Source organism: Streptomyces sp. NPDC005141 (assembly GCF_053599975.1).
Map to the genome: position 1 here is coordinate 1 of NZ_JBSFYW010000045.1, position 57,671 is coordinate 57,671.

45 protein-coding genes and 4 pseudogenes (1 of these 49 running past the window's edge) are annotated in these 57,671 nt (G+C 68.1%); 27 read left to right on the forward strand and 22 right to left on the reverse strand.

Translation table 11 applies throughout. From position 1 onward, the window contains the following. Nucleotides 1-673: 673 nt before the first annotated feature. Genes ACWD68_RS29145 through ACWD68_RS29160 form a run of 4 tightly spaced genes read left to right on the forward strand, consistent with a single transcriptional unit; the run spans nt 674 to nt 7,377 of the window. Complete coding sequence (locus ACWD68_RS29145; protein WP_451809437.1) at nt 674-2,155, forward strand: DUF3375 domain-containing protein; 1,482 nt, start codon at nt 674-676, stop codon at nt 2,153-2,155. After that, nucleotides 2,152-2,778 carry a DUF4194 domain-containing protein gene (locus ACWD68_RS29150; RefSeq protein WP_451809438.1) on the forward strand — a complete coding sequence of 209 codons (627 nt, stop codon included), beginning with the start codon at nt 2,152-2,154 and terminating at the stop codon, nt 2,776-2,778. Before ACWD68_RS29145 ends, ACWD68_RS29150 begins: the two co-directional genes overlap by 4 nt. Next, the gene (locus ACWD68_RS29155) at nt 2,775-6,191 is read left to right on the forward strand and encodes an ATP-binding protein (RefSeq protein ID WP_451809439.1); all 3,417 of its coding nucleotides are present in this window, start codon (nt 2,775-2,777) and stop codon (nt 6,189-6,191) included. The genes ACWD68_RS29150 and ACWD68_RS29155 overlap by 4 nt, the downstream gene beginning before the upstream one ends. A gap of 1 nt (nt 6,192) precedes the next feature. Beyond that, nucleotides 6,193-7,377, forward strand: coding sequence for a Wadjet anti-phage system protein JetD domain-containing protein (locus ACWD68_RS29160; RefSeq protein WP_451809440.1), 1,185 nt, complete (start codon nt 6,193-6,195; stop codon nt 7,375-7,377). Between the two features lie 50 nt (nt 7,378-7,427). On the opposite strand, the gene ACWD68_RS29165 is transcribed toward ACWD68_RS29160, so the two are convergent. Next, complete coding sequence (locus ACWD68_RS29165) at nt 7,428-7,634, reverse strand: HNH endonuclease signature motif containing protein (protein WP_451809441.1); 207 nt, start codon at nt 7,632-7,634, stop codon at nt 7,428-7,430. A gap of 116 nt (nt 7,635-7,750) precedes the next feature. Here ACWD68_RS29165 and ACWD68_RS29170 point away from each other — a divergent pair, with 116 nt between their 5' ends. Both ACWD68_RS29170 and ACWD68_RS29175 read left to right on the forward strand, forming a co-directional pair. Beyond that, nucleotides 7,751-8,581: an IS5 family transposase gene (locus tag ACWD68_RS29170; RefSeq protein ID WP_451809442.1), complete on the forward strand. Its 831-nt coding sequence runs from the start codon at nt 7,751-7,753 to the stop codon at nt 8,579-8,581. Continuing rightward, entirely contained in the window at nt 8,578-9,000 is a 423-nt protein-coding gene (locus ACWD68_RS29175) for a hypothetical protein (RefSeq protein ID WP_451809443.1), read from the forward strand. The genes ACWD68_RS29170 and ACWD68_RS29175 overlap by 4 nt, the downstream gene beginning before the upstream one ends. A gap of 77 nt (nt 9,001-9,077) precedes the next feature. On the opposite strand, the gene ACWD68_RS29180 is transcribed toward ACWD68_RS29175, so the two are convergent. Beyond that, the gene (locus tag ACWD68_RS29180) at nt 9,078-10,112 is read right to left on the reverse strand and encodes a lactonase family protein (protein WP_451809495.1); all 1,035 of its coding nucleotides are present in this window, start codon (nt 10,110-10,112) and stop codon (nt 9,078-9,080) included. Nucleotides 10,113-10,311: 199 nt separating this feature from the next. On the opposite strand from ACWD68_RS29180, the gene ACWD68_RS29185 reads away from it, so the two are divergent. The 5 genes from ACWD68_RS29185 to ACWD68_RS29205 all read left to right on the forward strand — a co-directional run bounded on the left by ACWD68_RS29185 (nt 10,312) and on the right by ACWD68_RS29205 (nt 16,269). Next, on the forward strand, nt 10,312-11,199 hold the full coding sequence (locus ACWD68_RS29185) for a universal stress protein (RefSeq protein ID WP_451809444.1): 888 nt from the start codon (nt 10,312-10,314) through the stop codon (nt 11,197-11,199). A 142-nt stretch (nt 11,200-11,341) separates the two neighbouring features. Then, nucleotides 11,342-12,391 carry an NAD(P)-dependent alcohol dehydrogenase gene (locus ACWD68_RS29190; RefSeq protein ID WP_451809445.1) on the forward strand — a complete coding sequence of 350 codons (1,050 nt, stop codon included), beginning with the start codon at nt 11,342-11,344 and terminating at the stop codon, nt 12,389-12,391. 50 nt (nt 12,392-12,441) lie between these two features. Next, nucleotides 12,442-14,271 (forward strand): glycoside hydrolase family 15 protein, encoded by a 1,830-nt coding sequence (locus tag ACWD68_RS29195; RefSeq protein WP_451809446.1) that lies wholly within the window; start codon nt 12,442-12,444, stop codon nt 14,269-14,271. Next, entirely contained in the window at nt 14,268-15,701 is a 1,434-nt protein-coding gene (locus tag ACWD68_RS29200) for a glucose-6-phosphate dehydrogenase (RefSeq protein WP_451809447.1), read from the forward strand. The genes ACWD68_RS29195 and ACWD68_RS29200 overlap by 4 nt, the downstream gene beginning before the upstream one ends. Before the next feature lie 16 nt (nt 15,702-15,717). After that, nucleotides 15,718-16,269 (forward strand): gluconokinase, encoded by a 552-nt coding sequence (locus tag ACWD68_RS29205; RefSeq protein ID WP_451809448.1) that lies wholly within the window; start codon nt 15,718-15,720, stop codon nt 16,267-16,269. A 150-nt stretch (nt 16,270-16,419) separates the two neighbouring features. On the opposite strand, the pseudogene ACWD68_RS29210 reads toward ACWD68_RS29205, so the two are convergent. The 12 genes and pseudogenes from ACWD68_RS29210 to ACWD68_RS29265 form a co-directional block, all read right to left on the reverse strand. After that, nucleotides 16,420-16,629, reverse strand: a pseudogene (locus tag ACWD68_RS29210) (hypothetical protein); the annotation flags it as partial. A gap of 111 nt (nt 16,630-16,740) precedes the next feature. Beyond that, nucleotides 16,741-17,061, reverse strand: coding sequence for a hypothetical protein (locus ACWD68_RS29215; protein ID WP_451809449.1), 321 nt, complete (start codon nt 17,059-17,061; stop codon nt 16,741-16,743). 98 nt (nt 17,062-17,159) lie between these two features. Further along, a pseudogene (locus ACWD68_RS29220) lies at nt 17,160-18,350 on the reverse strand (ISAzo13 family transposase); the annotation flags it as partial. A 435-nt stretch (nt 18,351-18,785) separates the two neighbouring features. Further along, nucleotides 18,786-20,216: an argonaute/piwi family protein gene (locus ACWD68_RS29225; protein ID WP_451809450.1), complete on the reverse strand. Its 1,431-nt coding sequence runs from the start codon at nt 20,214-20,216 to the stop codon at nt 18,786-18,788. Beyond that, a complete protein-coding gene (locus ACWD68_RS29230; protein ID WP_451809451.1) occupies nt 20,213-21,526 on the reverse strand; it encodes a DUF4365 domain-containing protein in 1,314 nt (437 codons plus the stop codon). Before ACWD68_RS29230 ends, ACWD68_RS29225 begins: the two co-directional genes overlap by 4 nt. A 247-nt stretch (nt 21,527-21,773) precedes the next feature. After that, nucleotides 21,774-22,085, reverse strand: a complete 312-nt coding sequence (locus ACWD68_RS29235) for a hypothetical protein (RefSeq protein ID WP_451809452.1) — start codon at nt 22,083-22,085, stop codon at nt 21,774-21,776. A gap of 123 nt (nt 22,086-22,208) precedes the next feature. Further along, the gene (locus ACWD68_RS29240) at nt 22,209-22,406 is read right to left on the reverse strand and encodes a hypothetical protein (protein ID WP_451809453.1); all 198 of its coding nucleotides are present in this window, start codon (nt 22,404-22,406) and stop codon (nt 22,209-22,211) included. Nucleotides 22,407-23,080: 674 nt separating this feature from the next. Next, nucleotides 23,081-23,794: a ParA family protein gene (locus ACWD68_RS29245; RefSeq protein ID WP_451809454.1), complete on the reverse strand. Its 714-nt coding sequence runs from the start codon at nt 23,792-23,794 to the stop codon at nt 23,081-23,083. A gap of 165 nt (nt 23,795-23,959) precedes the next feature. Next, on the reverse strand, nt 23,960-24,532 hold the full coding sequence (locus ACWD68_RS29250; RefSeq protein WP_451809455.1) for a helix-turn-helix domain-containing protein: 573 nt from the start codon (nt 24,530-24,532) through the stop codon (nt 23,960-23,962). Continuing rightward, entirely contained in the window at nt 24,529-26,034 is a 1,506-nt protein-coding gene (locus tag ACWD68_RS29255) for a helix-turn-helix domain-containing protein (protein WP_451809456.1), read from the reverse strand. The genes ACWD68_RS29250 and ACWD68_RS29255 overlap by 4 nt, the downstream gene beginning before the upstream one ends. A gap of 1,631 nt (nt 26,035-27,665) precedes the next feature. Beyond that, nucleotides 27,666-28,067, reverse strand: a complete 402-nt coding sequence (locus ACWD68_RS29260; protein WP_451809457.1) for a PAS domain S-box protein — start codon at nt 28,065-28,067, stop codon at nt 27,666-27,668. Nucleotides 28,068-28,166: 99 nt separating this feature from the next. Next, nucleotides 28,167-28,751 (reverse strand): TetR/AcrR family transcriptional regulator, encoded by a 585-nt coding sequence (locus ACWD68_RS29265; protein ID WP_451809458.1) that lies wholly within the window; start codon nt 28,749-28,751, stop codon nt 28,167-28,169. Between the two features lie 272 nt (nt 28,752-29,023). Here ACWD68_RS29265 and ACWD68_RS29270 point away from each other — a divergent pair, with 272 nt between their 5' ends. From ACWD68_RS29270 to ACWD68_RS29295, 6 genes and pseudogenes are all read left to right on the forward strand, one after another. Beyond that, nucleotides 29,024-29,557: a (2Fe-2S)-binding protein gene (locus tag ACWD68_RS29270; protein ID WP_451809496.1), complete on the forward strand. Its 534-nt coding sequence runs from the start codon at nt 29,024-29,026 to the stop codon at nt 29,555-29,557. Then, entirely contained in the window at nt 29,554-30,549 is a 996-nt protein-coding gene (locus tag ACWD68_RS29275; RefSeq protein ID WP_451809459.1) for an FAD binding domain-containing protein, read from the forward strand. Before ACWD68_RS29270 ends, ACWD68_RS29275 begins: the two co-directional genes overlap by 4 nt. Next, complete coding sequence (locus ACWD68_RS29280; RefSeq protein ID WP_451809460.1) at nt 30,546-32,789, forward strand: xanthine dehydrogenase family protein molybdopterin-binding subunit; 2,244 nt, start codon at nt 30,546-30,548, stop codon at nt 32,787-32,789. The genes ACWD68_RS29275 and ACWD68_RS29280 overlap by 4 nt, the downstream gene beginning before the upstream one ends. 46 nt (nt 32,790-32,835) lie before the next feature. Continuing rightward, nucleotides 32,836-34,026, forward strand: a pseudogene (locus tag ACWD68_RS29285) (XdhC family protein); the annotation flags it as partial. 319 nt (nt 34,027-34,345) lie between these two features. Then, on the forward strand, nt 34,346-35,644 hold the full coding sequence (locus tag ACWD68_RS29290) for an SNG1 family protein (RefSeq protein WP_451809461.1): 1,299 nt from the start codon (nt 34,346-34,348) through the stop codon (nt 35,642-35,644). Between the two features lie 238 nt (nt 35,645-35,882). Next, on the forward strand, nt 35,883-36,452 hold the full coding sequence (locus ACWD68_RS29295; protein ID WP_451809462.1) for a TetR/AcrR family transcriptional regulator: 570 nt from the start codon (nt 35,883-35,885) through the stop codon (nt 36,450-36,452). A 518-nt stretch (nt 36,453-36,970) separates the two neighbouring features. Here the strand turns inward: ACWD68_RS29295 and ACWD68_RS29300 are convergent. From ACWD68_RS29300 to ACWD68_RS29320, 5 genes are all read right to left on the reverse strand, one after another. Beyond that, nucleotides 36,971-37,744 carry a maleylpyruvate isomerase family mycothiol-dependent enzyme gene (locus ACWD68_RS29300; protein WP_451809463.1) on the reverse strand — a complete coding sequence of 258 codons (774 nt, stop codon included), beginning with the start codon at nt 37,742-37,744 and terminating at the stop codon, nt 36,971-36,973. A 228-nt stretch (nt 37,745-37,972) separates the two neighbouring features. Beyond that, complete coding sequence (locus ACWD68_RS29305) at nt 37,973-39,790, reverse strand: GMC oxidoreductase (protein ID WP_451809464.1); 1,818 nt, start codon at nt 39,788-39,790, stop codon at nt 37,973-37,975. Between the two features lie 241 nt (nt 39,791-40,031). Beyond that, entirely contained in the window at nt 40,032-40,748 is a 717-nt protein-coding gene (locus ACWD68_RS29310) for a flavin reductase family protein (RefSeq protein ID WP_451809465.1), read from the reverse strand. A gap of 38 nt (nt 40,749-40,786) precedes the next feature. Continuing rightward, nucleotides 40,787-41,575 (reverse strand): enoyl-CoA hydratase/isomerase family protein, encoded by a 789-nt coding sequence (locus ACWD68_RS29315; RefSeq protein ID WP_451809466.1) that lies wholly within the window; start codon nt 41,573-41,575, stop codon nt 40,787-40,789. Between the two features lie 44 nt (nt 41,576-41,619). Continuing rightward, nucleotides 41,620-41,799, reverse strand: a complete 180-nt coding sequence (locus ACWD68_RS29320; protein WP_451809467.1) for a hypothetical protein — start codon at nt 41,797-41,799, stop codon at nt 41,620-41,622. A gap of 557 nt (nt 41,800-42,356) precedes the next feature. Between ACWD68_RS29320 and ACWD68_RS29325 the strand changes: the two genes are divergently transcribed. After that, nucleotides 42,357-42,968: a CGNR zinc finger domain-containing protein gene (locus ACWD68_RS29325; protein ID WP_451809468.1), complete on the forward strand. Its 612-nt coding sequence runs from the start codon at nt 42,357-42,359 to the stop codon at nt 42,966-42,968. A gap of 249 nt (nt 42,969-43,217) precedes the next feature. Next, entirely contained in the window at nt 43,218-44,162 is a 945-nt protein-coding gene (locus tag ACWD68_RS29330) for an alpha/beta fold hydrolase (RefSeq protein WP_451809469.1), read from the forward strand. A gap of 194 nt (nt 44,163-44,356) precedes the next feature. Here the strand turns inward: ACWD68_RS29330 and ACWD68_RS29335 are convergent, their stop codons facing one another. Further along, entirely contained in the window at nt 44,357-45,016 is a 660-nt protein-coding gene (locus tag ACWD68_RS29335) for a TetR/AcrR family transcriptional regulator (RefSeq protein WP_451809470.1), read from the reverse strand. Nucleotides 45,017-45,176: 160 nt separating this feature from the next. Between ACWD68_RS29335 and ACWD68_RS29340 the strand changes: the two genes are divergently transcribed. The 7 genes and pseudogenes from ACWD68_RS29340 (at nt 45,177) to ACWD68_RS29370 (ending at nt 55,206) form a co-directional block, all read left to right on the forward strand. After that, nucleotides 45,177-46,598 (forward strand): aldehyde dehydrogenase family protein, encoded by a 1,422-nt coding sequence (locus ACWD68_RS29340; RefSeq protein WP_451809471.1) that lies wholly within the window; start codon nt 45,177-45,179, stop codon nt 46,596-46,598. Nucleotides 46,599-46,793: 195 nt separating this feature from the next. Next, on the forward strand, nt 46,794-47,600 hold the full coding sequence (locus ACWD68_RS29345) for an SDR family NAD(P)-dependent oxidoreductase (protein WP_451809472.1): 807 nt from the start codon (nt 46,794-46,796) through the stop codon (nt 47,598-47,600). A 30-nt stretch (nt 47,601-47,630) separates the two neighbouring features. Continuing rightward, nucleotides 47,631-47,921: a hypothetical protein gene (locus ACWD68_RS29350; protein ID WP_451809473.1), complete on the forward strand. Its 291-nt coding sequence runs from the start codon at nt 47,631-47,633 to the stop codon at nt 47,919-47,921. A 133-nt stretch (nt 47,922-48,054) separates the two neighbouring features. Beyond that, nucleotides 48,055-49,326, forward strand: a complete 1,272-nt coding sequence (locus ACWD68_RS29355) for an aldehyde dehydrogenase family protein (protein ID WP_451809474.1) — start codon at nt 48,055-48,057, stop codon at nt 49,324-49,326. Between the two features lie 612 nt (nt 49,327-49,938). After that, a complete protein-coding gene (locus tag ACWD68_RS29360) occupies nt 49,939-50,400 on the forward strand; it encodes a DUF485 domain-containing protein (protein ID WP_451809475.1) in 462 nt (153 codons plus the stop codon). Between the two features lie 10 nt (nt 50,401-50,410). Next, on the forward strand, nt 50,411-52,024 hold the full coding sequence (locus tag ACWD68_RS29365) for a sodium:solute symporter family transporter (RefSeq protein ID WP_451809476.1): 1,614 nt from the start codon (nt 50,411-50,413) through the stop codon (nt 52,022-52,024). A 718-nt stretch (nt 52,025-52,742) separates the two neighbouring features. Beyond that, nucleotides 52,743-55,206: pseudogene (locus ACWD68_RS29370) on the forward strand (SpoIIE family protein phosphatase). A gap of 202 nt (nt 55,207-55,408) precedes the next feature. Here the strand turns inward: ACWD68_RS29370 and ACWD68_RS29375 are convergent. Both ACWD68_RS29375 and ACWD68_RS29380 read right to left on the reverse strand, forming a co-directional pair. Continuing rightward, nucleotides 55,409-55,846 carry a helix-turn-helix domain-containing protein gene (locus ACWD68_RS29375; RefSeq protein ID WP_451809477.1) on the reverse strand — a complete coding sequence of 146 codons (438 nt, stop codon included), beginning with the start codon at nt 55,844-55,846 and terminating at the stop codon, nt 55,409-55,411. Nucleotides 55,847-55,917: 71 nt separating this feature from the next. Further along, nucleotides 55,918-56,742 (reverse strand): helix-turn-helix domain-containing protein, encoded by an 825-nt coding sequence (locus ACWD68_RS29380; protein ID WP_451809478.1) that lies wholly within the window; start codon nt 56,740-56,742, stop codon nt 55,918-55,920. A gap of 293 nt (nt 56,743-57,035) precedes the next feature. On the opposite strand from ACWD68_RS29380, the gene ACWD68_RS29385 reads away from it, so the two are divergent. Beyond that, nucleotides 57,036-57,671, forward strand: partial view of an MBL fold metallo-hydrolase gene (locus tag ACWD68_RS29385; protein ID WP_451809479.1) — the 5' portion only. The gene runs 147 nt beyond the window's last position; only the first 636 of its 783 coding nucleotides appear in the window; it begins with the start codon at nt 57,036-57,038; its stop codon lies off the right edge, out of view.

Below are 57,671 nucleotides of genomic sequence, written 5' to 3' on the forward strand. Positions count from 1 at the left end.
ACCCGTATCCGCCTGACCGAGCCCACCTCGACATCCGGTCCGCAAGCGGCCCGGATGCTGCCGCCTGCCCTCCCGAACCTCGATTTTCCGATCAGCTTCAGAGTCAAGCTGAGTACAGAGGGCGTTGTGTGAAGGCGCACGACGGCACTGTGTTGCCTGGTTGGGCGCGGCGCATCCGGAGCCGGAGCGCTATCAGGGCTGGGCGATGCCCGGGCCGCAACGGTGACCTTGCCACCCGTGTCACGCCCGACCGCAGAGGTCTGCGGCATTCGCGATGGCGGTGCGGGAACCCTGGTCGACGGCGGTGGGCTGTTTGCTTTAACCCGTCGTGATCAAGGTCCGATGGCATGGCCTCTCGTCCGCGCGGATGACGTCGGGCCGGGACTCGAAATTGTGTTCGCACAGGGCTTGAGGAGGAGGGTCGGGAACGATCCGGAATCCGGATTTACCTGCCCTCTTGCCTGGCATTTTGCTTCCTCGGGCCGCCGTGGCCTATCCAGTTGTCGGCTCTGCCGAGTCCCCTTGTCAGTGGTGGCCTCTACGGTTTCTTGTGGTCGGCGCGGAATGCCTGTGCACGGCTGCGCGGGCACGGGTGCCGGCCGAGTAGGGCGTGTGTTTCCGCCGTTGGCGGGAAATGCGTCGTACCCGCCGGGGTAGTGAGAGGGCAGGATGTATGGAGTTGGACTACGACCGTCTGGTCGCCCTGCGAAAGCAGAGCGCTGCTTGGCGGCTGCTGAAGGCCGACAACGCCGCGCTGATGCTGAGCTTCTTCAACAAGGTGTTCGTCGAGCAGGGAACGCGCTCGATTGCCGGTGCGGAGCTTGTCGAACGGCTGGACGACGAGCTGTTCGCACTCAACGACCGGCTGGGGCAGGGGACGTTTCCCAAGTCCGCGAAAGCGTATCTTGATGACTGGTCGGGGCAGGGGAACGGCTGGCTGCGCAAGTACTACCCGCCGGATTCGGACGAGCCGCACTATGACGCTACGGCTGCGGTCGAGAAGGCAATCGCGTGGGTCCGGTCGCTGGAAGAGCGTTCGTTCGTCGGTACGGAGTCGCGGCTGAACACGATCTTCGATCTGCTGCGGCAGATGACGTTTGGCACAGAAACCGACCCCGGGGCGCGACTGGCGGAGCTCACCCGGCGTCGGCATGAAATCGATCAGGAAATCGAGCGTGTTGCAGCCGGTGAGGTGGAGGTTCTGGACAGCGCGGCGCTGCGGGACCGCTATCAGCAGGTGACGACGACGGCGCATGGGCTGCTGGCCGACTTCCGCGAGGTCGAGGCGAACTTCCGGGGCCTCGACCGAGACCTGCGGAGCAAGATCGCCGCGTGGGACGGGGCTAAGGGCGAACTCCTAGATGAGGTGCTGGGCAGCCGCGAGAGCATCGCAGAGTCGGACCAGGGGCGGACTTTCCAGGCGTTTTACGACTTCCTCCTCGCGCCGAGCCGTCAGGACGAACTCAAGACGCTGCTGGCCGCGGTCGAGGCCATGGAGGCTATCGGCGAGCCCGATCCGAGGATGCGTCGCATGGCCCGGGACTGGCTGGAGGCCGCCGAACGCACCCAGAGCACGGTGCGGCAACTGTCGGATCAGCTGCGCCGGTTCCTGGACGACCAGGTGCGCTCGGAGGATCGCCGTGTCCTGCAGCTGGTGCGCGGGATCGAGGCGCAGGCCCTAGCCCTGCGCGACGTGCCGGGCGTGAGTCTCGTCGCCGAGATCGATGCGGCAGCCCCGACCATCGCCCTGCCGATGGAGCGGCCCTTGTACACGCCGTTGGTCAAGGCGCCGATCGACAGCACCGGCATCGAGGCGGGGGACGAGGAGTTCACCGCCGACGCTTTGTTCGAGGCCGTGTATGTGGATCCCGCCCGGCTCACGGCCGCGGTGCATCACGCCCTGGGCTCGCGCACGCAGGTGTCGTTGGCCGAGACGCTGCGCGAGCACCCCTTGGAGCAGGGGCTTGCCGAACTGGTCGCCTACTTCGCTCTGCCGGACGACGGATTCACCACCGTGTTCGACGACCACCGTCAAGAAGAGATCACATGGGCCGGTGAGGACGACGTCCAGCAGGTCGCCACCGTACCCGTGGTCACCTTTGCCCGCACCAACCCCGGCATCGCCTGGGTATCCAGCCCGAAGGAGGGGCGATGACCACACCTGCCAACCCCACCCCGAAACAGCCGTACACCCTCTCGCTGCCGGTCAACCAACTACTCAAGGGACCAGTCTTCCGCGACCAGCACGAGCGGGCCTGGGACGCCCTGCTGCATCACGGTGCCGGCGTGAAGGACTACGTCGACGTCATGGGGCTGCGCATAGTGATCGACGAGATGGAGGGCTACGCCTTCCTCCAGTCGAAACCCGACGACGAAGACGACGTCCGCGATCCCCGAATGGCGCCGCCACGGCTGATGCCCCGCCGCTCGTTGTCCTACCCCGTCAGTCTGCTGGTCGTGCTGCTGCGCAAGCGGCTTGCCGAGTTCGACACGGGCGCCGACGGCACCCGCCTGATGATCACCCGGGACGAGATCGTCGAGATGATCCGCACGTTCCTCCCGGCCGGCAGCAATGAAGCACGCCTCGTCGACCAGATCGACGGCCACATCAACAAGGCGGTGGACTTGCAGTTCCTGCGTCGGGCCCGCGGGCAGGAGCAGCTGTTCGAGGTGCAGCGGATCATCAAAGCCTTCGTCGACGGGCAGTGGCTCGCTGACTTCGACACGAACCTGGCCCAGTACGCGGCCACCCACACCCCCCAGGAGGAGCAGCAGTGATCCCCGCCCAGCCCGGCCCCGCCGACACGAGCGCCCCCACCGAACTGGCTGCGGCAGGCTTCCGGCTGGAGCGTCTGGAGGTCTACAACTGGGGCACATTTGACAAGCACGTGTGGTCGTTCGGCCTTGGCGGCGCCAACGCCCTGCTGACCGGGGACATTGGTTCCGGCAAGTCCACCCTGGTGGATGCGATCACCACCTTGTTCATGCCCGCCCGCAAGATCGCCTACAACAAGGCGGCCGGCGCGGAGAGCGGCGAGCGGAGCCTGCGCTCCTACGTGCTGGGCCACTACAAGTCCGAACGCAACGAGACCACGGGGACGACCAAGCCGGTGGCGCTGCGCAAGCCGGGCAGCTACTCCGTCATCCTGGGCGTGTTCGCCAACCCGGCGCTGTGTGCGACCGTCACGCTGGGGCAGGTGTTCTGGCTGGCCGACGCGAACGCCACCAGCCCCGAGCGGCTGTTCCTCGTCGCCGATCGGGCGCTGTCCGTTGCCGGGGACTTCGCTGACTTCGGCACCGAGGTGCGATCCCTGAAGAAGCGACTCGAAGCGGGCGATGTCCGCGTCCACAAGACGTTCCCGCCGTACAGCAAGGACTTCCGGCGCCGGATGGGCATCGAGTCCGAGCAGGCGCTGGAACTCTTCCATCAGACGGTGTCGATGAAGTCGGTGGGCAGCCTGGATGAGTTCGTGCGCAGTCACATGCTCGAACCGTTCGATGCGGCGGCGATGACCGACAACATCGTCAGCCACTTCGACGCACTGACTACCACCTACAGCGCCGTTCAGCGGGCCCGCGCCCAGATCGAGGCCCTCACCCCGCTGCTTGAGGACTGCGACGCCTCCGAGGACCTGGCCGCACGCATTGAGGAGGCCGACGCGCAGCAGGCTGCCCTGCGGTACTTCATCGCCGAGCGTACCTCTGCGCTGCACGAAGTCCAGCGCGCCGAGTCGGAACGGACGCTCACCCGTCTGGAGGGCGAGCAGAAGACCGCGAAGGACGAGCTGGAGCGGCTGCGGGGCCAGGAGCGTCGGTGGGAACTGCAGCGTGAGGGCCTGGGCGGCGGGCGCCTAGGCGAACTGGAGCGCCAGATCAAGGAGACGGAGCAGCAGCGCGCGGCTCAGGAGAAGCGCGCCCGCCAGCACGCCGCCCTGCTGGAGCAGGCAGAGCTGGCCCCGGTCACCGATCAGGCGCAGTTCACCGACCGCCTTGAGGAGATCGCCCGGGCCCAGCAAGACGTCGCCGCGACCACACAGCAGACGCGCACGGCCCTGGAGACACTCGCGGTCGAGGCCGCACAGCTGAAGCAGCGGGCCGGGGACCTCAACGCAGACCTGATCAGTCTGCGCTCGCGCCGCAGCAACATCCCCCGCAAGCAGCTGGAAGTACGCGACCGCCTGAGCCGCGAACTCGGCATCGAGGACAGTGCCCTGCCCTTCGCCGGCGAACTCATTCAGGTCCGCGACGAGGAGCAGACATGGGCCGGAGCCGCCGAGCGGCTGCTGCGCGGTTTCGCCGTGTCCCTCCTGGTCCCCCGCGATCAGTACGCTCGCGTCTCCGACTGGATCAATGACCACCACCTGGGGACCAAGCTCGTCTACTTCCGCGTCCCTGACAAGCTCCCGCCGCGGTGCGTGCCCACCGGCGCGTCCACAGCGCTGTACACCAAGCTCGAAGTGCGCGAGGACTCGCCGTTCGCCCCGTGGCTGGCCGGCGAGCTCGAACGCCGCGCCTCCCACGCCTGCGTGCCGACAATGGAGGACTTCCGGCACGCCGATCTCGCCATCACTGCACAGGGGTTGATCAAGGGAGCACGGGGCCGCCACGAGAAGAACGACACCACCCGCATCGACGACCGCAGCACGTATGTGCTCGGCTGGACGAACCAGGCGAAGATCGATGCCCTCCTGGATCAGGCGGGAGGGGTCCATGGTGCCCAGCGCGAGACGGAGAAGAAGAAGCGAGGGCTGGGAGCCGCTTACGAGGACGCCATCAGCCGAGACAAGGTCCTCGACCGGCTGGCGGCAATGCTGGACTACAGCGAGATCGACTGGCCGTCCGCCGTACGGCGCATCACCGAGCTCACGGGCGATAAGCAGCGCCTGCAAGCGGCCTCCAAAGACCTGGACGAACTCACCCGCCGCCTCACCGAGACCGCCGGCGAAATCACCGAACAGGAAGACGCCTACGAGAAGGCCAGCCAGAGCTGGGGACGGGTCTGCGGCGAACGCGACACCGCTGAACGCGCCCGCGACGAGGCCCGCGCGGTACTCGACGAACCGGCCGCCCGCGCTGCACAGGCCCACTTCTCGGCCCTCGAACAGCGCCTGACTACAGCCCGCCTGGCGTGCCAGACCGCGCAGGAGTGCGCGCAGACCGAAACCCGGCTGCGCGAGGAGATGACGGCGCACAAGGACCGCTGGGCCAAGGAGCAGACCCGCCTCGCCCAGACGATCGCCGCCCGGATGAGCTCCTTCCGCACCACCTATCAGGTCGAGACCAGCGAACTCGATGCCTCCGTCGCCTCCGCCCCCGGATATCGCGCCTTGCACCAGCAGCTCGTCGCCGACGACCTGCCACGCTTCCAGGACCAGTTCCGCACCTACCTGAAGACCAACGTGATCCGCGAAATTGCTGGATTCCACTCGCAGTTGAACATCTGGGCTGACGAGATCGGTGACCGCATCAACACCATCAACGAGTCGCTGGCCGGCATCGACTACAACCCGGGCCGCTACATCATGCTCAAGCCCGAGCAGACGCCCAACACCGAGATCCGCGAGTTCACCGCGGAACTGCGCGCCTGCACCGACGACGTCCTGTCCGGCGACGACTCTGACCTGTACTCCGAGGAGAAGTTCCACCAGGTCCAGCGCTTGATCGAACGCTTCAAGGGCCGCGAAGGCCACACGGACAGCGACCGCGGCTGGACCAAGCGCGTCACCGACGTGCGGTACTGGTTCGTCTTCAGCGCCAGCGAACGACGCCGCGAGGACGACTCCGAGTACGAGGTGTACTCCGACTCCGGTGGCAAGTCCGGCGGTCAGAAGGAAAAGCTCGCGTACACCATCCTGGCCGCCTCCCTTGCTTACCAGTTCAAGCTCGACACCACCAGCAGCAGGAGCCGTACCTTCCGCTTCGTGGTCATCGACGAAGCCTTCGGACGCGGCTCGGAGGAATCCGCCCGCTTTGCCCTGGACCTCTTCAAACGCCTGGGCCTGCAACTCCTCATCGTCACCCCGCTACAGAAGATCCACGTCATCGAGCCCTACGTCTCGGCCGTCGGCTTCGTCGATAATCCCAGCGGACACCATTCCCGCCTGCGCACCCTGACCATCGCCCAGTACCGCCAAGAACGCCTTGCCCACACCTTGGCCGGCCTGCAGCCCGCCGCAGGACAGGGAGACTGAGATGACGACTCATCAAGATCTCAACTGGACTACGCCGCAGGCCGTCCTCGAACGCCTCCGCAAACGCTGGAACACGGGGACCTACCTCACCCAACTCGCCGACGGGGCACGCTGGAAACCCGTCGAGATTCCGCTGCGCGGCCCGAAAGCCAGCGACGTCACCCGCCACTATGACCAAGTCCTCGCCTGGACCGAATCATGGGTGCCCAGCGCACACAGGCACTTGCGCATCGAATACCGCCGACTCGGCGGACGCCTCGCTGGCGTGAACAACATCCCCGACCGCGTCTGGATCGACGACCGCGACGGTCTCTGGCGCCTGCTCGGCGTCACCCCCACGGTCGCCCGCTACCAAACCCTGCTGACCTCTACCCAGGAATCACTGCCCGCGCTCATCGACTGGATGATCGCCCACCCCATGCAGGTCCTCCAGCGGGAAGCCGACTGGCCCCGCCTACAGGCCACGATCCGCTGGATCACCGACTATTGTGGCCCAGCCGTCTACCTGCGCCAGCTCGACGTACCCGGCGTGGACACCAAGTTCATCGAACGCCACCGCGCCATCCTGACCACCCTGCTTGAGCAGTGCCTTCCCGACGGCCGTATCGACGCCGAGGCCGCACGCACGGACTTCGCCGCCCGCTTCCGCTTTCTGTGCAAGCCCACCTACCTGCGGTTCCGAATGCTCGGCGGCGAGTCGCTGGCGGGCTTCAACGAACTCACGGTCCGTGCTGATGAGTTCACCGCGCCGCAGCCTGGCATCACGACCGTGTATGTCGTCGAGAACGAAACCACCTACCTCGCCTTCCCCGACCAGCCCCACAGCATCGTGATCCACGGCGGCGGCTACGCCGTCACCCAACTGTCCGCCCTGAACTGGCTGCACGGCATACGCCTTGTGTACTGGGGCGACCTGGACACCCACGGGTTCACCATCCTCGACCGGCTGCGTCGGACCTTCCCGCACACGCAGTCCATCCTGATGAACCGGGGAATTCTCCTGGAGCACCGCAGCCAGTGGGTGAAGGAAGACACCCCCACCCACCAGCCTCTCGGCACGCTCACTCCGGACGAGGGCGATGTCTACGACAGCCTCGTGGACGGCGAGTTCGGCCCCAACGTGCGACTCGAACAAGAGCGCGTGCGGTTCCACCTCCTCGAGGACGCCCTCAACGAGCTCCGCTAGGCACCGCACACACCATCAGCCGGCCTGTCGGTGCCGATGAGGAGGCAGGTTCATCGAGCCGCGGCGAGCAGTTCCTGATGCCTGGCGAGGGCCGTAGCGCGAACGAGAGCACGGAACTCGTCGGTCACCGTCCCACGGGTCTTCAGGGCATGACAGTTCGGGCACAGAGCGATCATGGCCTTGGGGAGATCCGCGCCTCCCTTGGCGTGATCGTCTATGTGATCCACTTCCAACAGGGTTGGGGTGGGACGGTCCACGCGACGTGCTCTCAGAGGGCGGTATGCGAGTTGGCAGGTGATTTGTCGTCACCTGAACGTGTGGGACTGCGGTATCCCAGCCGGTGGGCGGGCTCGGGCGTGCTGGGCTGAACACCGTGAGTGGGCGCAAGCCCTACAAGACCGACCTGTCCGATGAGCAGTGGGCGCTGATCGAGCCGGTGATCGTCGCGTGGAAGGCCGCGCATCGCTCGGTCAGCGGCCATCAGGGCCGGTACGAGATGCGGGAGATCGTCAACGCGCTCCTCTATCAGGGCCGTACCGGCTGCCAGTGGGACCTGCTTCCGCACGACCTGCCGCCGCGCGGCGCGGTGATGTACTACTTCACCAAGTGGCGCGATGACGGCACTGACCGGACCATCCACGACCTGTTGCGCTGGCAGGTGCGGGAGAAAGCGCGGCGGAAGGCGGATCCGAGTCTGGTGGTGCTCGACACCCAGAGCGTGCACGTGGCGGCCGGGGTGCCGGCGGAGTCGACGGGGTGTGATGCGGTAAAAAGAGTACCGGGCCGCAAGCGCGGCCTGGCCGTTGACGTGTTGGGGCTGGTGATTGCGGTGGTGGTGTTCGCCGCGTCCGTGCACGACAACGCCGCCGGTGTCGCGCTGCTGGACAAGGTCGCCGCCGACACCGACACCGTGGAGAAGGCGCTGGTCGACCAGGGCTTCAAGAACGCCGTCGTCGCGCACGGGCAGACGGTGGGCATCGAGGTGGAGGTCGTCGAGCGCAACCCGGCTCAGACCGGGTTCGTGCCGATCCCCAAACGGTGGATCGTGGAGCGCGCCTACGGGATCTTGATGCTGTACCGCAGGCTGGTGCACGACTACGAGCACCTGCCGCGCAGTTCGGAGTCGCGGGTGTACTGGGCGATGACCGCGGCGATACTGCGCCGGCTGACCGGGGCCACCGCTGTGGCCTGGCGCAGCGCATGACCGGCGTGGAGCTGACCCTCGGGGCGGTGCTCGTACGGCTGGAGGATCGGGAACGGGAGATCGCCGCGCAGGTCGAGGCGACGAGGGAGCAGATCGCGCAGCTGACGTCTCGGCTGGACGAGCTCGGCCGGGCCGCCGAGGACGTCCGGATCACCCGCAAGACGCTGCTGGAGCTACCCGATCCGCAGCCGCCCGCGCCGCCGGCCCCGAAGCTGCCGGACCATCCGGCCTACCAGCAGATCATGGCGGTGTTCGCCGCGGCCGACACGCCGCTGCGGGCGCGGCAGGTGTGCGAGGCGCTGGACCTGGAGATCGTGCCCAACAACATCAACAACACCCGCCTGAAACTCAAGCGGCTGACCGAGCGCGGAATCCTCGTCGAGACCGAACAGGGCTTGTTCGCCCAGCCACGGCCGTAGCCGCCCGGCGACACTGCAGCCGGCGCGCTTACCCCTCCCGCACCGCGAAACGGACATCAACTCATGTACCGCCCCTCTCAGGCAAAGATGACATTGGACGCGGCTGGGACGGATAGTGAGCCCGCGCGGTGGGGGATTCCTGATGTGGGGTCGATGTCGAACCATGTGACTTCGCCCGAGCGCTCATTCGCAACATACAGGCGGGTGCCTGACGGGTGCAGTGCCAGGTCGCGTGGCCAGTGGCCCCCGCACGGCACCGACGCGACCACCTCCGTCTTCTCGCCGGTCTCGTCGAGTGCAAGTACGACGATGGTGTCGGTGCCGCGTACCGCCACCCACAAATGCCGGCCGTCGGGTGAGACGACCGGGGCCGACGGGGAGACAGGGCCGTTGACGTCTTCCGGGAACAGCGGAGTTTCCCCCGCCGGCTCGAGCACCCCGGCCGCCGCGTCCCAGCGGTACACGGTCACGGTGGGGTGGAGTTCGCCGAGCACATAGGCATGGCGCCCGGCCGGGTGGAAGGCAAGGTGTCGAGGTCCGGTGCCGGGCGGCAGTGCGGTCTCCCTGTGCAGTGTGAGTTCCCCCGCCTCTGCGTCCAGGGAGTAGGACCGGACCGAGTCGGTGCCGAGGTCGACACTGAGTGCCCAGCGTCCTGACGGGTCGGGAAGCACTTGGTGGGTGTGCGCGGCCAGCTGGCGGTCAGGGTGGGGTCCTCTGCCCTCATGGCGCAGCACGCTGCTCGGGGGTTGCGGGGTGCCGTCGGTGGCGAGCGGCAGCACAGTGACGCTGCCGGAGCCGTAGTTGGCGGTCAGCAGGTGGCCGTGGGTGATCGTGAGATGTGTTGGCTCGTCTCCACGCACCGCCACGGGCGTGCAGATCGGGCGGGGCACTGGACCGGTGATGTCATAGGCGGCGACCGCCCCCGGCGCCGTTTCGGATACGGCGTACAGAACCGGGCCGGCCTGCGTGTGGTTGACGGCGAGATACGACGGGTCGGCGACCGCGCCGATGGCGCCGGTCACGGTCAGCGCTCCGGTGTCTGGATCCACGTCGGCCACGACGATTCCGCGTCCGCCTGCCGAGGTGAACGACCCGATGAAGGCTCGCCCCATGCTCTTGTCATCCACAGTGACCTCCGCCGTGCTCGCACGCGTGGCGACGCTAGCAGCCGGTCTCGTGGCTGCGGTGCCCGGCGACGCGGGTGCCGTCGTGAGTTCAGCAGTGTGGCGGTAGGTGCCCTGTGCTGACTGCCTGGTCCTGTGGCAGTGACGTATCGCCGGGGTCAAGCTGGGAGTAAGGGCCGAGTCGATCATGGGAGGCGTGGTGGGCAACCGGGTTGTGGTAGGAGTGGATGGCTCGTCGTCCAGTCTTGCAGCGGTGGAGGCGGCGGCTCGGGAAGCCCGATGGCGTCGTGCGGAGCTGCGAGTGGTGCACGCCATCTGGCCAGTGATCGTGCCCGGGCCTGTGCCGATGGGCGCCGCGCCCTTCGGTCCAGCCGAGGGTGTGTTGCCGGCCGCGGCCGAGCGTCTGGTGACTGAGGCGCTGCACCGTGCCGGCGACGTGGCGCCTGAGGTGGAGGTCACCCATGAGGTGGTAGCCGGCGAGGCGTTGACGGTGCTGGAGCTTCAGTCGCGTGATGCGGACCTGGTGGTCATCGGATCCCGGGGCAGGGGAGGCTTCGTCGGGATGCTGCTGGGATCGACGGCGGTGTACCTGGCTGCCCACAGTCGGTGTCCTGTGATGGTCGTGCGCGAGCAACGGGAGGCCGCTGGGCCGATCGTGCTGGGCGTCGACGGGTCCCGGGCAGGCGAGAAAGCGGTCGATTTCGCGTTCGCCGAGGCTGCGCTGCGTGGGGCTGACATCGTCGCCCTGCACGTGTGGACCCCGGGCAATGTGTCCGTGTCTCCGCCGCAGGTGCCGGACGTGTTCGGGCCGGGCACGGTCGCCGAGGTCGAGGAGCGTCTGCTGGCCCAGTCGCTCGCGGGTCGTCAGGAGAAGTATCCGGACGTCTCGGTCCGGCCCGAACTGGTGCACGGTGTGAACCACGAGGCATTGATCGAGGCGAGCAGGACCGCCCAGCTCGTGGTCGTCGGGGCCAGGGGGCGGGGCGGATTCACGGGGTTGCTCCTGGGATCCGTCAGTCAGGCTCTGCTGCATCACGCTCACTGCCCGGTCGCCGTCGTCCGGGGCAAGGAGTGACGCGGTTTCACTGAAACGGCGCACCGCCGAAGCGGCCGGATCGCGATCCGGCTCGGCCCCTGGGAGTGTGGAGCACGGCCCGTGTGGTGGGCCATTGCCGCCCTTTCGATGGCGGCGACGCCTGGCAGAAGGGACGGAGCAGTTGAAGACATTTGTGATGAAGGAGATCGGGCGGGTGGGCTTCATGGAGAAGCCCGTTCCGCAGCCGGGTCCGGGTGACGCGGTCGTGCAGACGACCAGGGCTCTGATCTGCACCTCGGACTCCCACACCGTCCAGGGCGGCATTGGTCCTCGGGAGAACCTGACGCTGGGCCACGAGGCGGTGGGCGTCGTGCACGCCGTGGGAAGCGAGGTGAAGGACTTCCGGCCCGGCGACCGTGTGCTGGTCGGCGCCATCACCCCTGACTGGGGCGACATGGCCTCTCAGAACGGGTACCCGTCGCAGTCCGGTGGCCCGCTCGGCGGCTTCAAGTTCGCGAATTCCAAGGATGGTGTCTTCGCGGAGTACTTCCATGTGAATGACGCCGACGCCAATCTCGCGAAGATCCCTGATGGCATCTCCGACGCGGCGGCGGTCTACTGCGCCGACATGCTGTCGACCGGATTCATGGGAGCGGAGAAGGGCAACATTCCCATCGGTGGGACCGTGGCCGTGCTCGCTCAGGGGCCAGTGGGCCTGATGGCGACCGTAGGAGCCCGGCTCCGCGGCGCCGGCCTCGTTATCGGGGTCGAATCGGTTCCCGAACGACAGAAACTCGCGCGCACCTACGGCGCGGACGAGATCGTGGATTTCACCAGCGAGGATGTCGCCGAGCGGATCCATGAACTGACACAGGGCCAGGGCGTCGACACCGCCATCGAGGCACTCGGCGCGGACGTGACGTTCCAGACCGCCGTCAGGATCACCAAGCCCGGAGGCACCGTCTCCAACATCGGCTATTTCGGCGAGGGGGAGTTCGTACGCATTCCCCGCGTCGAATGGGGCGTCGGTATGGCCGACAAGACGATCGCCACGGGCCTCTGCCCCGGAGGCCGGCTGCGCATGCAGCGACTGCTGCGGGTCCTGCAGACCAAGCGCGTCGATCCCGCGCACATGACGACCCATGAGTTCCGCTTCGACGACATGGAGCGCGCCTTCGAGGTGTCGGACAAGAAACTCGAGGACGTCGTAAAGGTAATGATCACCTTTTAGATGCCCCCATTTGGTCGCGCGATTGTTCGGATATGTGGAAGTGAGGCGGCATGCACGATCCCGATCCCCCCTTCCGGCCGATTCGCCAGAGGGAGGGCTACCTGCCGCTGGAGGATCTCGGCCTCATCGGTGACGGTGCGACGGCCGCGCTGGTCGGCCTGGACGGTTCCATTCCCTGGATGTGCCTGCCCCGGTTCGACTCCGAACCGCTGTTCTGCGGCCTGCTGGATCACGCACGCGGAGGGCACTTCACGCTGGCCCCGGAAGACCTGGTCGAGGCGCGACAGCGCTATGAACCCGACACCGGCGTACTGATCACCGAAATGCGCAGCCCCACCGGCGTGGTCCGCGTCACCGACGCCCTCGTTGTGCGCTCCGGCACCGACCTCACCGACGACGCCCCGGCGGACCGGGCCGAACTCGTACGTTCAGCCCTGGTCCTGGACGGCAACGTCCGCCTGCGGATGGACCTGGAGCCCCGCGGCGGCGGCCAGGCGCGGCCGCTGTTCAGCGGGCTGGAAGTACGACCGTCCCGACGGTCCGATCTGCGGCTGCACCTACGCTCCACCCGCCCCCTCACCGGCCTGCACAGCACACACGACCTGCAGCAAGGCGATCGTCTCGATCTCGTGCTGTCCTGGGGCCGCTTCCACCGCCACCACCGGTTCGACGCCGACGCGATGCTGCAGGCAACCGCCGACGCGTGGCGCCGCTGGATGAAGCACTTCGCCTACAGCGGCCCCGAGGAACCCCTGGTACGGCGCGCCGCGATCACGCTGAAAATGTGCGACGACTGGGCCAACGGCTCGCTGGTCGCGGCCCCCACCTCGTCCCTGCCCGCACCGGTCGGCGGGATCCGCAACTGGGATTACCGCTACGCCTGGATCCGGGACGCGGCCTACGCCGTCTTCGCCCAGCGCCGTATCGGCTTCGCCGGCGAGGCCGACGCCTTCCTCGGCTGGGTCCTGGACGCCTTCGAGTACGGCGAGCGACCCCGGATCATGTACACCCTGGGCGGCAGCCCGGTACCGGACGAGGTCCAGGACAGCGAACTGGAAGGCTACCGGCGCTCCGCTCCGGTGCGATGGGGCAACGGCGCGGCCGACCAGCGCCAGCACGACGTCTACGGCGAGATCATGGACTGCGCCGACCAGTGGCTGCGCTCCGGCGGACAGATCCAGCCCGCGCTGTGGGCCAGCCTGGCCGGGCTGGCCGACGCCGCGGGGCAGGCGTGGCGCCAGCCGGACCAGGGCATCTGGGAGGTCCGCAACGAAGGCCGGGTGTTCACGTACTCGGCCGGGATGTGCCAGGTGGCCCTGGACCGGGCTGCAGCCATCGGTGAACGGCTCAGCCTCCCCGGGCGGATCGCCGAGTGGCGAACCTCGGCCGACCAGTTGCACCGGCTCATCCTGGAAGAGTCCTGGGACGAGAAGGCGCAGACCCTGAGCGCACATCTCGACGGCGGCGGCGCTGTGGACGCCAGCCTGCTCGCGCTTCCGCTGCGCCAGGTCGTCCCGGCCGATCACCCACGGATGGTGGCCACCACCACGGCCATCGCCGAGCGACTGTCGGCCGGTGACGGCCTGCTCTACCGCTACCTGCACGACGAGTCCCCCGATGGCCTGGCCGGCGACGAGGGCGCCTTCGTGCTGTGCAGCTTCTGGCTGGTCGACAACCTCATCGGCCAAGGACGCATCGAGGCGGCCGAGGAGCTGTACGCCTCGCTGTGTGCCCGCGCGAGCCCGCTGGGGCTGCTGTCGGAGCAGATCGCCCCATCCACGGGAGAGTTCATGGGCAACTTTCCTCAGGCATTCAGCCACATCGGAATCATCGCCAGCGGCGTGAACCTCGCCCGAGCGAAAGCAGACGCCAACACATGATCAACCGACTCGTCGTTTTCGGCGCGACAGGCGACCTCAGCGCGCGATACCTTCTGCCGGCCGTGGCTGCCCTGCGGGCGGCAGGACACCTCGGCGACCGGTTCCGGATGACCGGCGCGAGCCGGGAGGACTGGAGCACCGAGCAGTATCAGGAGTGGATCACCCGTCAACTCGGCCGACACGGCGGATCCTGCCCGGCCGACGCCCAGCAGGCGATCGCAGCCTCGGCCCGCTACCAAAGGGCGGATGTCACCGACGCCGCCGACGTCAGAGCGGCCGTCGCCGGGGACGATCCCGTCGCGGTCTACCTTGCGCTGCCCCCCTCGCTCTTCCCCCGCGTGGTTGGCGCACTGCACCAGGCGGGCCTGCCACCAGGCAGCCGGATCGTGCTGGAAAAACCATTCGGTGAAGACCTGGACGGCGCACAGGAGCTGAACCGGCTGCTCGTCGATCTGGTGCCGGAGCAGGCGGTGTTCCGGGTCGACCATTTCCTGGCCATGACGACCGTCCAGAACGTGCTCGGCAGCCGCCTGGCCAACCGCGTGCTCGAACCCCTGTGGAACAGCACTCACATCGCCGAGGTGGAGATCGTCTGGGAGGAGACCCTGGCGCTGGAGGGCAGGGCCGGCTACTACGATCACGTGGGCGCGCTGAAGGACATGGTGCAGAACCATTTGCTGCAGGTACTCTGCCTCGTTGCCATGGAACCGCCCATCACGCTGGGGGAGCGGGATCTGCGCGACCGGAAGGTCGACGTGCTGCGATCCGTGCGCCTGCTCACCGACTACGAGGTGGGGCACCGTACGCGCCGGGCCCGCTACTCGTGCGGCCGGAGCGGCGAGCACGACGTCCCGTCCTACGTCGACGAGGAGGGCGTGGACCCGCGGCGCCGCACCGAGACCTTCGCCGAGGTGGAACTGGAGCTGGACAGCTGGCGCTGGGCGGGAACGACATTCCGGCTCCGCAGCGGCAAGGCACTCGGGGCCGACCGCAAGGAGGTCGCGGTCCGTTTCCGTTCCGTTCCCCACCTGCCCTTCGGGCACAGCGGGGAAGTCCTGCCCAATGTGCTGCGCTTCGGACTCGAACCGGAGGGCCTGTCCCTGGATCTGATGGGCACGGGCTCCCGCACCGGCCACCTCACTCAACTCGAGCTCGCTGCTGGGATGGAACCGCCCGACCTGCCCGCCTACGGCAGGCTGCTGCTGGACATCCTCAACGGAGACCCGGCTTTGTCGATCCGCGGCGACGAGGCAGAGGAAGCATGGCGCGTGCTCGAACCCGTCATCTCGGCGTGGGAGAGGGATCTCGTTCCGCTGCAGGACTACCCGGCAGGCTCGGACGGACCGCCCAGTCGGCAACCGTACGGTCCCGGCCCGGTACGTCGGGACGACCTGCTGCACGAGGAAACGGCTCTGCCGGGCAACGCCTGATGTGATGACCCGAAAGATGTCAGCCATGGAAAGAGAGCTCCCCGATGCCGGTCGTGCCGGGCATCGCCCACCGTGTGTTGTGGTGATAGGCGTGTCCGGGGTGGGCAAGACCACGGTGGCCCGGATCCTTGCCCAGCGGCTGGACATCCCTTTCGCCGAGGCGGACCATTTTCATTCGCCTGCCAACATCGCCAAGATGTCGTCTGGTGTCCCACTCGATGACGCCGACCGCGAGTCCTGGCTGGAGTCCATCGGCCGCTGGCTGCACCACGGCGACGTGGCGGGCACCGGAGGCGTGGTGACCTGCTCCGCGCTGCGGCGTCGCTACCGGGACATCTTGCGCGCGGCATGCCCAGCCGCCTTCTTCGTACATCTGACGGCCGACCACGATCTGCTGGAGCGGCGCCTGAGTAAGCGCACCGGTCATTTCATGCCGAGAGCACTGCTGGATTCGCAGGAGGCGACACTGGAACCGCTGGAACCGGACGAGCGCGGAGGCGCGGTGGACACGAGGCCGGCTCCCGACGCCGTCGCCGAGACCGCCTTGGAGTTGCTGCCGGACCGATGACCACGACAGCAGCTCCCGCTGACGACGTCACATTCTTGCTCGACCTCGTTAAGGCGGGCCGTGAGCTGATCGATCTCGCCTCTCAACCGGTCGGCCGTGTCGCCGAGTTCGTGTTCCTTCTCCGCGATCCGGGCGAAGAGCCGTTGATGCTCATGCCGCTGCCCGCAGCAGCCCAAAGGCAGGGCCGACGTCGGCCGGGGAGCGCCAGCTTGCGGCGGTGGTCCCGGTGAGCCAGCGGCTCATCCGGTCGGTCTCGGCCCAGTGCACCCGGGAAACAGAGCTGGCCGGCCGGGACTCGTAGTCCCGCACGAGCCGCCGGTGCACTATCAAGATCCCGAAGGTCTGCTCCACTCTCCACCGGAATCGCCCAGCCCCACACCATCAGGTAACGGCAAATCCGGGCATCAGGTCACGTATCGCCCTCTCATAGGCGAGCAAGGGGGCGTCGATAAATTGATGGAGCGTGTCACGTCAGCGGGTCGTTGATGTTGCTTGCATGACATAGGCGGCGAGTTCGCTGGGGTCGACGAGTCGGATGGGCAGTGGTTCTGCGTGGTGGCCGTGTTGCTGGAGCAGGGGCCGGACCTGCTTGATCAGGGTGCGCATCTGGTTCTCGCCGATACGGAAGAGGTGGGCGGTCAGTGAGCAGGGCAGCCCGCGCTGATCGAGAACGGCGGCCCAGATCATGCTTTCCACGGCGAGTTTGCGGTGACGGGGGCGCTGGCCGGTGGGGACTTGATCGATCAACGTGCGTACTTGTGTGGTGAGTTGATCGAGTGCGTGTCGGGTCATCCCGGTCAGTACGGGGTGGGTTGCCATGGTGGTGTCGAAGGTGTGGGCGTGGCGGGGGTGGGCCCGGCGGGTGGCTGGAGGGGCACGGCGGGGGCGCCGGGCTGGGGCGGGATCGTGTAGTTCCACTCGCCGTGGAAGCTGTCGGGGGTGATGGTGAGTGCGGCGGTGTGCTGGGCGTCGATCTCGATGCCGATGGGGTAGGTGCCCTCGTCCAGGCGGGCGTTCACGCTCAGCCCGGTGCTCGTGGTGGTGGCCGCGATGAGGTTCAGGGCGACTTCGTAGCTGGTCAGGGGGCGGGCCCGCCAGTTCATCGAGATGAATGAGAACAGACGATGCTCCACTTTGTTCCATTTCGACGTGCCGGGCGGTAGGTGGCACACACTGATCTCCAGGCCGGTCTCGGTGGCCAGGGCGGCGAGGTTGGCTTTCCATGCCTTGGCCCGGGAACTGTTGGAGCCGCCACCGTCGGCAGTGATCAGCAGGCGGCGCGTGTTCGGGTAGGCGGCCTGCCCCTCCTCCTTCCACCAGCGGCGCAGGGCGGCCACCGCGAACGCGGCGGTGTCATGGTCGGTGCCCACCACTACGTAGCCGGTGTTGCGTCCGATGTCGTAGATGCCGTAGGGGATCGCGGTGCCGACCGCCTGGGAGGGGAAGTCGTGATCGAGGACCTTCACGGGCCTGCCGGGCGGGGCCCATTCCCGCCCGGCCTGCGCGAACAGCCCGATCTGTTCCTTCTTCTTCGTGTCCACGCTGATCACCGGGTCGCCGGAGTCCAGGAACTGGCGCACCTTGTCGTTGAGGTGATGGAACTGGGCATCGCGGTCCCGGTGACCACTGCCGGCCAGGACCTTGGCGTTGCTCCGCAGGCTGAAGCCCGCCTCTTTCAACAATGCGGCGATCACGTCCCGGCCCACCGCGCGGCCCTGGGTGGCGAGCTCGGTGGCCAGATGCCGCAGCGACTTCGTGGTCCAGGTCAACGGCCCTATCGGGTCACCTTGCGTGCTGTCCTCGACCAGCGCCAGCAGTGCAGCTCGCAGCCCCGGGTCCTTCGCCGCCAGCGCGGGACGCCCCGCACCTCGCCGGCGTACCCGGCCATCGGGCTCGGCATCGTCCTCCAACTCGACAAGGCCCCGACTGACGCACCCCGTGGAGACCCCTGCGGCCCTGGCGACAGCCGCGATCCCGCCATGTCCGAGCTGCCGCGCTTCCGCCGCATACAGCAGACGGCACTGCCGCTCGTTGAGATGCGGAGTCACCGCCTCGAACTTCGCCCGCAACGGACTGATCAACTCATCGAAACGGCCTATATCACATCAACGAACCCAAGTCCCGGAAGCAACCCGTAAATTCGCGACGTCTCCCAAGGGAGGGTATGTGCGTCGCTATGTAATGGTGAAGGCGCCGGAGCCCTCGAACTGCAGGCAGTGCAGCGCTCCTTCCTCGTCGCGAACACGGCTCTGCATCGGTGGCTTTGGCATCCTCGCCAAAGGGTGAGGGGAGGCCTGCCTCCTCGGCGGCCAGAATGTGTTTGTCAATGCGGTCTGGGAGTTCACCCGCTTACAATCCGGTCCGAACCGCATCCGCGATGGCGGTGTGCGTCCCGCGGCGCCGCGTACGTTGCCGAGCGGACCACGGGGGTTGCGGCGTCGCAGCTGCCATTCGGCTCGGTTTTCGGCGGCGGTACCCAGCTGACTCCGCACAGGCGATAGAAGGCGCCCTTGCCTCTACATGTAGTAGGCGTAGCGGGTGGCGATTCGTGCCTCTGCCGGGACGTGTTTGAGGATGGATCCGACTCGGTAGGCGGTGCGCAGGGTGAGGGGGTCGCGTTCGTCGAGTTGGGCGTTGTTCCAGTTCATCTTGGTCAGGGCGAGGATGTCCGTACTTGCGGTCAGTAGATCTGTGCCGTGTGTCGCGGGCCGGATCAGCAGGGGCTGTGGGACGTACAGGCCGGGGTAGGTTCGGAAGTACGGCACTGAGCCGCGGGTGTACAGGAGCATGGATTGGGCGTCGAGTTGGGCGCTGGTGCCTCGCAGCGGCGGGAGTTGCCCGGTGCGGTACAGGTGTGGGGCGCCGCGCCGCTGGATCCACAGCAGGTCGACGTGGTCGATCTCGCGCAGGTCGGCGGCTTCGTGGAATCCGTCGGTCTCGCCGGTGGTGAAGTTCGAGGTCTTGTGTACGACGATGCGTGCGGGCTGGTGGCCGTGGGTGGTGCGGTACTCGGCCAGGGCGTCCAGCAGCAGCTGCCGTGCGTCCGAAACCGTCAGGTGGGGCTGGCGGTCGGTCTTGGAGATCTGGGCGGTGCCGCCGCGGACGACGACGCCGTCGCCACGTTCGTTGAACACCTGGGCGACGGCGGTGTGCAGTTCGTTTCCGTTCGCGCTGCGGTAGAAGCTGACCCCGACGTAGCAGGTGGCCAGGTCGGAGCTGTGGCGCTGCATACGCCAGGGGGTCCCGCCGGCCTTGTAGTACAGGGCGGTGTGCAGGTTCCAGGCCCGTGTGGCCTCGTCCTGCAGCGGGCGAACGGTTTGACCGTTGGTCTTGGCCGGGATCCCGGTCCAGGTCTCCTTGCGCATGAGCTGCAGGGGAGCCGGGAGCGTGAGCGCGGTGGCCTTGAGCAGGTCGTGGAAATCGCCTCCGGCCTCTCGCTCGCCCGCGGCCTCCTCCGACGACGGACGGTCTTCTCTGTCCTGGAGTTCTTCGGGGCGGGCGCAGATGATGACACGGCAGCGCCCGGTCTCGGCCAGAGACCGGGCGGCGTCGGCGTACAGCGCGACCGCGTCGGCGGTGGCGGAGGCAATGTCGGCGCGGGCAAGGCGCCGTAGCTGGCGTTCGGGGATCTCGCGGACGAGGGCGTCGTCGAAGACGAGCTGGGCACCGAACGGGGAGTCGGCGCTGAAACCGGGGAACGGCTGGTGCAGATTCTCCTGCCCGGGTTTTGGCTCCTTGGCCTTGATGGGGTCCTGGCAGCGCTGCAGCCAGCTCCGGATGCCGTCGACCGCCTGGGCGGGGCCGACCAGGGCGATGGGGATCTGACGGGGTCCGGTGGGGGAGTCGGCGTCGGCCGGGCCGTACACGCTGATGCCGTAGCGGGGATCGATGTGGCGGTTTCCGGACCGGAACTCCAGTTCCGGCTCATGGAGCACTGGTGCTTTCATTGCGGCAGCTCCCACAGTCCTTCGGCCAGCCCGTTCACGCTCGGCTTCGGCGTTGGTTCTTGCGGAATCCAGACGCTTTCGTCAATGGCGGCATCGCAGTCGAGCTGCAGGAGCTGGCCGAATCGGATGCGCTCATCCCGGCTCCTGAACAGGGTGTCATCGCCTTGCAGATAGTCGGCCCAGGCGCGTACGAGCTGGTAGACGGCATTGTTGCGTTCCAGCCTCTTGATCTTCTGGACATACTCGGCGTCGTACAGCGAGTCGCGTTGGCCGTCGATGGTGAAGTGGTAGGTGGGGTTGATCTCCAGGAACCACTGCTCGCCCCAGCGCCGGAAGTACAGGCTGGCAGCGTAGTGACGGCAGAAGCTGATCTTGGTCTGGTCGTCCTTGCCGAAGTACGGGGTGAAGAAGGTGCGTCCGCGGCTGCCTCGGTAGCGGGCTTTGATCTTCCGGCGGGACCGGTCCGGCGGGGCCTGCATGTAGACGACCTTCTTGGTGGGATGCCAGACCAGCTCGGGATGGTGGGCGGAGCGCAGGGTGAAGTTCAACAGGGAAACGAAGCGCCGCTGCAGGTCGGGGTCCTCGGTGGTCGCCCATTCCTGAGTCGGGACGGAGGTGACCGGCCCGTCGCAGAGCACGGCCAGAGGGCTCTCGTCCAGTCGGCACAGCGAGAAGATCCGTCCGGTGGCCAGGACGAATCCGCTCTCGAACTGGTTGCCGTTCGAGCGCATCCGCTCCCAGGCATCGCCGCGGTCACGGCAGGGCGTGGACGCCTCGTAGATGAGCGGTGCGAAGTCCTCAACGGCGAGGAGGTTCGAGACCAGTTGTTCGCTTCCTTCGAGCCGGGGCAACGGCTCCCCCACGGGCACGCCCAGGGCTGACAGTCGGCTGAAGGCATCGGGGTCGAAGCGGTCTGCGGCCTTGTCGAACTGAACGACCCGCCGCGCCTTGCGTTCAGGGTCGGCGAACCACGTGTCGAGGCGCTTCCACCACGCCTGCTGAATGCGCAGGTCGACGCAGATGAGCACGACCGGTCGACCCAGCCGAAGCCAGTAGGCGATGTGGTCGGCCTTACACGTGAACCTGAATCCGGTCACGGTGTCGCCCCGAAATCCGACCTCTGTTCCCTTCACCTGGGCCAGGACGGCGACACCGGTGACTTCCCGGTCGGCGTCCACGAACTCGATCTGACCGTCGACGGCGAAGTCGCGCTTGGTGTCGTTCCACACGTGGCCGGCGTCGGAGACGGCCTTGTCGACGAATGCCTCGCCCCGGTACCCAGCCCGCTGCTGGACGCTGCGCTTCGGCATCCGATCAGTGCTCCGGGAAGCACACTGGCGTGCGCGTCGCAGACCGGCCGAATCTGAGGGGCCGAGGCCGCGCTCTGTTGTCCCACCCCATGCAGTGTCCTCCGTCGTCTACGCGTGGTCCGAGTCAACTCAGGATAGGAGGGGCCACTGACAACGCCCCGTGCGCGCATACGGGAGGGGTCCCGGAGGATCGGAGGCCGGTCACTGACTTCGCCCAGAGTGCACGGCACTGGGGTCGACCGAGTGATCACCGTTCTTCAGTCTTGGGCGGGGTGAGGTCGGGAGGGTAGCCCTTGGCGCGCAGGAATGTGTCGAGCGCTATCGCGACGATGTCGCCGTGCTGAACACCGTGGTCCGCGTGGTAACGCCGGATGCGCCGCTGGAGTTGGAGAGCGTTAGGGACGGCGTAGTTGATCTGACCACGACTGGTGTGGCGGCCACCGATGACCTCCAAAGTGCCTGGATGCGGTACCAACGGGTCGTCGGTCAGGTCGGATTGCGCGTCGAGAGCGTCAGCCAATTCACGCAGCTGGCGGGTGTGGCGTGAGAGATCGGGCATGGGGTGCTCCAGTTCGGTCCACTAGTCGAATAGCTAGCCGCCTAGTCGACTAGTGGACTAGGCAGTCGGACGGGTGTCCGCGAACGAATGAAAACGTTCGCGGACACCCTCGGGTCGTGCGGGTCAGAAGCCGCGGGTGGCGAGCCACTCGTCCAGCGCGACCGAGACGATGTCGCCGATGGGGAGGTGGTCGAGTTCGTTGTCGAGCGCGAAGCGCTTGATCCGCTTCTTCAGTTTCAGCGCGGCCGGTACGGACGAGTCGAGGCTCTCGCGCGTGATGATGCGCTGGTTGAGGATGACGGCCGTTTCGGGGATGTCCATGGGGCGGCCGGGGCCGTGAGCCCACGGCGTTCCCTCGCTGGGAGCTGCCTCCGGGCGCCCGCTCTGTTCCTGCTGAGGCCCCGGTGCCTCCGTCCTCACTGGAAACGCGGTAGTGCTTGCGATCGGAGAGCCTGTCCGGCGGATGGCCACTTCTGCGAGTGGTGCCGCGCCAGCAGCCGCGGGCGCGGTATGGGCCGGCCCATGGTACGAAGCGTGCTCGTGGGGGTGTAGGGACGGGACCGTAAGTGCCGCGGATTCAGCAGTTGGGTCTGTGGGCGGCATCGGCCGTTCCACCGGCTCGCCTGCGGGAGCCTGCCGCGGCTGGTGGGTGGCGGTGGCTGGGGGAGCCGACTGGCTGCCAGCCGCTGCCCGCGCGGGGGCGTTCGGCGCGGCTTCGACGGTCGGCCCGACGGACGTCTGCGCCGCTTCGGGCACCGTCTTGGTGCGATCTTGCGCCGACTCCTCGACGGGAGTAATGGAGGGAGCGGGCTGGACCTGGGGCTCGCTCGCCGGCGCGGGACGGATCTCGTCCTGGGCGATGGTCCTTTCGGTGGCGATCTGCTCGGGAGTGAGCTCGGCGCCCGGCGGTGGGGGAGGGGTTGTCTTCTTGGCGCCGCCACCGAGGGCACGCCCGGCGCGGCGGGGCGGGGGCTTGGGCCTGTCGTTCTTCTCGCTCATGCGGTGAGCTCCTTCATCAGCTGGGCATACTCGCTCAGTTCGGTGGGGACCTCGCCGAAGGCCTCCATGTAGTGGACCCAGGAGTGGATGGTGGTCTCGGCGAGCGGGAAGGCTTCGTCGCGGTCGGGACCGATGCCCTGACCTTCATCGGGCTGCAGGAGCTGATTCTTGGCGTTGCGGGGCAGGCTGGTGCGGTCGTCGGCCTTGACCATGACGACGTGGGCGGTGACGTCGTGGGTGTTGCGGGCGGCGGCGCGTTCGGCCTCGTCGAAGGTGGCGACGAGCTTGCGTCGTTCGATCTTGGTGGGGGCGACCGGTACGAGGAGGAGGTTCGCCTCGGTGACGGCCTCGTGGAAGATGCGGGCGCTGCCGCCGCCGGCGTCGACCACGATCGCGCCGAACTCGGCGCGCTTGGCGCGGATGTACTCGGCGATGTCGTCGAACGGGTACCGCTCGACGACCAGGTGCTCGGGGATTTCGAAGGCGGCGGCCTGGGCGACCTTGAACCAGTCGTAGGCGGACTGGCTGGTGGCGTCGGCGTCCAGCAGCAGCGTCGGCAGGTTGAGGACGACGGCGTAGTAGAGGGCGATGAACCAGGCGGAGGTGGTCTTGCCGGTGCCGCCCTTGAGCATGCCGACGACGATGACGAAGGCGTCCCAGGCGCTCGCTGTGGCTGCGCCCAGGGTCTTGTGACGGGTGTTCTCGTTCACGAGTGCTTGATCTCCTGAAATGGGAAGGGGCGTCGTTTGGTGCGCGCATCGAGGAGCGGGCCGACGACGGGGGCGCCCGTGCTGCCCTGTGGCGGCCGGAATGGCGCACTGCCGCCTTCTTGATTTGCCAGGCAGGGTGGGGAACACCCACGAGGACGTGGGGGCTCATGGCCGCTTCCTCGGGTCGTGGGCCGGTCCGTGGTTGTGCTGGGGTCGCATGCGGGTGCCTGCTTGGTGCAGGAGCCGATAGACGGTGGCGACGGAGTAGCTGTGCTCACTGGCGAGTTCCGGCACCGTGGCTCCGGCCTCGTACCGGGCGCGCAGAGACAGCGCGAGCTTGTTCCGCTCGGCGGCCCGCGCTGCGGCGCGCATTCGAAGCGTCTGCTGGGTGGTGCGCACGCTGCCGCCGGCCTCGATCAGCAGGCGTCGGGCAGCACGCCTCGTCTCTCCAGCGCCTGCGGCGAGTTCGGTGAGGGTCGCGCCGTGTTGCTCGTACAGCGTGCGCAGGTGGGCGGCGAGACGCTGGCGCGCCTGCGGATCCTGGCGCATCCTGCGGGTCTGCCACGACGCGCGCATCACGGTCCCGGCATCGTGCAGCCGGTTGAGGACCGTGCCGTAGGACAGGCCGCTGGCGGCGACCAGTTCGTCGACCGTGGCACCGGACTCGTACTGCTTGCGCAGGGTTTCGGGCGTCACCGCGTCGCTCGGATCGGAGGTGACTGGGGGAGGGGGTTTCATGCGACGGACTCCCATTCGCTGAGGGCTTCGGCATGGGCAGCGGCCAGCTCGTCGTAATTGCGCTGGTCTGACGGGGTGATGAGGATCAGCCGGCCGTCGGTGGCGACCCGCCAGTCGGCGGCCGGACGGCCTGTGACCGGGTCGAGGACGCACCCGTGCGGGGTGTGCCACATCGGCGGTATCTCGTCGGGGCGCGGCGCTGGGACCAGGACCTGGCGGCCGTCGCGGACGATCACCACAGCCTTGCTGCGGTGCTCCGCAAGCCGGTCCAGTGCCTCCTGGTACGTCGCTCGCTCGGCCGCGTGCAGGGCTTTCCGCCGGGCCGCGACGCCCCTGGTGCCGTGCTGCTCGGCAACCTTGTCCCAGCCCTGGGCCGGCTCCGCGGCGAGGCTGGTATCCACATCGGGGAGGCTGATCCCGAAGCCTTCCAGGGCACGCGGCGCGAGGGCCCAGGTCTCCCCGGTGTGCTGGACGAGGCCGTGGTCGGCGAGGCGGTTCAGTGTCCGGTAGGTGGTGGCGCGGGAGACTGAGGAGGTACCGACGAGCTCGCCGGCCGTCTGGGCCTGGCGTACGTGCAGGGCACTGATGATCACGAGGGCGGCGCTGCCGAGCCCGTGGTGGGCGAATGCGTCGTGGCCCATCAGACGGCCGAGGACGGTGGAGTCGATGTCGGCCGTCGTGGCCGTCTCAGGGGTGGTCCACTCCTCAAGTGCCGGGTCGGGGGGGAACTGAGTGGTCCACAAACGAGACAGCAGTACAGGGGCGCCGTGGCTGGGGGCGCTGCCGTGGTTGAGGTACCAGGTCGAGCCCTCCCGGCCGTGGCCGACCCGCAGCCGGCGCAGCCAGCCTCCCGGCTTCAGGACAGTGTCGTAGACGGCCCGCAGTGTCGTGCGGGAGATCCCGGCTTCCTCCGCGGTCTGCCGCTCGCTGGCGTGGTGCAGGAGTCCGCCTGCGATTTCGGCGAAGTTCAGATGTGCCCGCAGCACCCGCAGCGCGGTCCGTCCCCGCTCCCCGCGCCAGGGCGTGGTCTCGATGCGGTCCCGCAGCGCGGCGAGAACCTCGAACGCGCCGTGCCGGGATCCCAGCGCCAAGGTGGTGCCGACAGCGGCTGAGGCGCTGGCCCACACCCGGCGGATGTAGTCCAGGGCGCGGGTCTGCCCAGACCGCAACGCGATGGCGCGGGTGTGCTGTCCGCCTTCATGCTCGGGGTGCAACAGAAGCTGCGTCAGCTGTTCGATGGTGCCGCCGGCGCGGGCGACGTGGCAGGCGATGGCCGCGGTGATCCGATGCCCGTGCTCGGCCGCGCCTTGGCGGTCCCCGCGCAGGATCACGGTCCGCTTGTCGGAGGCGAGTCGGCTGTAACTGCCGGTGGCGTAGCGGCCGGTGAGGTCGCCGAGCAGGATCAGATCGGCCGCAGCTGACGGCAGTCGGGACAGGCCCAGTGGGCCGTGGAGGTGGGTGACGTGTCGTTGGGGGAGTGGCTGGTGGGTGCTTTCTGGCACGGTGGGGTCGTCTCGCAAAGACGTGGACGCCACCCAGGCCCGCTAAAACCACGGGCGGCATCCGGAACCGACCTCCCTCGGCGCCGGCAAGATCCCCAGGACGGCCGTCCTGGAAGCCTTTGTACGACTGGCCCCGACTGGAGGCAGGCGTCCCCATCGCAGCTCGACCGAGATCGAAACAGAGCGCCGCCAGAGTCGCCCACTCATGATCCACACCGGTCAACTCGGGTCCCTCAAAGGCCAGTTTCAGGGGCTGCTGCCTCTGACTGCCTCTGAGCGACCCGGGTCGAACCGGGGTCGAATCAGAGCGATTTCCTCTGACTGCCTCCGAACGCCTCTGCAACCCGTCCTAGCAGGTCACAGCCTCATCGCCTCACATAAGCGCAGGTCAGAAAGGTGCGCTAGCTGTACCACTGGTTCCTGGCGAATGCGGTGGTGTGCGGCATGGTGGCTGATTCCCGTCTCTGTGGCGTGGTGACATCGTCCGCAGAGGCTTCGCGAGGCCGCAATGCTGCTTCCGTCTCGCGGAAGCAGATTTCGAAGTCGCCTGCTCATAGGGGTTGTTGGCGTCCAGAAGCAGGTTTCGGGCAACGGTGAAGGCGTCGGCCCCGATTGATGTCGTCGATCGCGCCATGTGCCGCTCCGTTCATGGACTGTGTAACGATATGTTCGAATGTGAAGTTTTATACCTATTTCTCTGCTTGTATTTGGCTGGTACAGCGGCACTTTCTGCATCGTTGCAGTTCATAGGTGTTCGGTCTCGGGATAGATGGGCCTCGGGTCGAATCCGGGTCGAATGGGCCCGTTTTCCGTCCCGAGGGGGTGTTGATGCAGATCAGTGCTGGAGTGAGGCCTGTCGGCGGTCGCCCTTCAATGGCTTGGTGGCGTTGGCCGATGATTCACTCACCGCTTTCGGACACTGCTTGTTGCTCATCTCTGGTGGTGTTCCCGTTCTCCTGCCTGGACATGGCCAGGCAGGAGAACGGGACGGCTGGACGGACGAACTGTCATCGTGAAGCGGCGCAGCGGACTCATTGCCCAGCTGGGCACCCTGACGGCCGGACCGGATTGCCCGCAGTGATCAGGGGCCGTCATGAGCAGGACCGCAGTATCCGCAGTGCAGTTTTCGGGTGGTACCCCGGTAAAGCGTCTGACTGCGGGCGCGCGTACCGGGAAGTTCGGCAGTGGGGTTCTAAGACAGAGCAGGGTCAAGTACTCGGTCGCGGGGCGGCGCCGGAGATCCAATCCAGGACATCATGCGCATTGTCGACGGCAAGATGACCGAGATCTACCACGTCGAAGAACTGCTCAGGCTCACCCAGCAGATCAGCAGCGGCGCGATGCGCTCGCGGCTGTGGTGCTGCTCGGAGTAGTCGTTGGCCACCAGGCCCACCGCGTGCACCCGGCCGCGTGTCCTTGAGGGGGAAGACGTCCACGGCCCAGGCATGTGCCCTGGGCTCACGCGGAAGTGCAAGGAACAGTTCGGAGTTTTCCGGCTCTCCGGTCTCGCCGACTCTGAGAATCCGGCGCTGCAGCTCCTCGAACGCGGGCCCCGGGAGGAATTCGGTCAGACGTCGGCTGCGGACTCCACTCTGGACGAAGTCCACCGCCCGCCGTGTGGCCTCGTTGGCCTACAACAGCCGCGCGTCACGGTCGTAGATCGACAGAGACGGAGACTGCTGCTCCAGCAGCCGCCACATGAGGTCCTGCAGCTTCCCGGTTCCCGGTGACGGAACGGTCGTCACGAGGAAGTTCTGCTGCTGCGTGGCGTCAAGCAACGGGGTCAGGTGGACCCTCGTGTCCAGCAGGCTGCCGTCGCGATGCCGCAGCGGCGCACCGTCGGCGGAGACCAGTTCGCCCAGGGGCCGGCCGATGATCTCCACAGAGGTATATCCCAGAAGCTCCTGGGCCTCGCGGCTCCAAGAGGCCACGCGTGTGTCCCCGTCCGTCACCGCGATGGTCACGGACTCGACGGGGTGGGCCCTGTCCAGCGGCCGTGCGCGTCGGCCGGGCTGCCCGTTGGTGCGAGGCATGGAGCACCTGGCCCTTCTGCTTTGTGCCTTGGGCACTGTCCACGATCGTAAGGTCGGTGGCGGAGGGCAAGACGGGACGGGAGCTGCCGGCCGGGCGGCTCAGCTGTGGGGACCCATCCCGCGCAGAAATGTGTCGACGACGAGTGTTGCCAGTGCGTCCGCGTTCTGCCGGACCTGGTCCGGGTCGAGATCCGCGCCGCCTCCGTGCTGGGCCTCGTCGACGAGGGCGTAGTAGACCCGCCGCGCCCACATGAGGTCCGTGTCCGGCGAGAGGAGCCCTTTGCGCTGGGCCCGGGCGAAGAACTCGAGGGCGCCGACGTTGACCTCGGACCAGATCACCGCCGTGAGGGGGGAGTCGGCGAGGGGGTGGCCGAGGGTGAACGGCCAGACGCTCTTGATCCGCAGCACGTTCGCCGTGACGCGGTGGAGTGCCACGAGCGGTGGGGCGGTGTCCATGTGGGCGTCCGCTACGCCTTCCATGAGCTGTCGCTTCGCCGAGGCGGCGAGTGCTTCGATGAGGGCCTGGCGGTTGGCGAACCGCCGGTGCACGGTCGTTCTGGCCACTCCTGCCTCCTCCGCGATCTGCTCCATGGAGGCCCCGGGGTCTTTGGCCAGGACCTGCTCGGCCGCCCCCAGAATCGCGCGCACAGTGCGCGCGGCATCGGCCCGCAGGGGTCGGCCCATGACGTATCCACTCCCGTTGTTGATTCGTGATGCACCGAAGACCATACGCCTGACCTGCGGATTTGTACTGATTTGCATCAACGTTGTTGCGTGGGAATGTAAAGTTGCGACAAGTGTGATGCGAGTAGTTGGTGGAACTGCTACGTTGCTGTTTTAGATCATGGACCTGCTCTCATGATTCGGCTCCCCGGTCGGCGGTTTCTGAAGTCCGTGGAGCGGAGTCCCTCTGGTCCTGGCTTTTGTGCCTGATGGCCCCCTGGCCCCCTGGCCCCCTGGCCCCCACGAGAACGAGCCCACGGGTGAACCGGAGGAATGACACGGTGGAGATCGAGCTGCGGATCAACGGGTCCGCCCAGAGGCTGGACGTCGCGCCACAGGTGAGCCTGCTCGACGCGCTGCGCGAGTACCTGGGCCTGACCGGCACCAAGAAGGGTTGCGACCAGGGCGCGTGCGGTGCCTGCACGGTGCTGGTCGACGGCCGGCGGATCAACGCCTGCCTGGCGCTGGCGGTGCAGTACCAGGGCCGTGAGATCACCACCATCGAAGGGGTCGACCACCCCTTGCAGGCGGCGTTCGTCCGCACGGACGGGTTCCAGTGCGGCTACTGCACGCCGGGCCAGATCTGTTCGGCGATCGGCATGCTCGCCGAACACAAGGAAGGCGCGCCCAGCGCGGCGACCGAGCATCTCGCCGACACCGGCGGGGAGCTGGACGAGACGGAGATCCGGGAGCGGATGAGCGGCAACCTGTGCCGCTGTGGCGCCTACAACGGCATCGTCTCGGCGATCAAGGAGGTCGCGAAGTGAAGTCGTTCTCCTACCTCAGCGCACCCGACGTGGGCACGGCGCTGCGTACGATCGCGGACGGCGCGGACGTGAAGTTCCTTGCGGGCGGGACGAACCTCGTCGACCTCATGCGTGAGGGCATCGAACACCCGGCGACGCTCGTGGACATCACCCGCCTGCCGCTCACCGGGATCGACGAACTCCCCGACGGCACCATCCGCGTCGGCGCACTGGTGAGCAACAGCCGGCTCGCCGCGGACCCCCTCATCAGGACCCGCTATCCGGTCCTGGCCAAGGCGATCCTGCTTGGAGCCTCCGCCCAGCTGCGGAACATGGCGACCGTGGGCGGCAACCTGCTGCAGCGCACCCGCTGCATGTACTTCTACGACGAGGCCTCCGCGTGCAACAAACGCGTACCCGGCAGCGGTTGTGACGCGATCGGCGGGTTCTCCCGCGGCAGTGCGGTGCTGGGGGCGAGCGAGCACTGCATCGCGACGCACCCTTCGGACATGGCCGTGGCGCTGGTGATGCTTGACGCGGTCGTCGAAGTGGAGAGCGTGCGCGGTGTACGGCGTATCCCGGTCGCCGAGTTCCACCGCGAGCCCGGCGACTCACCCCACATCGAGACGGTGCTGGCCGCCGACGAGCTGATTACGGCGATCGAGCTGCCCCCGGTGCCGGTCGCGGCCAACTCGCGCTACCGCAAGGTCCGCGACCGCGCGTCCTACGCCTTCGCCCTGGTCTCCGTCGCCGCCGCACTGGCCGTAGAGGACGGCCGCATCGCCGAGGTCCGCCTCGCACTCGGAGGCGTCGCGACCAAGCCGTGGCGGGCACGCATCGCGGAAGAGCTGCTGCTCGGCGCCGAAGCCACCGACGAGAGCTTCGCCCGCGCCGCCGCCGCCGAACTCGCCCCCGCCCTGCCCCAGTCCGACAACGCCTTCAAGATCGACCTGGCCCGGCGGACGGTCGTGGCCGTGCTGCGGACACTCAACGCCGAGCGGAGCGCATCGTGACCACACACACCCTGACGGACTCCGGATCCGGCGCGGACGCTTCCGTGCCCGTCGGGGGAGCGGTCGGACGGCCGGTGGACCGCCGGGACGGGCACGCGAAGGTGACCGGGGCGGTGCGGTTCTCCGCCGAGCACCACTACCCGAACCTCACGTACGCGACGCTGGTCCACGCCACCGTCGCCCGGGGCACGATCACCGGCATCGACACGACCGCGGCGGCCGCGGTGCCCGGCGTCGTTGCGGTCCTCACCCACCTCAACGCGCCGAGGATCCGCTCGGTACGCAACCACAACATCGTGCGGGACCTGGGACCGAGCGTGTCGGGGACCAGCCTCGACTACCTCAACACGGATCAGGTCTTCTGGGACGGCCAGCCGATCGCCGTCGTGGTCGCCAAGACCTCGGCCGCGGCGAACGAGGCCGCTCCGCTCGTCGAAGCGACGTACGACCCGCTGCCCGCCCGGGTGGACTTCGCCGCCGAGCAGAAGAACGCCACCCCGGCGAAGGGCGACCTCACCTTCGCCGGGCACACGAAGAAGGGTGACGCGGAGGCGGCGCTGGCCGCTGCGGAGGTGTCGGTCGACCTGCGCTACGCCACGCCCGGCCTGCAGCACAACGCGATCGAGCCGCACGCGACGGTCGCCGTCTGGGACGGTGACCACCTCACCGTGCACGACACCACCCAGGCGACGGACCAGAGCCGCCGCTACCTGGCCTGGCGGTTCGGTGTGCCGGTGTCCCACGTCCGCGTCCGTGCCGAGTTCCTGGGGGGCGGCTTCGGGGGTAAGTTCGCCGTCTGGCCCGGCACGGTCATCGCGGCGATGGCGGCCAAGGCGGTCGGGCGGCCCGTGCGCCTGGCGCTGAGCCGCACGGCCGTCAACCGCGCCACCGGTGGACGTACCGCCTCGACCAACCGGATCGCGCTCGGTGCGACCCGCGACGGCCGGCTCACCTCGCTGATCCAGGACAGCATCACCCGCACCGGCTCGGCTGGCGGCCTGCTTGAGGCGACCAGCTCGCCGGCCCGCCACCTCTACGACGCCCAGAACATGCTGACCCGGCAGAACCTCGTCGCGATGGATCTGATGCCCAACACCTGGCTGCGCGCCCCTGGCGAGGCGATCGGCAGCTTCGTGCTGGAATCGGCGATGGACGAACTCTCCTACGAGCTGTCCATGGACCCGATCGCCCTGCGGCTGCGCAACGAGCCCACAAAGGACCCGACGGGCGGCAAGAAGTTCTCCCAGCGGAATCAGCGTGAAGCCTTCGAGAGGGGCGCCGAACGCTTCGGCTGGGCGGACCGCGACCCCGAACCCCGCTCCATGCGGGACGGCGAGTGGCTCGTCGGAATGGGTACGGCCACCGCCTACCACCCGACCCTGCGCCTGGTCGCCGACGTCAAGGTGCGTCTGAGTGACGACGGCAGCGCGCTCGTGCAGTGCGGTTTCCACGAAATGGGCATGGGCGCCGCGACCGTACAGGCACAGATCGCTGCCGACGCGCTCGGCATCGCGTACGAGAAGGTCCGCGTCGAGTACGGCGATACGGCCCTGCCGACCGGCCCGATGGCCGGCAACTCCAACCAGACGGCGACGGTCGCCACCAGCCTCCTCGCCGCATGCGCCGAGCTGACCCGGAAGGTGACCGCTCTGGCCCGGCGAACGGGCACGACCGGCCAGGAACCGGCGGCCGCCCTGCGTGCAGCGGGGCGACCGTTCCTCGAGGCCTCGGTCGGGTCGGACAGCCGGCGGGGTCTGCTGGGCAGTCAGGGCCGGTTCCTTACCACCTTCCTGAAGGACCAGCGCTGGTCCAAGGCCGCCCGCGGCGCTCAGTTCTGTGAGGTGCGGGTGAACGCCGACACTGGCGAACTGCGGATCTCGCGCTGGCTCGGCATGTTCGACGTCGGCCGCATCATCAACCCCAAGACCACGGCCAGCCAGCTCCGCGGGGCCGTGGTCATGGGCATCGGCATGGCGCTGTCGGAGCAGAGCCTGGTCGACCCGCGCAACGGGCGCACGATGAGCGCCGGCCTCGACTCCTACTACGTGCCGGTGCACGCCGACATCCCCCCGATCGATGTCGCCTGGCTCGACGAACCGGACAAGACCATGCCCCTGGGAATCATCGGGCTGGGCGAGGTCGGCACGACCGGCGTGGCGGCCGCGATCGCGAACGCCGTCTATCACGCGACCGGCAAGCGGATCCGGGACCTGCCGATCACGCTGGACAAGCTGCTCTGACGCCGGCCCGGTCTGCGCAACACGACACGACGAGAAAGCAACTCCCATGCTGGACATCGCGGACGAGCTGAACCGATGGCTTGAGGAAGGGCGGGACTTCGCCGTGGCCACCGTCGTGGCCGTCAGCGGCAGCGCGCCGCGCGGGCCGGGCGCCGCGCTCGCCGTCGACGCCGACGGAACCGCCATCGGGTCGGTCTCCGGCGGCTGTGTCGAAGGCGCTGTCTACGAGCTGTGCGTCCAGGCGCTCGCCGACGGCCAGGCGGTGCGCGAGCGGTTCGGCTACAGCGACGAGGACGCCTTCGCCGTCGGCCTGACCTGCGGCGGCGTCCTCGACATCCTGGTCACCCCCATACCAGCCGCCGCGCCCGGCAGGAAGACATTCCAGACGGCGATCTCGGCCGCCGCCCGAGGCGAGGCGGCGGCACTCGCCCGCGTGGTCCGCGGCCCGGCAGGGCTCCTCGGACGGGCGCTGGCGGTCCGTCACGACGGATCCTGCGAAGGCGGACTCGGCGGACGCCCGGACCTGGACCGCGCCGTCGCCGACGAAACCCGCTCCCTGCTGCACGCCGGCCGCACCGGCACCTTCGACATCGCGCCGAGCGGAGCGAGATGGGGGTCCCCCCGGACGGAGTCTGGGGGAGGATCCCACTGCGAGCCGGACTTGAGCGTGCTCGTCGAGTCGAGCGTGCCGCCGCCCCGCATGCTCGTCTTCGGCGCCATCGACTTCGCCGCGGCACTGGTACGCGTGGGCAAGTTCCTCGGCTACCACGTCACCGTGTGCGACGCCCGGCCCGTCTTCGCCACCCGGACACGCTTCCCCGAGGCCGACGACATCGTGGTCGACTGGCCACACCGCTACCTCCACCGGACCCGGACCGACGAGCGCACCGTGGTGTGCGTCCTCACCCACGACGCCAAGTTCGACGTACCCCTCCTGGAAGCAGCCCTGCGACTGCCCGCCGCCTACATCGGCGCGATGGGCTCCCGCCGCACCCACGAAGACCGTGACCGCAGGCTCCGCGAAGTCGGCCTCACCGAAGCCGAACTGACCCGCCTGCACTCACCGATCGGCCTCGATCTCGGCGCCCGTACGCCCGAGGAGACAGCCCTGTCCATCGCGGCCGAGATCGTCGCCGCCCGCCAGGGCGGAACAGGACTGCCCCTGACCGACTCACACACGCCGATCCACCACGCCACCGAAGAGTGCCGGCCGGCGGCGATCGGTGTGGGTGGCCGTGTGACGCGACCGCGAGCCGACGGTCAGGAGCACCAGAACACCCTGAGCCCGGTCCTGGGCGGCGTGGCCACCCCGATGCCCACGGCGTGTGATCAGAGCGGTGCCTTCCAGGGGATGGCGGTGGTCGATTTGAATAACGAAAACGATCGGTTTACTATTGATGGGAAACCGATCGGTTTCCCCTTCGGGGGCGGCCGAGACCGTGACCCGCGGTTGTCTTCGTGTGCCGAAGGGTTTTGAGTCTGCAGGTTCCCGGTCCGGCGATGGTGCCGTCCGGTCTTCTCCCGATGTAACTGTGTTGTCCAGGCCGGAGTAAGTCATGAATGGAATTCACCCCTTCCGCGTGCTGCGCGCCAGACCTCTGTGGATCGCCAGCGGCGTGATCACGGGTGTTCTCGCGCTGCTGTTCGCCGTGCTGTACGTCGGCGCCAACATCGATCCAGCCGGCCACATGAAGAACCTGCCCGTCGGCCTGGTCAACGCCGACAAGGGAGCCGCCGTCGGCGGGAAGCAGGTCAACCTGGGCGCCCAAATCACCGACTCGATCAGCAAGTCCACCGCGGGAGGGGGCAAGATCGACTGGAAGGTGATGGACGAGCGGGAGGTGAAGGAGGAACTCGGCAAGGGCAAGCTGTACGGCGCGCTCGTCGTGCCCGCCGACTTCACGTCCTCGGTCACCGCCCTGACCGGCACCACGGCCGCCGGGACCCCGGCCCGCCCGACGCTGACCGTGCTCACCAACCAGTCCGCCGGCAGCCTGGGCTCCAGCCTGGCGCGGGTCGCGACGACGCAGGCCGCCGAGAACGCCTCGCTCCACATCGGCAAGGAACTGACCGCCCAGATCGGACCCGCGCAGGAGAAGCTGCCCGCCGCGGCCCGCGTCCTGCTCACCGATCCGGCCGCCGTCACGGTGAAGGACGGCCATCCCCTCGACTCGCACAGCGGCCTGGGCCTCACCGCGTTCTACTACGCCCTCGCCCTCGTGGTCGTCGGCATGCTCTCCGCCAACGTCATCAGCGGCCAGGTCGACCACACCCTCGGCTACACCCACAACGACCTGGGCCCGCTGCGCCTGCATCGCCCGCTGATCCGGGCCACCCGCGTGCAGACCCTCGCCATCAGCAGCACCCTCATGGCGGCCCTGTCCCTGCTGATGGGCACCCTGGTCATGGTCGGGGCGGTCGGCATCATGGGCATGGACGCCTCCCACCTGCCGCTGCTGTGGCTCTACTCGGTGTGCGCCGTCGCGGTCTCCGGGATCGGCGCGCTCACCCTCCTCGCGGTGTTCGGCACCCCCGGCATGCTGGTGGCCACGCTGGTCTTCATCGGGATGGCGGTACCAACGGCCAACGCCACCACGCCGATCCAGGCGCTGCCCGGCTTCTACCGCTTCCTCGCGGAGTTCGAGCCGCTGCGGCAGATCGCCGGGGGCGTCCGCGCGATCCTCTACTACGGCGCGCAGGGCGACGCGGGTCTGACCCGGGGCTGGGTCATGATGGCCGTCGGCCTCGTGGCGGCCGCGCTGTTCGGCTTCGGCGTGCTGGGCTGGTACGACCGCAATGGGCTGCACCGCATCCCGGTCGAGACGGCCCCCGAGAAGAACGCCACCCCGGTGTAGCGGAATTCCTTCCGCAACTCCCAGGACGGGGCCGTTGTGCGGAGTGGCCCCCTGCGTGTGTCGCCCCCGTGGGGACGAGGGGCGTGCACACCATCAGGGCTCGGCGACGGTCCTTCTCCCCCGAGACCGTCGCCGAGCCTCTGAGCGGACTTCAGTGCCCGGACGGCGCCGGTCGTCTCCCGACGTCACTGTAAACCGATCAGTTTTCAATATGTCCGATTCGAGTGAGCCTCACGATATGACCACTGAAGCGAAGTCAACTTCCAGAGAGCGCCTGCTGGAGGCGGCGGCCACGCTCACCTATCAGGACGGCGTCAATGTCGGCGTCGACGCGCTGTGCAAGGCGGCGGGCGTATCCAAGCGCTCCATGTACCAGCTGTTCCACAGTAAGGACGACCTGCTGGCGGCATGCCTGGAGGAGCGCACCGCCCCCTTCGTGGCCACTCTCCTGCCCCCGGCGGACGACGGCCGCTCCGCCCGCGAGCGGATCCTGCACGTCTTCGGGCAACTGGAGTCGCAGGCGGGCGCGCCCGCCTTCCGAGGCTGCCGATACCTGGCTGTGCAGATCGAGCTTAAGGACCAGAGTCACCCTGCGAGCCAGGTGGCACACCGGATCAAGGCGAGACTGACCGCCTTCTTCCGCACCGAGGCCGAGCATGGCGGCGCGAGCGACCCCGATTTGCTGGCCCGGCAGCTGATCCTGGTCTTCGATGGCGCCGCCGCCCGCGCCGGGATCGGAGCCGACACCATGACGGGACTCATCGCCCCCACGGTGGTCACCCTGCTGGATGCAGCAGGCGTGCGCTGACGCCGTCTCCTCCCGGAACGCTTCCTGGCTTCCTGGCTACTTCGCCCCCTCAGGGAAGTCCGATGGCGGTGAGCGTGTTGCCGAGCATGCTGCAGGCGAAGAGGCGTGCGGTCCGGTCGGCATCGGCGCCCAGTGCCAGGTGCACGGTTTTCCCAGATCCTCATCCAGCCCGCCCGGGCGGCCTCGCCGATCAGGTCGTTGCCGTGTGTCCCGACGGCCGCCACGACGGCGTATCCCTGCATCTGCATGAGAAGCGTTTCGAGGTGCGTCGTCAGCCTCAGGTAAGCGTTCGCCATTGCTCGAAGGGCTGGCGGGTTCGTGTCCTCATTGTTGGCCGCGCGCTTTGGAGCTGGGCGTGTTTCCTGCGCGGTCCGCGTCAATGCGGCGACGAAGACCGCACCGATTCGCGTCGTGGAGCGCGGAGATGTTCCCGACCTCGGCGGCCTACGTAGCCGCATGTCACGTTCTTGCCCGGGGACGAGTCGAAGAGGCCGTCCGGTGGCAGTCTGCTCGCTCGTCTATGGCGCTGTGAAGAGCATCGGGAAGCGTAGGCCCAGCCACGGTTTGCGGCCCCAGACGACGACCTTGGCGCGGGCCATGGCGGTGGGGGCGGTCCAGCGGCCCAGGGCGAGGAGGAGGAAGGCGACGGGGTCGATGGCTATCGTGCAGTCGGGCCGGCGGGGCGGGGTGTCGGTGACCGTGGGCACGCCGTCCGCGAAGGTGACGGCGAAGCGGTCGCGGCCGATCCGCAACAGGTAGCACGCATGGTGGTCTGCCGCGTCGGCGTTCACTACGCGCGGCATGGCCAGTCGCATGAAGGGCAGCGTGAACGCGACCGCTTCCCGGTTGACCATGTGTGGCCCGCGCAGCGCGACGGCGATGTCGTATCCGTGCCCGAGCAGGTGTGTGAGCAGGTACGAGCCCAGGACGGCCATGTTCATCGGCCCCATCGGCGTCAGCACCGCCTCACCCGGATCGCGGTCGGCCGCGGCCGCGACGAACGTCCGGGCCGTGTCCGCGATCTCCGCGCCGAGAACTGCCGGATTCCGCTGGGGGAAGGCAGCCAGAGCCGCCCGGTTGGCCGCTGCGATGCCGCTCGGCGTCCCATCGCCGTAGGGGCGTTCCTCGCCTGCCCCGATGTCGGCCATCAGCTTCCCTGCCAGCGCGAGGTGTGCCGCCGCCTCTCCCACCGTCCACTCCGCGCCAGGCAGCGGCGTGTGCGGGTCCGGGCGCGCCTGCAGCAGCTCCGCGATCCGGTCGGCAGTGGCGACAATCGCATCCTCGGGTGTCATGAACGCGATCGTGTCCGCGCTCGGGCCCGCTGTCCAGGCCTTGTCGGCCCCGCTCTCCCTCTGTACACCGCTTCCTGGGCGCGGAAGGACGCCTTGGCCGATGCGATCACGCAGGGGTTCGGACACGGTGCACCGGCCCGGGCAATTGCTCCGAACAGCGCGGCCGGTACGCCATCGAAGGCGTCGGCGTCCGTGGGGCCTTCGCCAACAGTGCGTTGTGTGGCGCGGCTACTTCTTCGGCGGCACGGTGGGCATCCCCAGGAACGGCAACTTCAGGGCGCCGAAAGCATCGGACGGGACTGCCGGGCAATGGGGCTTCACGGGCGTCAGACGCTCGTAGGCCGCTCCCTGAGCTGGACGAGGGTCCTCCTCGCCCTTGTTGGGCCAGGCCGACATCGCGCGCTCGGCCTGGGCCGTGATCGTGAGGGACGGGTTGACTCCGAGGTTGGCGGAGATGGCCGCTCCGTCGACGACGGAGATTCCAGGGTGTCCGTACAGCCGGTGGTACGGGTCGATCACGCCGGTCTCAGGAGTGTCGCCGATGGGGCAGCCGCCCAGGAAGTGTGCGGTGACCGGCATGCCCATCAGCTCGCCCACGTTACTGCCCGCGAAGCCGTCGACCTCGGCGGCGATGACCGAGGCGGCTTCCGAAGCCGCCTTGATCTGTTTGGGGTTGGGCGCCCCATGGCCCTGACGAGCCAGCAGCAGTCCTTTCCCCATGCCCTTCGGCTTCAGATAGGTCGTGAGCGAGTTGTCCAGCGACTGCATGACCAGACCGATGATCGTCCGCTCGGACCAACGGCGGTTGGAGAGCGAGCGGGCCATGAGCACCGGGTGCTTCGCCACGTTGGCCAGCCAGCCCAGGAACCTCGACGAGCCCTCGGCGTACGGGACTTGCAGGACGAACCCGGCACCCATCGCGTTCGATCCCTTGCCATAGCGGACGGGCTCGATGTGGGTGTTCTCGTCGGGGTGGATCGAGGACGTGATCGCCACACCGCGCGTGAAGTCGGCGCTCTGCCCTCCGACGACCTTGCGGTGGCGCCGGACGTCTGCGTGCGCGCTCACCAGGGCTTCCGAGTTGGTGCGGGTCAGATCACCCAGTCGCTCGGATATGTGCGGAAGTTGGCCGCCCGTCCTCATCCGGTGCAGCAACGTCTGCGTACCGTATGTGCCGGCCGCGATGACGACGTTCCGCGCCCTGAAAGTGCGGCCGGCGCTCTTGCGTTTCCGGTCCGTCTGCTGGGTCCTGACCGTGTACCCGCCCGGCGAGTCGTCCGTGATCGAGACGACGGTCGTCATGGCGTGGACGACGGCGCCCGCCTGCTCGGCGAGATAGAGGTAGTTCTCGTTGAGGCTGTTCTTTCCGCCGCGGCGACAGCCCGTCATGCATTCACCGCATTCGACACACGCTTTGCGGGCCGGGCCGACGCCACCGAAGTACGGGTCGGCCACCTCCTCGCCGGGTTTGGCCCTCGTCGTCCCGTCGGCGTCCTGGCCGTCGCCGAAGAAGACCCCCACGGGGGCCATGTGGAAGGTGTCGCCCACGCTCATCTGTTCGGCGACCGCTCGCAGGTGTACGTCCGCCGGAGTCGTCGTCGGGTTGAGCCGCACCCCGAGCATGCGCCGGGCCTGGTCGTAGTACGGCTTCAGCTCCCCTCCCCAGTCGGTGATGTCCTTCCACTGCGGGTCCTCGAAGAACTGCCTCGGAGGTTCGTACAGGGTGTTGGCGTAGTTGAGGGAACCACCCCCGACCCCGGCCCCGGCCAGCACCATCACGTTGCCCAGCGGATGAATGCGCTGGATGCCGTACAGGCCGAGCCTGGGTGCCCAGAGATAGTTCCTGACGTCCCAGGAGTTCTTGGGCAGCGAGTCAGCGGTGAACCTGCGGCCCGCTTCCAACACGCCTACGCGGTAGCCCTTTTCGGTGAGCCGAAGGGCGGTGACGGATCCGCCGAAACCTGAGCCGACGACGATTACGTCGTAGTCGTACGCGGAGTCGTCTCTGGGCTCGTCTGGCTTCGTGGATGAGTTCTTCCGTGACACGTGCTCTCCTCATTGAGAACGGGTGACTTGGAGCCGTTCTGATGGGCGGCTGCGCGGTCGGGCGGGTGAAGCAGGCAGTAACAGGCTTTCTGAACCAAACGCTTATGACGTCACAGGCAATTGAGCGGACGGGTGCGAGGTGACACACCGGCGGGTCGGCGCCGTCCGCACCGGACTCGAAGTGCCGGACAGGCGGTCAGCCAGACCCCTGAGGGGTGTCACCTCGTCACGTCCTGGCGGTCTAGTCGAGTGTCGTTGTGGAGCCGGACGGCGACCAGGCGGGCGTGTCGATCGGTGAGTAGTGCGTGTCCTTGCGGTCCAGGCGCAGCATTCGGCGACTGGCGCGCTCCTGGACCACTTCGGCGTCGAGTGGCGTCTCGAACGCGTTGTCCACCAGGGTGTATTCGGCGGCGAGTCGTCCCACCGGAGCGAGGGCACCGAAGTCGATCCGGCCGTCCACATAGAGGTCGTCCCGGATGTAGAAGCGCACCACGTTGCCCCAGACGGCGTTGTTGAGTCCGTCGGGCGCCGAGAAGATGTGCTCGACGGTGCACTCGAACGCGATGGGCGCGCCCTTGATACGCGGCGGACGAACGGCTTCGGACGGCACCTTCTCGAGCCCGACCGCGTCGAACTCGTCGACGTCGGGCTCGAACTCGAAGGCGCTGCGGTTGAGCCCGTTGATTTGCGGCAGGGTGGCCATGTTGGTGACGAACTCGCCGGTGTCCCGGATGTTGACGAAGCTGTCCTTGAGCGTGGCCCCGTCCGAGCGCGGCTGGAACGACAGCGAGATCCGGGGCGGTTTGCGCCCGACGACCGTGAAGAAGGAGATGGGGGCCAGGTTGCCCACGCCTTCGGTGGACAGGGTGCTCACCCAGGCGATGGGGCGGGGGATGACGCTGCCGATGAGCAGCTTGTAGGCGGACTTCGCGTCCAGGTCGGCGGAGTCGATGATCATGTGGTGTCCCTTGGTGAGTGTGGGGGGAGAGTTGCGGGTCAGCGGCCCTTGAAGGGCAGTACGGGGCGGGGGTGGCCCTCCTTGAGGGCCTTGGCGGCGGAGTCCAGGCCGTCCTTGACGTCTTCGGTCTCGAAGAGCGGGACGGCGAGGTTGGACAGCTGCTGGTCGGCGGCGGGGATGCCGCCCGTGGCCCAGGAGCGCAGCAGTGCCTTGTGCGCCACGTGGGCCCGGGTGGGGCCTGCGGCGATCTTCCGGGCGAAGGCGTCGGCTTCGGCGCGGAGTTCGTCGTCCGGGACGACGCGGTTGATCACGCCGGCCTCGGCCATGACCGTGGCGGGTACCTGCTCGGAGGTCAGTGCCCATTCGTAGGCGCGGGCCCGGCCGGCCCGCTCGGCGACACGCTGGATCCCGCCGAGGATGGTGATGATGCCGAGCGACTGCTCGGGATGGCCGAAGCGGGCGCTCTCGCCGGCGAGGATGATGTCGGCCCGCAGCGCGAGTTCGAAGCCGCCGCCGTAGCACAGCCCCTGCACCGCCGCCACGACCGGGATCGGGAGCTGTTCGAACCGGTTGATCACGGCCAGGGCGTGGTCGAAGTCGGCCCGCAGACTGGTGCGGTCGGCGCCGACCCAGGGGCGGAAGTCGCCGCCGTAACTGAAGTCGGGTCCCTCGGCCCGCAGGACTACGGCGCGCGCCGGGCTGCGGGTGATCGCGTCGACGATGTCGCTGAGTTCCTGGGTGAACTCGGGTGCGAAGCGGTTCTGCGGCGGATTGTCTATGACGATCGTGGCGACGTCGCCGTCGAGGGAGTGAGTGAAAACGGACATGGAACTTCCTTGGCTCGGGACAGTGCGGGCGGGTTCGCCGCCGGTCAGATGAGGTGTTCGCGGAACCAGTTCGGGGCGGACTGTGCGGCGATGGGGAACCGTGTGCTGTACGGGGCGAAGTGGCCACCGTCGATGAGCGCCAGCCGCTTGGGTTCCAGGGCTCGTTCGTAGGCCGTCAGTGCGAAGTCGGTGGGAGTGAGGCGGTCGTCGTTGCCGACGATCATGAGGACAGAAGTCGACCGCGGCCTGCGTGTGGGGTGGGTGCCTGGGCGACGGCGCGTCGTCGGCGATCGGCGTCGCCCAGGACGAGCGCGTGGCCCCCCGGCGTGACCGGTGCCCCACTGCCCGATCCCGGGGGCGTCGACATCGGGCCTACCCTCCCGGTCGTGCACCAGCACGGTGACCCCCGCCTCGGCGAAGAGGTCTGCGAACGGCGGAACGCGGGTTTCGCGGACCACTCCGCCGGAGCCGTAGGTCGTGGTGATGGCCGCGTGCGGTGCGGGGGTCTGCGGGATGTACGGCAGACCCGCAGGGACAGACCTCGGCCTGTCCTGCCGCCCGGTCCCGCGGTGGCAGGGGGAGCCTCCTGGGGGCTCTGGGGGCCGGACGAGCTCATGAGCGACACCCTTCCTGTGGCTGCGTCACCAATCAAGATGAAAGGACCTTACTCCTTTAGCTCCTTTCACTTCAAGAGGGAGGAGATGTCGTACCCTGAGCCAGTGGCCAAACGGTCACGGTGATGTCGGTAGAGCCGGACGGTCAGCGAAAGGGAGGCAGGGCCATGGTGTGGTCCGCGTCCACGCGGTACGAGGTCGAACCGGCGCCGGTCGGGCTGGCGCTCGTGCACGACCTGCTCAACACCATTTCCGCCGGCCGACCCCGGGCGGCGGATCTCCTGGACGGCCTCTCCGACGCGCAGGCCTGGGTCGATCAGGCGCTGGACTGCTGGGCGCATGAGAGGGGGCAGATCGCCGCACAGGTCCCTCTCGCCGAGAGCGATCTCGAGGAACTGCGCGGCCTGCGTGCAGAGTTGCGGCGGCTTCTCGCCTCACGAAACGAAGACGGTGCGGACGCCGACGACCAGACTGTTGCGCCGGCCGTTCATGTCGCGGCCGCGGCCGTGCGGATGGACCGCAACGGACGGGCGGTCCTGGAGCCTCGCGGCCAGGGCTGGCGGTATGTGGCCGCCCTGGTGCTCCTCGAGGTATTCCAGGCTCAGCAGGCGGACACCTGGCGCCGACTCAAGATCTGCCGCAATACGCGCTGCACAACGGCGTTCTTCGACCGCTCCCGCAACAACAGCGGTGTATGGCACTCCACCAAGACCTGCGGCAACCCTGAGAACCTGCGTGCCCACCGGGCCCGTCAGCGTGTCCGTACCAGCGGGTTGTAGAAGTCGTCCGGGTCGGTCGCCCGGCGGGGGTTTCCAGCGAAATCGGCACGGTGAGTCTGCTCCTTGCGATGGTGAGCACGGCTTTCGCTTGCGCTGAAATAAGCGAAAGTCATACGGTTGTTGCCTCCTGAGAGGGATCCGGCGAAAGGCCGACCCGCATGACGTCGTCGTGGCCCCGCTCGATGACGTCAGGACTCACTACTCGGTCCGGGCCCGTCGGCCCGCGATAGCGGCCTGGAGGTTGAACGCATGGCATCCGAGACACAGCGACCGCCGACGCATTCGTCCGGCGAGGACTCGACGACAGGTGGGTCCTCCGCCAGTGACGGTATCCGTCGCCGGACGATTCAGGCAGGCGGTCTGGAGGTTCCGATCCTGGAAGCCGGCAGCGGGCCGCTGGTCCTCTGCCTCCACGGCTTTCCCGACCATGCAGGCTCCTGGGCAGCGATGCTCGACCGCCTCGCACAGGACGGCTACTGGGCGGTCGCTCCCGCACAGCGCGGATACTGGCCGGACGGCGCGGCGCCCGACGGCTCCTATCGCGCATCAGCGACCGGGCAGGACGTCCTGGATCTGATCGAAGCACTCGGGCGCGATCGGGCGGATCTCATCGGTCACGATCTCGGCGCCCGGGCGGCGTACGCGGCAGCGAGCCTAGACGCGACACGGGTCCGCAAGCTTGTCGGCATGGCGGTTCCGTACGGGCCGCAACTGCGAACCGCCTGGCTCACCGACGGCGACCAGCAGCGACGCAGCTGGTACATGTTCTTCTTCCAGACGGCCCTGGCGGAGCCGGCCGTCGAGTTCGACGACTTCGCCTTCATCGACCGGCTCTGGCGGGAGTGGTCGCCCGGCTACGAGCTGCCGGATGTGGAACGTGCCGCGCTCAAGGAAACCCTCCGTGCGCCAGGAGTCCTGACCGAGATCCTCGGCTACTACCGCCAGCTGTTCTCACCCCCCACCGATGAGGCCTCGCGAGCCATGGAGGCCCGGGCGAGCAGTGCCATCACCGTCCCGTCGCTGTACCTCCACGGAGCCGACGACGACTGCTTTTCCGTGCGGGTGAGCGACGGCATGGACGCCGTGTTCAAGAACGGCCTCGAACGCGTCGTCGTACCCCGTGCCGGACACTTCCTCCACCTTGAGCAGCCCAAGCAGGTCGCCGATCACATCCTGAGCTTTCTGAACAACTGACCCATCACTCTTGCTTCTCTGTCGGTCTGTTGGTCTTCGCCAACATCTCCGCGTACGAGCAGACGTACGTGACCTTCGAAGGTGACCGCACTCGGCAACGCCGCGGGAGCTGACCGCCGAGCATGCCTGGCTGATGGACCGCGCCCGCCGGTGCCAGTCGACTTCACAGGCCGCTGACCTGGCGGGCGTGCGCGTCACTCGTCCAATGCGTCCGCCGACCGGTCCTCTCCTGGTGCTCCTCCTCGACCCTGGTGTCCGAAGGCGCGCAGAAGGAAGGGCAGCATGCGGTCGGCGGTCTCCGCCGCGGTGGCGGCGTCGACCTGGTTCGGCGGCAGGGGGGTGAGGAAGAACCTGCTCATCATGGGACCGATCACCAGGTCGCCGAGCAGTTCGGCGTGCTCCACCGGCGGGATCTCACCCCGGTCCACCGCACGTTGCGTTATCTCCTCCATGCGTTGGCGCACGGGCACCATGAAGGCGTTCGTGAGGGCCTCGGCCAGGGAGGGGCTGTACGCGGCCTCGCCGATCAGGGTGCGCAGCACCCCTCCCTCGTTGCCGGTCAGAGAAGCTGCCTTGTCCCGGAGCAGGGCGCGCAGGTCACCTTCGAGGGTGCCGGTGTCCGGCTGTGCCGTCAGTTCCTTGGCGTACGCGGCGGCGGCGTCGACGACCATGACCTCCTTGGACGGCCAGCGCCGGTAGAGGGTGGCGGTGGACACTCCGGCGCGGGCCGCGACGGCGGCCGTGGTCAGTCCGCTGTAGCCGCTCTCGGTCAGGACGGCCAGGGTCGCGTCCAGTAGCGCACGGTCGCGGGAGGCATCACGGGGGCGCCCCCGGCGTGCCTGCGTCCCGGTCATCGGACGGCTCCCGGACAGATGCGGCGGGACACGTCGGCGGCGGAGCGGACCGGATGATCGGGCTGCCGTACGGAACGTTGAGTAAGGGTGGGGTAGGTCACACGACCAATGATACAAGAAAACGAAACGAAATACTTTCGTTTCGTATATGCTTCTGGATATGAACACCAACGCACCCACCGGCGGTCAGCCGGACATCGCCCCTGCGGCGGCCCCTGCGGCGGAGACCGTCGCGCGACTGCGGGCCACGTTCGACACCGGCCGCACCAAGCCCGTGGCCTGGCGGAAGCAGCAACTGCAGGCGTTGCGACGTCTGCTGACGGAACAGCAGGACGTGTTCGCTCAGGCGCTGCAGACCGACCTCGGCAAGAGCGCGACCGAGTCGCACATGATGGAGATCGGCTTCCTTGTCAGGGAGATCGACCACACCCTGCGTCATCTCGACCGGTGGCTGCGTCCGAAGAGGGTCGCCGTGCCCCTGTCGCTCGTGCCGGCCCATGCCTGGACCGTGCGTGAACCGCTGGGCGTCGTGCTGGTCATCAGCCCCTGGAACTACCCGGTCAATCTGGCCCTGGCGCCGGTCATCGGTGCCCTGGCCGCCGGTAACGCGGTCGTCCTCAAGCCCAGCGAGGTCGCCCCCGCGACCTCGGCCGTGCTCGCCCACTGGCTGCCCCAGGTCCTGGACCCGCAGGCGGTGGCCGTCGTCGAGGGTGCGGTGCCGGAGACGACCGCCCTGCTGGAACAGCGCTTCGACCACATCTTCTACACCGGCAACGGCGCGGTCGGACGCATCGTGATGACCGCCGCGGCCCGTCATCTCACACCGGTCACCCTGGAGCTGGGCGGCAAGAGCCCCGCCGTCGTCGAACCCGGCGCCGACCTCGCGACGGCCGCCCGCCGTATTGCCTGGGGCAAGTTCATGAACGCGGGCCAGACCTGCGTGGCACCCGACTACGTGCTGGCGATAGGCGACGCGGGAGCCGAGATAGAGGCGCACCTGGGCGATGCGATCCGTGAGATGTACGGCACCGATCCGGCCCGCAGCAACGACTACGGCAACATCATCAACGAGCGCCACTTCGACCGGCTGGCCGGCCTGCTGAAGGACGGCCGGACCGTCGTGGGCGGCGACCACGACCGCGACGCCCGCTACATCGCCCCGACCGTGCTGGCCGACGTCGACCCTGACTCCGCTGTGATGCGCGACGAGATCTTCGGCCCCATCCTGCCCATCGTCCGAGTCCCCGACCTGGACGCCGCCATCGCCTTCATCACCGGACGGGACAAGCCGCTGGCCCTGTACGCCTTCACCGCGTCCAAGCGCTCCAAGCGGCGCCTGACCGCGGAGACGTCCTCCGGCGGCCTGGCCTTCGGTGTTCCGACCGCTCAGCTCGGCGTGGCAGGACTGCCCTTCGGTGGCGTCGGTGAGAGCGGCATGGGCCGCTACCACGGCTCGTACTCCCTGGACACCTTCAGCCACATCAAGTCCGTCCTCGACAAGCCACTCCAGCTCGACACGCTGCGCGTGGCCTATCCGCCCTACACCCGCGGCAAGGACCGCATCCTGCGACGCATCATGTGAGCCGGATCGGCAACGAGCAGGAGGGCGCGGTCGACGTGATCACCGCCCCGCAGCCAGGGATGACGGCCTTAAACGTCACGACCATCGCCGAGGCGGGCCCCCGGGGCCGTCTCGGCACCAGATGACGGTTACCGACCGTCGCAAGAGAGGAGAAGGGGAAGAGGTACCCGCAAGGGCACCGTGTCCCCGACCGCCATGAAGAAGATCGACTACCGCACCCAGACCACATTGATCACCGGGGCGAGTGCCGGACTCGGCGCTGAGTTCGCCCGCCAGTTCGCCGAGCGCGGTTCCAACCTCGTGCTGGTCGCCCGCCGCGCGGACCGGCTTCAGGCCCTGGCCGACGAGCTGTCCGCGAAGTACCAGGTCACCGTCACGGTGGTCCCGTTCGACCTCACCGTCCCGGCCGCGGGCGAAGCGCTGGCCAAGGAGGTGGCCCAGCGCGGGATCACCGTCACCAGCCTCGTCAACAACGCGGGCTTCGGCACCCACAGCCCGTTCCGTCAGGAAGACCCGGCACGCGTCCAGCAGGAGATCAACCTGAACGTGGCCGGCCTGGTCGACGTCACCAGGGCGTTCCTCGACCAGCTGACCGGTGTCCTGGTCAACATCGCCAGCTCCCTCGGGTACCAGCCGTGGCCGAACGCCGCCGTCTACGGGGCGACCAAGGCCTTCGTGCTGAGCTTCACCGAGGCGCTGTGGCAGGAATCGCGAGGGACCGGACTGCGCGTGCTCGCTCTCTCCCCGGGCCCGACCCGCACCGAGTTCTTCGACGCAGCCGGCTCCGACGACATGGCCCGCGGTGTACGGCTGCAGACCCCGCGCCAGGTGGTCACCACCGCACTGCGCACGCTGGACCGGCGCAACCCGCCGCCCAGCGTCGTCTCCGGCACCTTCAACTGGGTGATGACCCTGACCTCGCGCTTCACCACCCGCCGAGCCAACGTTCTGGCCTTCGGCGCGATGACCCAGTGGCAGATGCGCTCGCGGCCTGGCCACTGACACGTCCGAGCTTCGCGACGGCACCGGGCCGTGCGAACATCGATGGGCCTGCTCGGCCACGCCGCCATCGCGGGCTTGGCGAACTCCGGCACCGAGGCACCCGTCGACATCGGCAGCACGATACTCACCGGAGCCAGTGTGACCTTCGTCCTCGAGGGCGATGCCGTGCCGCAGGTGCTGAGCCCGCAGCTGATCGCTCTCTACGAGGCCGGCAGGTCTCCGTTCGGCAAGCTCATCAAGCACTACGAGTTCGAGGACATCAACCCGGCCTTCGAGGACAGCGAGAGCGAGGTCACGCTCAAGCCGCTGGTCACCTTCTGACGGTGCGCCCCCACCGCTTCCACCGTTGCCCTGAGGAAACCGAGCGGTTTACAGTGGTCGCGCGCGAGGATTGTTGAACGATCCTCTGCCGCATATTTGTCGCACCGTGAGCCTGAACCGTGAAGGGACCGATGTGAGCAGGAACGAGATGAGCGTGCCCCACTCCGTCCAGGAGGCGGTGCACGCCTGCGCCGTCCAGGCGACGCAGGGCGCGGCGGCCTTGGCCCGGGCGTCGGACGCGGAGATCGACACCGCGCTGCGGGCCATGGCGGACCGGCTGCACACGGCACGCGACGTGCTGACGGCGGCGAACCAGGACGACCTGCGGTCGGCCGTCTCGAGCGGGATGCCGGCGGCGCTGCAGGACCGCCTGCGGCTGACCAGTCCGCGGCTCGAGGACATGGCCGCGGCGTTGCGCACGCTGGCGGACGTGCCGCACGAGCCGCGGGACAGCGTCCTCGAGGAGCGTCCCGACGGCCTGGTCCTGCTGGAGCGCCGCCGCCCGGTGGGGGTCATCGGCGCGAACTTCGAGGCGCGCCCGAATGTGACACTCGACGTCGCCTCCCAGTTCCTCAAGTCCCGCAACGGCGGCGTGCTGCGCACCGGTTCGGCAGCCCTGCGCTCCTCCCAGGCCTTGGTCACGCATGTGATCACGCCGGCTCTCACCGACGCGGGGCTGGACCCGGACGCCATCCAGCTCGTCCCGAGTGTGGACCGGGCGGCGGCGTACGCGCTGGTGTCGCTGCCCGAGACCGTCCCCCTGGTCATCCTGCGCGGCAGCGGCGACAGCACCCGGGAACTCGGCCGCGAGGCCGCCCGCCACGGTGTGCGCACGCTGGCCCACGCGGACGGCGGCGGAGTGCTGTACGTGGCCCCGGACGCCGACGAGAAGCTGGTGCACGAGCTGGTCACCAGCAGCCTGGACCGGCTGGGCGTCTGCAACCGGCTCAATCTGCTCCTCATCGACCGGGCGGTCCACCACAAGCTGCTGCCGTGCATTCTGAGGACTCTCGAAGACCTGGGCGTCGCCGCATCTCTGCCGCCGCACGCCCACGCGCGCGGCTACGAGTGGTCCCTGGACTCCGAGCATGCGGCGACGGTGACGATCGACGAGGCGGACGGCCCCGCCGAAGCCGCACGGATCGCCAACGAGGAGACCTCCGGACTGGCCGCCGCCATCGCCACCCACGACCCGGACACCGCAGCCGAGTTCATGGACGCCTACGGTGGCTCAGGCGTCTTCTGGAACTCCACCACACGCCTCCTCGACGGCTTCAAGCTCCTGCGCCTGCCGGAAACCGGCATCAACATCGACCGCGTCCCCGGCCCTCGCGGCCCCGTCACCTACCGCGACCTGTATCTCCGCCAGTACGTCGTGCGACCCGCGGCGTCCCTGCAGAGTTGAACCGATGCCGCATCGAGGCGCGCTCACTGCCCTCCTTGGCCTTACTCAGGCCCCAGAAGCGACAGTTCGGCCACCCGGCCCGGCGATCAGCCCACGTCCGGCGAGGCGGTGCCGCTCCCTGCCGCCCCCACCGTTGGGATGTCTCTGCGACACGGGTCACCAGCGGGCCGCCGAAGTACCCCGAGGCGCCGAGGAATTGCCAGTGCCATGAGCACCCGCCGGGCAGGCAGACCTCGTTCGACCAGCTGGCGGTCAAACCCGCTGGGGAGGGTGGGAATCGGTGAGCAGCTTGCGAGTTCCGAAGTCTCGCTGGCACGCAGTGACATGTCGCACACATCCCACAGGCTGTTGACAGGTCATCACAGAATCCGTGATTCTCTTGATCGCAGCATGGCGCATGACGGCAACAGAAGCCGGTAGATACGCGCACGCTTTCGCGAGGTCCGGCTGGAACCTCACAATTCCGTGCCCAGCTCTTCATCCGCGTTGATCCGCCAGGCCTCGACACAGCACCCTGTGCATCGAGTGGCAACAGATGCGAGCAGCCCCCATGTGCTGCATGCCGTGCTCCGCCTTTGCGCCCCGTTGGCCCCTGCTCACCACCGTCAACCCGTGGCCGGCCGGATCCTCCTGCCCGCCATCGGACGCTGCGCGCTGGGCCGTTACCCACCCTCAATGCCTGGAGATTCCGTGCACTCGCATTTCCCCCCGAATCCCCCTGGCCGTGCGCCGGCGTCGCTCCAAACGCACAATGCCGGACGCTCGCAACACGTAAACAGACTCCGCGAGACCTCGCATCGCGCGCAGCGCGAATTCCTTGTCGTCAACGGGGCCCCCTTCGCCGTCGGCATCACGCTGTCCTGCTTCACCGACGTCCCCGCAGTGCAGGTGTACGGCGAGCTCACCCTGGGACTGGTATGGGGTGTTCTGCAATGCGCCCTGTTCATCGCCACCGCCTGGTTGTACGAGATGCGCAGTACCCGGTCGGCCGATCCCCTCGAACAGAGTCTGACCTCCGACGTACTCCACACCGATGTATTTGATGTTGCCTCCGTCAACGGTTCCCGGTGGTGACACGGTGACCATGGATATCCTGGCCTCGGGCGTACTCGATCCCATCGGTTCGGACGCGAGACGCCCCGTGATCATGGCCTTCCTCATTTTCATCGGAGTGGCACTGCTGTGGCTCTTCACTCTCGCCACGGCGGAGGTGGAGAATCCGGAGAGGCTCTATGTCGCCAACCGGTCTCTCTCCCCGATCATCAACGGATTCGCCATGGCCGGCGAACAGATCTCGGTCGTCACCCTTTTGGGGTTCTCCGGCGGTGTCGCTCTGTTCGGTTATGACGGGTTCACGTACGCGCTCGACTTCCTGATCATGCTCGGTGTAATCCTGCTCCTCGCGCAGAAGATACGTACCAGCGGCCGCTACACCGTCGGTGACCTCTTCGCATTGCGGGCTCCGGGAACGGGGCCCCGCATCGCGGCGACCGTGGTGACGCTGGCCATCTCGCTCCCCCTCATCGTGATCAACCTGCGTGTCGCCGGCACCAGTACGGCCCTCCTGATCGGCATGACGAGCGACGGAGCACAGGTGGTGTGCACGATCCTGATGGGCTGCCTCGTCGCCTGCTTCGCCGCCGTAGCGGGCCTGAGAGGCACCAGTTTCATGCACGTTGCCAAGGTGCCGCTGACTTTGGCGGCGCTTGCGGTGATCACACTGCTGGCTGTCAGGAAATTCGACTGGGACCCTGGATCTCTACTCTCGGCCGCGGTGGACAACAGCATGGCGCCGGACAAATATCTGAAGCCGGGGTTCTGGCCTTACACGGTGAGTCTCGGCTCACTCAACACGTTCGGCAATCACATCGTCCTCATCCTCGGCATGGCCGTGATGCCTTACCAGATCCTTCGGGTCAGCGCGTCCCGAACCGGCCGCACGGCACGGCGATCCGTGAGCATCGCCACAGGACTGGTTGGCGCATTCGTTCTACTGCTGATCACCACCGGCTTCGCGGCAGCAGCCGTGGTGGGTGCGTCCGGTATCAGCGCGGTCGATGCCGCTGGGGAGTCGTCCCCGATCCAGCTGGCCTCGGAGGTGCTCCATGACGGTTCGACGGGACGCATCGTGCTCATCACCGTCTTGGCATGCGTCGTGTTCCTCACTGTGATCACGACCATGACCAGCGTGACCTTCGCTGCCGCCGTCTCTCTCAGCCATGATGTCTTCGCGGGTGGCAAGCGTCGCCGCACGGAAACCGGAGAGGTGCGGGCACTACGCGTGGCCGCCGTCAGCATGTGCGCGGTGAGCCTGTCGTTGGCCGCTGCCATCCACCGGTATCCAATGGAATTCCTGGCCGTGTTTTCGATCAGTGTTGCGGCTTCGTGTGTCTTCCCTGTGTTGATCTACTCCTTCTTCTGGAGTCGCTTCAGCCGTCGAGGACTACTGTGGTCCGTCTACGGGGGACTACTGCTCTGCACAGTCCTCACGCTCTTCTCACCCATCGTCTCGGGAACCGCGTTCGCGCTGTGGCCGCAAGCGAGTTTCAACTGGTACCCGTACCAGACCCCGGGTCTGATTTCCGTTCCCGCGGCGTTCGCCCTGGGTTGGCTGGGCAGCGTCACCTCGTCCCGAGAACCCCAGGTCGATTTCCGGCACGTGCAAGACGAAATCCTGACAGGGCAGAAAGCCGGATGACTGGCCGCTGCTCCGCCCAGGGAAGCGAGTGAACTGACGGATGACCCGAGGCCGTCGCCTCGGAATTAGGCACAGGTGCGCAGATCCCGTCGGCCGACTGGGCGCCGGCAAGAATATCGCGCGGCGCATACATCTCGAAGAACATGCCAGAACCTCGACGAGGCTCTGGCATCTTCGGCTCGCGGGACCCGCCCCGCACCGAGTTGCCGCACCCATCTGGCAACTGTGCCCCCCGTTCCCCGATCCAGGGCTCTCCAGGCGAATGCCAGTCCTCGAACCGTGGAGACCCTTCTATGCAGCCAGCTCCTCGCTGAGTCGGCTGGGGCTTACATGGGGATGTGGGCTGCGACCCTGCCCATGGACTGGAAGACGCCCAGCTTGGGGCAGGCGCGGCGGAACTTCCGTGAGACCTACTCGCTGCCGCGGGTCGTATGAAAATGACGCCTCACACGGTCCCGCTGCGGGGGGCCGCGGCCATGTGCAGGGCAGCCACGACCAGGCCGGCATTGTGCCGCTCTCCCATCGCGTAGCCGAGCAGGCGGCGAGAGAACAGGTCGATGACCGTGGACCCGCTACGCGTCGTTGTCCCGCTGGGGCGCTCTTGGACCAAGCCGCAGGACGGGAGGACAATGGCTTAGATTCAACGATCCGCTGCCCGAGGTATGCGCGGACTGCGGATCGCGGACAGCGGATCTCCGTGAGAGCGAGATGAGCGATCATGGGCCAGCGCATCGCCGCTGACTGGGCGACGCGGCCGCTCGCAGAGGTGGACGGCGAGGCGCTCACGGTGCGCGTCACCGTCGATGAGCACGCCACCGTGACCGGGTGGAACACCGGGGCCGAGCAGTTGCTGGGATACTCGGCTGCTCAGACCGTGGGGCGCTCAGCGGCCGATCTGCTGGCTGAGCCGATCCCGGAGCAGGACTTGCGATCCCTCGCGGAGCTGCCGAGATGGCACGGGAAGCTCTCCGTCCGGCACCGTGACGGCCGGCGGCTGGAGATCAAGGTCCTCGCGCACCACAGGACACCGGAGAGCGGTACCCGCGAGTGGTTCCTGGTGTCCGCCCTGGCCCCGAAGCAGCCCCGGCCTTCCGACGACGCCCTCGTGAGCTGGAGCTTCGCCCAGTTCCCTTCCTGTGCGCAGGCGCTGTACGACACCAGTCTCCTGCTGCGGCGTGTCAACGACGAAACGGAACAGATCCTGGGCCTCACCGAGGACGACATGCGCGGACTGCACCTCGACGAGATCTGGGACAGCCCGGACGCTGATCAGCTGGCACAGGGCCTGGTGCGTGTGTTGGAGACCGGCGAGCCGCAGTACCGGGAGCACTTTCTGCGCGCCCCCGGTGAGAGGCGCGAGCACGCCTGGTCGACCGTTCTGTCGCCGCTGCGGGACCAGGTGGGCGAACTGCGCGGCGTCTGCCACACCGCGCGCGACATCACGGAGCAGTACTGGGCACGCAAGCGGCTCCAGCTGATCGCCGAGGCCGGCCGGCGCATCGGCACCACCCTCGATGTGATGCGGACGGCGCAGGAGCTGGCGGACGTGACGGTCCCGGAACTCGCCGACTTCGTCACCGTCGACCTGCTGACCTCCCTGGACGACCCGTACGAGCCGCCCCCGGCAGGTGTGCCCGCGGCCGGCCATCTCGTGCTGCGGCGCGTCGCCCACCAGTCCGTGACCCCGGGCATCCCTGAGGCGGTCCTGGGCCTGGGGGACGTGGACGAGTACCCGGAGGGCTCCGCACCGGTCGAGAGCCTGCGCTCGGGGCGGCCCGCGGTGCACCGGACGACTGACTCTGCGGTTGCCGAGTGGGTCGCCCGTGACCCGGCCCGCATGTCCAAAGTCAGTGAACTCGGCCACCCATTCGGTGATGACCGTGCCCCTGACGGCACGCGGAACCACACTGGGCGTCGCCGTCTTCGTCCGCTACCACCTTCCCGAGCCCTTCCAACAGGACGACCTGGTGCTGGCCGAGGAGCTGGCGGCCCGGGCTGCCATCTGCATCGACAACGCCGTCCGCTACACCCGAGAACGCGGTACGGCGGTGATGCTCCAGCGCAGCCTGCTGCCGCAGGGGCTGCCCGAGCAGGCGGCGGTGGAGATCGCCTCCCGCTACCTCCCGGCCGGCGCGCACGTCGGCGTGGGCGGCGACTGGTTCGACGTGATCCAGCTGTCCGGGGCGCGGGTGGCCCTCGTCGTCGGCGACGTCGTCGGCCACGGCATCCGAGCCTCCGCGACCATGGGCCGCCTGCGTACGGCCGTCCGCACTCTCGCCGACATCGACCTGCCCCCCGACGAGCTGCTCACCCACCTCGATGACCTGGTGGCCCGTCTGTCCACCGAGGAGGAGAACGCCCAGCCGACCGGCCGGTACCCGGAGATCGGCGGTGAGGTCGGCGCGACCTGCCTGTATGCCGTGTACGACCCGATCTCCCGGCGCTGCTCACTCGCCAGGGCCGGACATCCGCTTCCGGCCGTGGTGAGCCCCGACGGCACCGCCGAACCCGTCGACCTCCCGGCCGGCCCCCCGCTGGGGCTGGGCGGCCTGCCCTTCGAGGCAGCCGAGATCGACCTGCCCGAGGGCAGCCTGCTCGCCCTCTACACCGACGGCCTGATCGAATCCCGGGACCGCGACATCGACGACGGCCTCCACCGGCTCTGCCACCTGCTCACCCAGCCGGCGCCCTCCCTGGACGCCCTGTGCGACACGGTGCTCGCCGATCTCCTGCCCCAGCGCCCGGCCGACGACGTCGCGTTCCTTCTCGCACGCCCCCACGCACTCGACGCCTCCCAGGTCGCCACATGGGAGATACCGGACGACCCCTCCTTCGTCGCCCAGGCCCGCAAGGACGCGGTGGCACAGGTCGAGGCCTGGGGGCTGGACGACGCCGTCTTCGTCACCGAACTGGTCGTCAGCGAACTCGTCACCAACGCCATCCGGCACGGGGAACCTCCGATCCAACTCCGCCTGATCCACGACAAGACCCTCATCTGCGAGGTCTCCGACGGCAGTAACACGGCTCCCCACCTCCGACGCGCCCGCACGTACGACGAGGGCGGCCGCGGCCTGCTCCTCGTCGCCCAGCTGACCCAACACTGGGGCACCCGCCAGAGCACCCGGGGCAAGACCATCTGGGCGGAACAGACATTTGAGCCGATCCCGTCCGGCCACTTCTGACCCGCGCGGTCACTTCTTCCTCATCGCCGTACGCGAAGTGGTCGACGAGCGGACGCACCGTCCCTTTTAACCGACCTCGTTCGTCGACCCGCCCATCAGGAACAGCGCAGTCACCAGCGCCGGCTTGTGCCCCACCCGATCGCCGAAGTGCCCGAACACGTGCCGCCCAGCGGCCGTGCCAGGAATCCGATGGCGAACGTCCTCACATCAACATGTCCGAGCGCGTGCCCGCCGCAGCTGAATGCGTCCTGCGGTAGGTGGCGGGGTTGGTCCCGAAGCGGGACTTGAACGCCCGGGAGAAATGGGAAGCATCCTTGAACCCGACGCGCAGCGCGATGCTGCTGATGCTCTGGGCGTCGTATCCGCCCCCCACCAGCATGGCGCGGGCGCGATCGAGGCGCAGGGCGTAGAGCCATGCGCGCGGTGCGGTGTCGGCCTCGCGGAACAGCTCATGCAGATAACGCAGTGAAAAACCCAGGTCGTGGCTGGCGGCCAGCAGCGTGAGGCCGGGGTCGTGGAGCCGGTCGGCGAGGTGGGCTTTGGCCCGGCGAAGATCACGTCGGTGAACGGCCGCACTCGCTTTCCCGGCGGCGAGGTCGGCCCAGTCAGGTTTTGGCCCAAGGGATGGAATCCGTTGCACGTGACTCCAACGGGCCGGCGCCCGGAGCAGCCCTCGCCGAACTCGTTCACACAGTCAGGTGGCGTGGGCGGCTACGCAGGCGGTGACGCACGTTGGGAGGCGCGGAAGGCCAGGGGGGTGCGGCCGGTGTGGCGTTGGAAGAACTTGCCGAAGTGGGTGGCGCTGGTGAAGCCGAGGTGGGCAGCGATGGTGGAGGCGGGTTCGGTGCCGTGGGCGAGGAGCCGCTTGGCCTCCAGGGCGAGGCGCTGGTCGAGGTAGTCCTTGGCGCTGAGGCCCGCTGCGGCCTGGGTGGCACGGGTGAGGGTGCGGGTGGAGTAGCCGAGTTCCCGGGCGTAGTCGTCGATGCGATGAGTGCGGGAGAAACCTCGTTCGACAGCGTCGCGGAAGCGCAGGAAGGGCTCGGGGGCGGATTCCACAGCCTGGCCGTGCTGCCGCAGGTGGGCCAGGCGCAGGAGTACGACGTCGAGCAGGCGGTGCAGCAGGGCGGTGTGCGCCGGCAGCGGATGGCGGCCGGACTGGGAGAACTCCGCGGCCAGTTGCTCGGCCGCAGCTGCCAGTACGGGGGCCTCCGAAGGATCGGGGCTGTACAAGGGCATCGGGGCGGTGCCGGTGCCGAGTCCGGCCAGTTCCGCGGTCTCGGGAGCGACGAAGTCCTCCTGGAAGAAGATCAGGACGGCCTCGGCCTGGTCAGGGTTCTGCCACTGGTGCACCTGGCCGGGCCGGATCCACAGCCAGGAACCGGGCGGCAGTACGTACCCGGTGAAGTCGACGCGGTGGCGCAGGGTGCCGGCGGTGACCAGCATCAGGGCGTGGAAGTCCGCCCGGTGCGGGGTGGCGATTTGCCAGGGCCAGTCACGGGTGCGGTCGCGGAAGTCGGCCAGGGTCATGACCTCCATGCCCGCCGGGGTTCCGGCAGGAGGATGGAAACCCACCTTCGGCAGGCCCGTCTCCCGCCGACCGGACCTCTGCCGCGCTTGTCGCCTGTGGACCATCACGAGACCGCAGCGTACCTCGCACGACCTCCGGTTCCGTCCCAGTATGGAGTTGTTCCAGGGACGCGGGCCCGTGGGGATGGAAAGCCGGCCGTGTCCGTTGCAGCCGATAGTCGGTCGTGAGCCGGCCATCAACAATCTGCCCCTCCCCGCGTCGCCTCATCACCGCTCATCCGCATTCCGACAGGAGCACAGTCATGCACGGCACCCTTACGGTCATCGACAAGGGCCAGGTCCGCATCCACAGCTACGTCTCGCCCGAGGACGGCCTGGGCGTCACCACCCAGCTGATCGAGACGCCGTCGCGCATCATCGCCGTCGACGCGCAGTTCGTCCTGGCCTACGCCGACGAGGTCGTCGCCTACGCCCAGAGCCTGGGCAAGCCGCTCGACCGCCTCGTCATCAGCCACGCGCATCCGGACCACTACCAGGGCGCGGCCCGCTTCGGCGTCCCCGTGCACGCGCTGCCGGAGACCACCGCGGAGATCGTCGCCATGGGTGCCAAGACGGACCTGCCCACCGGCGCCGAGATCCCGCTCGCCGACATGACTCCGACCGTGGAGATCGCCCCGGGCAGCGAGGTCATCGACGGCATCCCGTTCATGTTCGAGAAGGTCACCGGCGGCGAGATCCACACCACCCTCGTGATCAAGCTGCCCGAGGAGGGTGTCCTCGTCGCTCAGGACGTCGTCTACAACCACACCCACCTGTGGTTCCTGGACAAGGACTTCGACGGCTGGCAGGCCAACATCGACCGCTTTGCGGCCGAGACCGAGTACGACACCATCCTGCCCGGCCACGGCGAGCCGACCACCCCGGCCGTCTGGGCCGAG

Excerpts from the sequence above, each read along its gene's own strand:
- ACWD68_RS29260 (WP_451809457.1), bottom strand. The coding sequence starts at position 28,067 with ATGCCTCGCACCAACGGGCAGCCCGGCCGACGCGCACGGCCGCTGGAC.
- ACWD68_RS29145 (WP_451809437.1), top strand. The coding sequence starts at position 674 with ATGGAGTTGGACTACGACCGTCTGGTCGCCCTGCGAAAGCAGAGCGCT.
- ACWD68_RS29250 (WP_451809455.1), bottom strand. The coding sequence starts at position 24,532 with ATGAAACCCCCTCCCCCAGTCACCTCCGATCCGAGCGACGCGGTGACG.
- ACWD68_RS29235 (WP_451809452.1), bottom strand. The coding sequence starts at position 22,085 with ATGCCCGATCTCTCACGCCACACCCGCCAGCTGCGTGAATTGGCTGAC.
- ACWD68_RS29295 (WP_451809462.1), top strand. The coding sequence starts at position 35,883 with ATGACCACTGAAGCGAAGTCAACTTCCAGAGAGCGCCTGCTGGAGGCG.
- ACWD68_RS29150 (WP_451809438.1), top strand. The coding sequence starts at position 2,152 with ATGACCACACCTGCCAACCCCACCCCGAAACAGCCGTACACCCTCTCG.
- ACWD68_RS29300 (WP_451809463.1), bottom strand. The coding sequence starts at position 37,744 with ATGACACCCGAGGATGCGATTGTCGCCACTGCCGACCGGATCGCGGAG.
- ACWD68_RS29225 (WP_451809450.1), bottom strand. The coding sequence starts at position 20,216 with ATGAAAGCACCAGTGCTCCATGAGCCGGAACTGGAGTTCCGGTCCGGA.
- ACWD68_RS29365 (WP_451809476.1), top strand. The coding sequence starts at position 50,411 with ATGGATATCCTGGCCTCGGGCGTACTCGATCCCATCGGTTCGGACGCG.
- ACWD68_RS29310 (WP_451809465.1), bottom strand. The coding sequence starts at position 40,748 with ATGATCATCGACTCCGCCGACCTGGACGCGAAGTCCGCCTACAAGCTG.
- ACWD68_RS29180 (WP_451809495.1), bottom strand. The coding sequence starts at position 10,112 with ATGGGGCGAGCCTTCATCGGGTCGTTCACCTCGGCAGGCGGACGCGGA.
- ACWD68_RS29335 (WP_451809470.1), bottom strand. The coding sequence starts at position 45,016 with ATGACCGGGACGCAGGCACGCCGGGGGCGCCCCCGTGATGCCTCCCGC.
- ACWD68_RS29315 (WP_451809466.1), bottom strand. The coding sequence starts at position 41,575 with ATGTCCGTTTTCACTCACTCCCTCGACGGCGACGTCGCCACGATCGTC.
- ACWD68_RS29175 (WP_451809443.1), top strand. The coding sequence starts at position 8,578 with ATGACCGGCGTGGAGCTGACCCTCGGGGCGGTGCTCGTACGGCTGGAG.
- ACWD68_RS29340 (WP_451809471.1), top strand. The coding sequence starts at position 45,177 with ATGAACACCAACGCACCCACCGGCGGTCAGCCGGACATCGCCCCTGCG.
- ACWD68_RS29290 (WP_451809461.1), top strand. The coding sequence starts at position 34,346 with ATGAATGGAATTCACCCCTTCCGCGTGCTGCGCGCCAGACCTCTGTGG.
- ACWD68_RS29205 (WP_451809448.1), top strand. The coding sequence starts at position 15,718 with ATGTCAGCCATGGAAAGAGAGCTCCCCGATGCCGGTCGTGCCGGGCAT.
- ACWD68_RS29215 (WP_451809449.1), bottom strand. The coding sequence starts at position 17,061 with ATGACCCGACACGCACTCGATCAACTCACCACACAAGTACGCACGTTG.
- ACWD68_RS29330 (WP_451809469.1), top strand. The coding sequence starts at position 43,218 with ATGGCATCCGAGACACAGCGACCGCCGACGCATTCGTCCGGCGAGGAC.
- ACWD68_RS29160 (WP_451809440.1), top strand. The coding sequence starts at position 6,193 with ATGACGACTCATCAAGATCTCAACTGGACTACGCCGCAGGCCGTCCTC.
- ACWD68_RS29380 (WP_451809478.1), bottom strand. The coding sequence starts at position 56,742 with ATGGAGGTCATGACCCTGGCCGACTTCCGCGACCGCACCCGTGACTGG.
- ACWD68_RS29345 (WP_451809472.1), top strand. The coding sequence starts at position 46,794 with ATGAAGAAGATCGACTACCGCACCCAGACCACATTGATCACCGGGGCG.
- ACWD68_RS29325 (WP_451809468.1), top strand. The coding sequence starts at position 42,357 with ATGGTGTGGTCCGCGTCCACGCGGTACGAGGTCGAACCGGCGCCGGTC.
- ACWD68_RS29320 (WP_451809467.1), bottom strand. The coding sequence starts at position 41,799 with ATGATCGTCGGCAACGACGACCGCCTCACTCCCACCGACTTCGCACTG.
- ACWD68_RS29200 (WP_451809447.1), top strand. The coding sequence starts at position 14,268 with ATGATCAACCGACTCGTCGTTTTCGGCGCGACAGGCGACCTCAGCGCG.
- ACWD68_RS29230 (WP_451809451.1), bottom strand. The coding sequence starts at position 21,526 with ATGCCGAAGCGCAGCGTCCAGCAGCGGGCTGGGTACCGGGGCGAGGCA.
- ACWD68_RS29185 (WP_451809444.1), top strand. The coding sequence starts at position 10,312 with ATGGGAGGCGTGGTGGGCAACCGGGTTGTGGTAGGAGTGGATGGCTCG.
- ACWD68_RS29240 (WP_451809453.1), bottom strand. The coding sequence starts at position 22,406 with ATGGACATCCCCGAAACGGCCGTCATCCTCAACCAGCGCATCATCACG.
- ACWD68_RS29265 (WP_451809458.1), bottom strand. The coding sequence starts at position 28,751 with ATGGGCCGACCCCTGCGGGCCGATGCCGCGCGCACTGTGCGCGCGATT.
- ACWD68_RS29195 (WP_451809446.1), top strand. The coding sequence starts at position 12,442 with ATGCACGATCCCGATCCCCCCTTCCGGCCGATTCGCCAGAGGGAGGGC.